Consider the following 56042-nt stretch of genomic DNA (forward strand, 5'->3'; position numbering starts at 1 on the left):
GGCAAGGGCCATCCCGGCGCCCAGCACCAGCCAGGCCAGCGCCAATTGCACGCCGTCCTGCGCCGCGGCCATAACGATCAGGGCGAGCGTCAACACCAGGCTGCCCAGGGCCAGCGGTCGGCGCGCGCCATGCCGGTCCACCGCGCGCCCGGCCATCGGGCCGAGCAGGGCGGAAATCAGCAGGCCACCCGAGTAGGCGCCGAACACGAACGCCGTGGAGACGCCGAGCGAGCTCGCCTGGGCCTTGGCCAGGGTGGCGGGCAGGTAGCTGGTGCAGCCGTAGCCGATCAGCTGCGTCACGCCCAAGGTCCAGACCGCGCGACGGGGAGTGATGCTTGGCGCCTGCATGTCCGGGCTCCTTCGCCCTGAGGCCTAAGGGGAGTCGGGTGTCAGACGTCGGCCCAAATAATTTACCCGGGTATAATTGACTCCGGGCGTTGATCGGATCATTTGGTCGCCATGGACAAGACCAGCCGCCGCGACGCCGTACGCCAGTACAAGGAGCGCAAGGTCCCGGTGGGGATCTTTGCACTGCGCAGCCTGTCGACCGGCGAGACGTTCGTCGGCGCCTCGCGCAACCTGGATGGACAGCGGAACTCTTCGCTGTTCTCGCTGCGGCTGGGCAGCCATCGCAACAAGACGCTGCAGGCGGCCTACAACGCCGCCGGCGGCGAGACCGGGTTCGAGTTCGTGATTCTCGAGCAACTCGAGGACGACGATGTGGGGCCGATCGGCCGGGACACGTGGTTGAAGACGCGCGAGCGGCATTGGCGCGAGGAGTTGGGCGCCAGCTCGGCGATCTAGACGCCTAGAGCGGCGTGGCGCATAACGTCGCCATGCGTCATGCGCCCGCCCTGTCGAATTCGAACGGTCCCTTCGGGGCCGTGCGTCTTCGTGTGGGCTGATCGCCTGCCTTAAGACCCACGTCGACCCCGCCGCCAGGGGTCGAGCATGACGCAAGCGAGCCCCTGCCGACGGCCAAGCCTCGGAGAGAGCTCAAATGACCGAAGACCCCAAACCTTGGTTCCCGTTGCGGACGCCGCGGCTGTTGCTGCGCGAGTTTCACGTCGATGACTTCGACGACGTTCATGCCTATGCGGTCGATGATCAGACCGTTCGCTACATGGATTGGGGACCGAACACGCCCGAGGAGACCCAGAAGTTCCTGGGCGAACACCTCGCTGCCCAGCGGACTTGGCCACGCCAGGCTATCAACCTCGCTGTCGAACTGATCGAGGAAGGCAAGGTCATCGGCTCGATCCGCCTTGGCCTGGGCGCGCACGGCGAGGCGGATTTCGGCTACAGCTACGGCAGCCCGTACTGGCGACGCGGCCTCGGCTACGAAGCGGCGCACGCCCTGGTCGTCACAGCCTTCGAGGTGATCGGTCTACGCCGGATCTGGGCCACTTGCGATGCGCGGAACCTGGGCTCGTTCGCCATCATGGAAAAGCTGGGCATGCGGCGCGAGGGACGGTTGCGCCAGCATATGCCGGCGCGCGAAGGCGGTTGGCGCGATACGCTCATCTACGGCTTGTTGGCCGACGAGTGGGGTCTTCAGGCGCGGCGCAGCACCAACGTCGCCCAGGCGTCGCGGTGAATGCGGCGGTGCAGGCGGAAACCCTTCGACAGGTAGGCCGCCAGCACACGGCGCTCCTGAGTGCGGAGCAGGCCTGAGAGGATCGCAAAGCCGCCGGGCTTCAGCGCGGTCTTGATGTCCTGCGACAGCGCCACCAGCGGCGGGGCCAGGATGTTGGCGAACACCAGGTCGTAGGGCGCGGCCTTCGCCACCAGCTGGTGGCCGAGGCCCGAGGCGTGCACGAAGCGGGCGGTCGACTTGTTGAGCTTGGCGTTCTCGTTCGAGATCCGCACCGACGGTCCGTCGATGTCGGTGCCGACCGCCAGCTTGCTGCCGGTCAGCGCCGCGGCGATGGCCAGCACGCCGGTGCCGGCGCCGACGTCCAGCACCCTGTCGAAGCGGCGCGACTTGATCAGGTCGTTGTAGGCGATCAGGCAGCCGACCGTCGTGCCATGGTGGCCGGTGCCGAAGGCCGCGCCGGCTTCGATGCGCAGGTTCACCGCGTTGGTCGGGGCGCGGCCCTTGTCGTGGGCGCCGAACACGAAGAAGCGGCCGGCGCGCACCGGCGGCAGGCCCGACAGCGCCATGGCCAGCCAGTCGGCGTCGGCCAACTTTTCGACGACCGTCTTCATTTCCGGATAGGCGGCCAGCGCCTCGACCAGGCCGTCGGCCTCCTCGGTCGTGGTCGGGAAGGCGTCGATCCTCCAGACGTTGCGGTCCTCGTCCTCTTCCAGGATGGAATAGGTCGCCCCTTCCAACAGCGGATTGGCGTCGATCGCTTCGGCGGCGGCTTCGGCCACGGCGCGCGGGCCGCGGGAGATGATCTGAACGGCGTCTTGGCTCATGCGCGCCGTTTAGAGGCTAGGCGCGCGAAAGGCGAGGGGGCATGGCGGGCTCAGTGGTTTCAGTTCAGCGCCCGACCGTGCCATCATGTCGCATCCAGTGACGAGGTTTCGCCCATGAGCAAGTACAGCCCCCTCTCGGACTTTCTCGCGCAACGCGCCGAGGACGACTGGCGCGCGAGCTTCGCGGAGGTCGAGCTGGTGCTGGGCGCATCGCTGCCGAAGGCGGCCAAGCAGCCGGCCTGGTGGATCGGAACCGACAAGCCGCACCAGAAGGCCTGGCTCGACCACGGCTGGCGCGTCTCGGCGGTCGGCGAGGGCATGGTGTCGCTGAAGCGCACCGTCGCCCACGAGGTGCAGCCGCCGGCGCTGAAGGCCGCGGCCGAGAACGCCTCGACCCAGGCCCATGTGCGCCAGACGGCCGGCATCGCCGCGATCGTCGGCGGAGCGATCGCGGTCGTGGCCGGCCTGGGCGTGCTGTCGGCGAAGCTGTTGAAGGCGCGCGCGCGGAGCTAGGCCCCGACGCTGGCTTTCTGGGCGGCCTGCTCGATCAGGTCGGTGACCGGCTTCCACAACGCCTTGGGCAGGTTGTGGCCCATGCCCGGAATGATGTGCAGCTCGGCGCCCGGAATGGTCGCGGCGGTGTCTTCGCCGCCCTGAACCGGCACCAGCGGATCGTCGGCCCCGTGGATCACCACCGTCGGGGCGGTGATGCTCGCCAGCGCCTTGCGGCGGTCGCCGCTGGCGACGATCGCGGCCATCTGGCGGGAGGTGCCGACCGGATAGAAGGCGCGCTGATAGTCGGCCAGCAGCTGGGCGCGCTGTTCGACGTCGTCGACCGGATAGCCGGGGCTGCCGATCACCTTGGCGCTGGCCATGCCGTAGTCGAGGAAGGCTTCGATGTCGGCCTTGGGATCGGGGGCGACGCCGGTCAGGCGCTTGGAGGCCTCGGCCGTGGCGGGCGGCACGGCGGGGTTGCCGGTCGTAGACATGATCGAGGTCAGGGTCAGCACCCGCTCCGGATGCACGGCGGCGACCATCTGGGCGATCATCCCGCCCATCGAGGCGCCGACCACGTGCGCCTTCTTGATGCCGAGCGCGTCCAGCAGGCCGACGGCGTCATTGGCCATGTCCGAGACCAGGTAGGGCGCGTTGGGCTTTTCGCCCTTCATCAGCGACGTGTAGAGCGCGGTCATGTCGGCCGGGCCCAGCTCGTCGTACCTGTGCGACAGGCCGCAGTCTCGGTTGTCATAGGCGACGACGCGGTGACCGCCGGCGGTCAGCAGCTCGATGAAGCCGAGCGGCCAGCGGGTCATCTGCGCGCCCAGGCCCATGATCAGCAGGATGACGTCGCCGTCGGCCGGGCCGTGGTCCTCGTAATAGAGCGGAATCCCGTTGGCGGTGATCGTCGGCATGGTTGTCGCTCCCTGGCGTTGTTGGGAGCAACCTGAAGCAGGGCAGGGGCGGCGGCAAGGCCGCCCGCGCCTCAGGCCTTCGTCACGAAGCTGTCGATGACCTTCTTGTCGCCGGCCTTGTCGAAGCCGACGGTCAGCTTGTTGCCGTCCACCGACTTGACCTGGCCGTAGCCGAACTTCTGATGGAACACGCGCTCGCCGCGCTTGAAGTCGCTGGCCGCCGAGGATTCTGAGACGACCAGCCGGCCTTCGCCCTCGATCACCGCGCCGCGGCCGGGATGGCTGCCGCGGAAGTTCCGCTCCTGGGCGCGCTTCCAGCCGGGGCTGGAATAGCCCGCGCCGAAGGTCGGGCTCTCGTCCCAGCGGCTGCCATGCTGCTGCTGCATGCCCGGGCCGCCGCCATAGTAGCCGGTCTCGGAACTGGCCTCGACGTTCTCCAGCGGCAGCTCGTCGACGAAGCGGCTGGGCAGCTGGCTGGTCCAGCGGCCGTAGACTTGGCGGTTCGCGACGAACGAGATCCGGGCTTCTTCGCGGGCGCGGGTGATGCCGACATAGGCCAGGCGCCGTTCTTCCTCGAGGCCCTTCTCGCCCTTCTCGTCCATGCTGCGCTGGGACGGGAAGACGCCTTCCTCCCAGCCGGGCAGGAAGACCAGCGGGAACTCCAGCCCCTTGGCCGAGTGCAGGGTCATGATCTGCACCGCGTCGGCCTGCGGGCCGCGGTCCATGTCCATGACCAGCGATACGTGCTCCAGATAGCTCTCGAGCGTATCGAACGAGCCCATCGACTGGACCAGTTCCTTCAGGTTTTCCAACCGGGTCTGGGCGGTCGGCGTCTTGTCCAGGCGCAGGGCGTCGGTGTAGCCGCTTTCCTCCAGCACCTGCTCCATCAGCCGGCCGTGGTGGATGGCCTGGGCCTGGCCGCGCCAACGGTCGAGGTCGCGCAGGAAATTCGACAGCGCCGTGCGGGTGCGGGCCGCCAACTCGTCGGTCTGCACCGCCTCGCGCGCGGCCTGCATCACCGGCACGCCATTGACCCGCGCAATCTGCAGCAGCTTCTGGACGGTGGTGTCGCCGATGCCGCGCTTGGGCACGTTGACGATCCGCTCGAAGGCCAGGTCGTCGTCGGGCGACTGGATCAGGCGCAGATAGGCGTGAGCGTCGCGGATCTCGGCCCGCTCGAAGAATCGCGGGCCGCCGACCACCGTGTAGGGGATCTGCAGCATCACGAACCGCTCTTCGAACGCTCGCATCTGGAACGAGGCGCGGACCAGGATGGCGATGTCGCGGTACTTGCGCGGGTCCTTTTCGGTTCCGCCCTTCTTGGCGCGCTCGATCTCTTCGGCGATCAGCCGGCTCTCGGCCTCGCCGTCCCAGACCCCGCGGACGATAACCTTCTCGCCGCCGTTCTGCTCAGTCCACAGCGTCTTGCCCAGCCGCCCCTTGTTGGCCCGGATGAGTCCGGAGGCCGCCGCCAGGATGTGACTGGTCGAGCGATAGTTGCGCTCCAGACGGATCACCGTCGCGCCGGGGAAGTCGCGCTCGAAGCGCAGGATGTTGTCCACCTCCGCGCCGCGCCAGCCATAGATCGACTGGTCGTCGTCGCCGACGCAGCAGACGTTCTGGCGCTTCTGGGCCAGCAGCCGCAGCCACAGGTACTGGGCGACGTTGGTGTCCTGGTACTCGTCGACCAGCACGTATTTGAAGCGCTCGTGGAAATCGGCCAGCACATCCGGGTTGGCCATGAAGATGGTTAGGTTGTGCAGCAGCAGGTCGCCGAAGTCGCAGGCGTTCAGCACGCGCATGCGCTCCTGGTACATACGATACAGCGCCGGGCCTCTGCCATTGGCGAACTCGCCGCCCTCGGACGGGGGCAGGCGGTCGGGCGTCCAGCCGCGGTTCTTCCAGTGGTCGATCATCCCGGCCAACGCCTTCGGCGTCCAGCGCTTGGCGTCGATGTTCTCGGCCTCAAGCACCTGCTTGATCAGCCGCTCCTGGTCGTCGGTGTCCAGGATGGTGAAGTTCGACTTCAAACCCACCAGTTCGGCGTGCCGGCGCAGGATCTGGGCGGCCACCGAGTGGAAGGTGCCCAGCCAGCGCAGCCCCTCAGCGGAGGGGCCGATGATGTGGGTGATGCGCTCGCGCATCTCCTTGGCGGCCTTGTTGGTGAAGGTGACGACCAGCAGTTCCCACGGCTTGGCGCGGCCGGTGGCCAGGATGTGGGCCAGGCGCGTGGTCAGCACCCGGGTCTTGCCGGTGCCGGCGCCGGCCAGGACCAGCACTGGCCCCTCGGTCGCCTCGACGGCGGCGCGCTGTTCAGGATTGAGCCCGGTCAGGTAGTCGGGCCCCTTCACCCGCGCAAGATCGCTGACCCGCTGCGCGGGCAAGGCGTCGTCGAACGGGTTGTCGAATGATTCAGGGGAAGACATCGGAACATATGTAGCACACGGCGCGTGGCGCTTAAGCCCGGAACCGCCACGTCCAGCGTTCGTTCTTCACCTCGACCATTGCGGCCAGGGAGGTGTTCATGGCCGATCGTTCGAGCGCGAGCACGTTGATCTGGCTGGCGATCCTCATCGGAGCGTTGGTCTTGGGCATCGCCGCCATCGGCTACGCGGTCATGCGGCGCGAGGCGCAGGCCGAACTGCCCCGGTCGATCGACGTGGACATTAATGTCCCGCGGCCGCCATCCTTGCCCGACGCGCCGAAGCTTCCCGACGCCCCCTTGCCGAACCCGAAGTGACCGTGAGCGACGACGACCTGCCTCCGCCCCGCCGTAAGCCCATTCCCTTGTTCCTGTGGGCCGTGATCGGTTTCCTGCTGGTGCTGGGCTTCATGTTCGCCATGCGCGCGCTCAATCCGCCGTCGATGGGGATGAGCGCGCCACCGCCTGACATCACGACGCCTGCGGCGCCTCGGCCGTCACCGCCGAACGCGCCGCTCAGTTAGCGCGAGCGTAGGCGAGGGCGGCTACCCGGCAGGCCGAGGCCAGCGGCCTCTCGCCCCGGCCTTCGTCGATCTGTGCGATCAGCACAGCCAGGGTGACGCCCTGGCTCGCGGCCATCTCGTCCATCACCGCCCAGAACTCCGGCTCCAGCGCCATCGAGGTCGCGTGTCCGGAGAGCAGGATCGAACGTTTCTTCAAGGAAGCCATGGGAAGAGTTGTGGCCCAGGCGCCACGTTGCGGCCAAGCATTCCTTTGTTATCTTGCAAAAAGATGACGCCTGCGTCATTTTCGATCCAAACGTTGTTCGCATTGAAGGCAGTCCCCATGGCCATGACCGCAGACGCTCTCGACGCCCCCATGCACCGCCAGGCGCCGCCGGTGAATGCTCGCTTGCCCAAGCCCCGCCTGCAGTGGGGCACGGCCCTCAAGGCGCTGCAGCGGCTGCTGAACGACAAGGAAGACACCGGCCAGGTGTTCGAAATCATGCGAGCGCTCAACGGCACCTCGACCGCTGACTGCTACCAGCGCCTGCTGACCACCAGCCAGGGCGGCCGCATCGCCTATGAGCGGCAAGAGTTCGCCGATCGTCTGATGGACGACGCCTGGCTCGACTCGCTGCCCGCGGGCAGCGTCGGCGCCGCCTATCGCGAGTTCATCCGTTCCGAACAGCTGTCGGCAGAGGGTCTGGCCGAGGTCAGCCGGATCCAGGGCAATGAAGTCGATATCGTGCATCCCTACGCCTGGATGGGCCGCCGCACCCGCGACGTGCACGACATCTGGCACATCCTGTCGGGCTATCACCGCGATGGCCTGGGCGAGTCCTGCCTGGTGGCGTTCTCATACGCCCAGACCAAGGGCCTGGGCTGGGCGCTGATCGGGCTGGGCGCGGCCTCGCGTTCGCGCGGCGGCGACTATCCGTACGTGAAGGCGATCTGGCAGGGCTACAAGCGCGGCAAGGCCGCCGCCTGGCTGCTGGGCGAGGACTACGAGCGCCTGATGGCCGAGCCGCTGGAGGCCGCGCGCAAGCGTCTCGGCATCACTCCGGCCACGATTTACGATTCCATCCCGGCGGACGCCCGCGACGCGGCGGTTCCAGCCCGGATGTAACCAGTCCTGAGCGCCGATCCGGGGGGATGGCGTGCAGGCGGCGCTGTGCACAGCGCCGGGCGGGTGGGGGAGTGTCGAGCCTTCCCCACCCACGCCCTTGGCCTAGGGGTTCACTCAGGCTTGTCGAGCTTGGCTCCGTCCAGGACCTGCTCGGCCTTTTGCGTCTCGGCCTTCGTCAGATCCTTGTCGACTTTGGTGCGGCCAAACCTGGCGCGGTTCTCCCGGGCCTGCTCGCGCGCGCGGTCTCGGTCGCGCGCCTTGCGGGCTTTGTTCAGGTTCACAACGTTGCTCATACGCCCTCCTGGTCCCTGACCATGAAGCGCTCGAACCCGGGACGGGCCTGCACGACTTCCCAAATACGCCTTCGGCCCCGCGAAGTCAGGCCGATGCTGACGCCGGTCTCCGAACCGAACCGCGCGCCAGATCGCCGACGCCCGAAATAACGGCGTTCTTCCCTGGACGCCTATTCGGAGCTAAGGCGTTGATGTCGGCTAGGATCGGATGACGCCGTGGCGGCCAGCATTCTCGATAGACTGATAGAGCGGGTGCGGGGGTGGCCGGTCCTGACCTGGCCTGCAATCGTCGCGGCGGTCGGCCTGATCGCCACCCTGGCCGGCACCTATATGATGGAGCAGGGCCGCCAGGCGCGCGAAAGTCTGCGTTTCGACTCCATCGTCGACCAGGCCAACGAGGCGGTCGCCAACCGGCTGGACACCTACATGGCGGTGCTGAGGGCGGGGGCGGGCCTGTTCGCGGCCAGCGAGGATGTCAGCGCCGCTGAATTCCGCGCGTTCGCCCAGCGGGTCGAACTGACGCGCCGCTATCCGGGCATTCAAGGCATCGGCTTCACAAAGCGTGCGTCGGCCGGCGGGGCGTCGGCGATGACCACCTACATGCGCGCCGAAGGCGTGCCGGACTCTCCGCTGCGGCCGCCTGGCGCGGGGGAGTTCTACGCCATCGTCTATCTGGAGCCGCTGGACCTCGTGAACCGGCGTGCTCTCGGTTTCAACATGTACAGCTTTCCGGTGCGCCGCGAGGCGATGGACCGCGCGCGCGACACCGGACTTCCGGCGCTGTCGGGCAAGGTTGAAGCGATCGAGGAAGTGGAGGCGCGGCGCCAGGCCGGCTTCTTGATCTACGAGCCTGTCTATAGTGGCGGCGACGTTCCACGCACCGTCGCCGAGCGACGGGCTCTCCTCGAGGGCTTCGTCTACGCCCCGTTCCAGGGCGGCGACCTGCTGGCCAGCGTGCTGCCTTCGGCCAAGGGCGCCGGCCTCGACTACGCGGTCTATGACGGGGCGCCCTCGGTCAGCACCTTGCTCAGCCAGTCGCCGGACGCGGCGGCGCAGCGCGGCGGCCTGGTGGCGACCCGCACGCTCGACATCGCGGGCCGGACCTGGACCATCATCTATCGGGCGCGCACCGACTACGACCACGGGGCCGACCGCTGGGTTTCGCTGGCCTTCATCATCGGCGGGCTGCTGGCCACCACCTTGGTCAGCCTGGCGACCTGGCGGCAGGTCAAGGCGCGCTTGGCGGCCGAACGCGAGATCGTGGCGCGCATCGCCGCCGAAGCCCGTCAGAAGCTGCTGCTCGACGAACTGAACCATCGGGTGAAGAACACCCTGGCCACGGTCCAGTCGATCGCCGCCCAGAGCCTGCGCCACGGCGCCGACGTCAACAGCGTGCGCAAGAGCTTCGAGGCCCGGTTGATTGCGCTCTCCCAGGCCCACAACCTGCTCACACGCGACAACTGGACCGGCGTCAGCCTCGCCGAGCTCTTCGAAAGTGAACTCAGCCCGTACGGCGGCGACCATGGCGAGCGGGTGATTGTCACGGGCGAGGCGGTCTGGCTTCCGCCCAACACAGCCGTCGCCCTTGGCATGGCGTTCCACGAACTGGCCACCAACGCCGTGAAGTACGGCGCGCTGTCCAATGAGGACGGCCGCGTGCAGGTGACCTGGACGCTTGCGCCGGGATCGGGTCCGCGCCAGATCCGGATCGTCTGGCGCGAGATCGGCGGCCCGCCGGTGGCGCCGCCGGACCGCCGCGGCTTCGGCACCCGCGTCATCGTTGGTGGGTTAGCGCACCAACTCGACGGCGTTGTTGATCTCGATTTCGCGCGCGACGGCGTCGTCTGCACGATCGTCTTCACGTTGCCGGAGGCGGGCGTCGAGGAAGACATCCTGGATCTTGGTTCCGCGGCGTAGGCTTCGAGCCCCTAGTTCGGGACAGCATTTTCTCCGGCCAAGCTGAAACCGCCCCTCCGCCTGGTCGTTCTCCTGCGACCCCAAAAACGAATAGCAGGAGAAAGCCATGCATCCCGGCATTCGCGAACATATGGAAGTCATCGGCTCGGACGGCGGTCACATCGGCCGTGTGGACCATGTGGTCGGAACCGACATCGAGCTCGCCAAGCTCGACCTTGGCGCAGGTCTCAAGCACCACCTGATCCCGCTCTCCTGGGTAGACGACGTGATCGACGAAAAAGTCCGGCTGAATCTGACCAAGGAGGCGGCCAAGGCGGCTTGGCGCGAGAAGCACTAGCTTACGATCAGCGCGGCGTCGGATCCCGCGGAGGTGTGACGACCTCGTCATTCACCCGCACGATGCGGTAGCGCAATGTGTAGTCCGGGCTTGGGCCGAATGGCCCGCCCGAGACGCATTCGCCGTCGCAGCCGCCGAATAGGGCCACCGCCCCCTCATGGATGTCACCTGGCCGCGGCATGACCGCGGTCAGTTCGCCGAGGCTCATGCTCACCTGCCGCCTGCCGATCAGCGTCGCAACTTCGGCATCGACCCGGCAGGCGGTCGACTGTGGCGGCAACAGGTCCGTGGGGCCGTTGCTGTGGACGCAAAAGCCGGCCGGGAAGCGGCTGCCGTCATATTCGTAGAGCGCCGCGACAAAGGATACCGGCCCGGGCGCTCCATTCGGGGCGCAGCTCCAGGCGCGGTCGATCTCGCCGCTGTCCGTCGCCGGCGAGATGCAGCTTTGATCGTTGCGGAACGTGCGGCTGTCGCCGCCGTCCACGTCGTCGAAGGTGTCGGTCATCACGCGATAGGCGCCGGTGTCGAAGACGGCGATGACTTCGTCCGACCCGATAAAGTCCCATCCGGTTTCATTGTGCGCGCGAAAGCCGACAGCCTCGACCTTGAAGCGCGGGCGGGTGGTGATGGCGGTTTCCGAGGCGCGAACCTCGCGGCCGGGGCCGGCTGCGGTCTGCGATGCGGGCTGGGCGAGCGCGGCCTCTGCCTGAACGAGAACCAAGGCTGTAAGCCAGACGCCAACACGGGATGCCATGCCAACCTCCCAGAGCCGAGGGCGGCAGCTTAGCATTTCTGCTTGCGCGCAGATAGAGTTCTCGTGAAATGCGCCCCTGGGGCGAATTCACGGCCGGTTGAGGTCTTCCAGCGTCAGGGCCGAAAGCACCGGGACGTCCAATCCCTCGATACGAGCCGGCAGGCCGCCGCGCCAGACCGCGCAGACCACGGCGACAGTGATTGCTCCGGCCTCGTCGAGGCGGGCCTTGGCGTCGCGCACCGCCCCGCCGGTGGAGATGACGTCTTCGACGATCACCACCCGTTTGCCGGTCAGGTCGCCGCCTTCCACCGCCAGGCAGGTGCCGTAGGTCTTGGCTTCCTTGCGCACGAAGGCGGCCGGCATGTCGCTGGCCAGCGACATCGCCGTGGCGATCGGTACGCCGCCCAGTTCCACGCCAGCTAGCACTTCGGCCCCTGCGGGCACGAGCGGGATCATGGCGGCTGCGATCCGCGACAACAGTCGCGGATCGGCTTCGAAGCGGTACTTGTCGAAGTACTCGGTGGCGGTCGCGCCCGAGCGCAGGACGAACGTCCCGGTCAGGCGCGCCACGGCGTCGACATCCGCCGCAAGCGCGCGGCGAGCGGCGGCGTCCATCACTTCAGGTTGGCGCAGAAGCGCTGGATGCGGGTGCAGGCGTCTTCCAGCACCGCGTTCGAGGTCGCGTAGCTGATGCGGAAGAACGGCGAGAGGCCGAAGGCCGCGCCGAACACCACCGAGACGCCTTCCTGCTCGAGCAGTTCGACGGCGAAGTCCTGGTCGCTGGCGATCACCTTGCCGCTCGGCGAGGTCTTGCCCAGCAGCTTCTCGACCGACGGATAGACGTAAAACGCGCCTTCCGGGGTCGGACAGGCGATGCCGTTGGCCTGGTTCAGCATCGAGACGACCAGGTCGCGGCGGGCTTCGAACAGCTTGGCGTTCGGCTTGATGAACTCCTGGGTGCCGTTCAACGCCTCGACCGCCGCCCACTGCGAGATCGACGCCGGGTTCGAGGTCGTCTGGCTCATCACCTTGGCCATCGACTTGATCAGCGCTTCGGGGCCGGCCGCATAGCCGATCCGCCAGCCGGTCATCGCGTAGGCCTTGCTGACCCCGTTCATGGTCAGGGTGCGGTCATAGAGCGCCGGCTCGACCTGGGCGATGGTCCAGAACTGGAAGTCGCCGAACACCAGGTGCTCGTACATGTCGTCGGTCAGGATCCACACGTGCGGATGGCGCAGCAGCACGTCGGCGATGCCGCGCAGCTCTTCCTTGGTGTAGGCCGCGCCCGACGGGTTCGACGGCGAGTTGAGGAACACCCACTTGGTCTTCGGGGTGATCGCCGCTTCCAGATCGGCGGGCTGCAGCTTGAAGCCGGTCGCATCAGAGGTGGCCACGGCCTTGGGCGTGCCGCCAGCCAGCAGCACGATGTCCCAGTAGCTGACCCAGTACGGCGTCGGGATGATCACTTCGTCGCCGGGATTCAGCGTCGAGATCATTGCATTCCAGATCACCGGCTTGCCGCCGGGCGACACGTTCACCTGGCTGGTCTTGTAGGTCAGGCCGTTCTCGCGCTGGAACTTGGCGACGATGGCTTCTTTGAGCTCAACGATGCCGTCGACGTTGGTGTACTTGGTCTTGCCATCGCGGATCGCCTTGATGGCCGCTTCCTTGATGTTGTCCGGCGTGTCGAAGTCCGGCTCGCCCGCCGCCAGCGAAATCACGTCGCGGCCCTGCGCTTTCAGTTCCCGGGCTTTCGCATCGGCCGCCAGAGTGGCGGACGGCTTGACGCGGGCGAGCGCGGAGGATTCGAGCGACATGGCGGGCAGACTCCCGGAGCAGGTTGAATGGAACGCGCGCGGTTTAACCGAAGGCCGCGCAAAGGCAAAGCGGGCAAGCGATCTGCAACGCCGATTGTCGCCCCCGCGATTGCAGGTCGCTGCTAAGCTTCACTGAGCGCCGGAGGGGGAGCTATGGACGAAGCGATGAGCCTGCGTGTGGGGGAGGCGGCCGACGCCGAAGCGATCGGCGAGCTGACGCGTGAGGCCTATGCGAAGTGGGTCCCGCTGATCGGCCGCGAGCCGCTGCCGATGACTATCGACTACGCGCAGGCCCTGAAGGCCCATCGCTTCGACTTGCTGCATGTCGGTGAGGAGCTGGCGGGGCTGATCGAGACGGTGGTGGACGGCGAGCAACTGCTGGTCGTCAACGTCGCCGTGCGCCCGGCCTTCCAGGGACGCGGCTTCGGCGTTCGGCTGATGGCGCTGGCCGAGCAGATCGCCGCCGACGCCGGGCTGGCGGGCGTGCGGCTCTACACCAGCCAGCGCTTTGCAGCGAACATCGCGCTCTACGCCTCGCTCGGATACGGGATCGACCGCGAAGAGGCGCTGAACGGCGGCGTCGCGGTGCACATGTCCAAGCGCATCGAGCATCCGCAGGCGATCGCCGCCGCCATTGCCTGCGTCGAGGCGTTCACCGAGCGCTTCAACGCCCGCGACGCGGCCGGCATGGACAGCCTGCTGCACTTTCCGCACGTGATCCTTGATGGCGAGCGGCTGATTGTCTGGAAAACGGCGGGCCAGCTGCCCGCCGACTTCTTCGAGCGCCTCGTCGCTCGCGGCTGGCGGCGCAGCACCTATCAGGACAAGCGCGCCGTGCTTTCGAGCCCGATCAAGGTCCACCTGCTGATCGAGTATTCGCGCGACGGGGAGGGCGGGGAGGTGCTCAGCCGCCATGCCAACCTCTGGATCGTCACCTTCGAGAACGGTCGCTGGGGAATCCGGCAGCGCTCCTATTAGATCCTGCGGCCGCGGCGGGCGCCGCGACCGCAGGGCTATGATCAGCGGGCGCGGGCGGCTCTCGCCGCTTCGACCATGTTGACCAGGGCGGCGCGGGTCTCGGGCCACTTGCGCGTCTTCAGTCCGCAGTCCGGATTGACCCACAGCTGACCGGACGACAGCCGCGCGCGGGCCGCGGTCAGCAGGTCGCCCATCTCGGCGACGGCCGGCACCCGAGGGGAGTGGATGTCATAGACGCCGGGGCCGATCTCGGCCGGGTAGGCGTAGCCGGCGAAGGCGTCGAGCAGCTCCATCTGCGAGCGGGCGGTCTCGATCGAGATCACGTCCGCGTCCATCGCCCCGATCGCGGCGATGATGTCGTTGAACTCCGAGTAGCACATGTGGGTGTGGATCTGGGTGTGGTCGGCCACCCCGCCGGCGGTCAGCCGGAAGCACTCAACCGCCCAGGCGAGATAGCCGTCCCAGTCGGCGCGGCGCAGAGGCAGGCCTTCGCGCAGCGCCGCCTCGTCGATCTGGATGACCTTGGCTCCGGCCGCTTCCAGGTCCAGCACCTCGTCGCGGATCGCCAGCGCGATCTGGCGGCAGGCCAGTTCACGCGGGACGTCGTTACGCACGAACGACCAGTTGAGGATGGTCACGGGCCCGGTCAGCATCCCCTTCATCGGCCGCTGCGTCAGGCTCTGGGCGTAGCGCCACCACTCCACCGTCATCGGCGCCGGGCGCGAGACGTCTCCATAGAGGATCGGCGGGCGCACGCAGCGCGATCCATAGGACTGCACCCAGCCGTGCTTGGTGAAGGCGAAGCCGCAGAGCTGCTCGCCGAAATACTGGACCATGTCGTTGCGCTCGAACTCGCCATGGACCAGCACGTCCAGACCGATCTCCTCCTGCCAGCGCACGGTGCGGGCGGTCTCCTCGCGCAGGAAGACGGCATAGTCCGCGTCGCTCAGGTGGCCCTTGTCATGAGCCGCGCGGGCCTTGCGAACCTCCTCGGTCTGCGGGAACGAGCCGATCGTGGTGGTCGGGAAGGCGGGCAGGTCCAGGCGCGGGATCTGCAACGCCTGCCGGCGGCTGAAGCTCGAGGTCCGCTGGGCCATGGCCGGGGTCGTCGCCGCCAGCCGCTGCGCGACCGCCGCATCGTGGATCTTCGGCGACACCGCCCGCGCTCTCGCCGCCGCGGTCGAGGCGGCCAGCGCATCGGCGACGCTGTGTCGGCCCTTGTTCAAGGCTTGGGCGAGGACGACCAACTCCTCGATCTTTTGGACCGCGAAGGCCAGCCAAGTACGCACGTCCTCGTCGAGCGCCTTTTCCTGGGCTAGGTCGATCGGCGTGTGCAGCAGCGAGCAGGAGGGGGCCAGCACCACCTCGCGGTCGGTGGCCAGCAGCGGCTCCAGCCGGTCCAGCAGCGGTTCGAGATCGGTCCGCCAGACGTTGCGCCCGTCAATGACGCCCAGCGACAGCACCATTCCTACAGGCGCGTTGGACACGACCCGCTCGAACTGCTCAGGCGCGCGCACCAGATCGACATGCAGGCCGGCGACGGGCAGGGCGAGCGCCGTCTCCAAATTGTCGTCCAGGCCGCCGAAGTAGGTGGTCAGCATCAGCTTCACCCCCGGCGCAGTGCGCGCCAGCAGGCGGTAGGCGCGGTGCAGGGCCTTGCGCTCGGCGTCGGTGAGGTCAGTGACTAGGCACGGCTCGTCGATCTGCACCCACCAGGCGCCGGCCTGCTCCAGCCGGTTCAGGACTGTAGCATAGACCGGCAGCAGCTCGTCCAGCAGGTCGAGCGGGGCGAAGCCCTCGACCTTGCTCTTGGCGAGCTTCAGGAAGGTGACCGGGCCCAGCAGGACCGGCCGGGGGATGATCCCTTGGGCCTTGGCCTCGACGAACTCGTCGATCGCCTTGGTTGAGGCGAGCTGGAAGGTCTGGCCCGGCGACACTTCCGGCGTCAGGTAGTGATAGTTGGTGTCGAACCACTTGGTCATCTCGGCGGCCGGCGCGTCGACCGCGTGGCGATGGCCATGGCCGCAGTCGACCGCCTCCGCCTCGCCCTGGGCGCCGCGCGCCATGGCGAAGTAGGTGTCCAGGTCCGCCGTTCCGCCTTCCCAGCCGTAGACCGCGGGGATCGCGCCGACCATGGCGCTGGTGTCGAGCACGTGGTCGTAGAGCGAGAAGTCGTTGCTCGGCACGTGGTCGACGCCGAGTTGGGCCTGACGCCGCCAGGTCCTGGCGCGCAGGTCCGCGGCCAGGGCTAGCAGTTCGGCGCGATCGGACTTGCCCGACCAATAGCGTTCGAGGGCGGTCTTCAGCTCGCGGCCGGGACCGATACGGGGAAATCCAAGGGTGGCGACGGTGACGGACATAGCCTCTGCCATTCTGTTGTGGCGAGGCATGGCCGGTCGCGAGCGTGCGCGCGCCGGCGAGGGAGCGTCGACGCGACAGGCTTGCGGCCTGACCGGACACCCCGCCGGAGGACGTTATCTGTCGAGGCAGGTCTCCTGGCTCACGGGTCGTCGCTTCGGTCCGGCCTTCCCAGCGCAGAATGACGCCAGTGACACGCAGATGGACTTCGGCTCGCCGCTCACAGTTGCGGGGGCAGCTCCGGCATGGACGCCGCGCCAGGCGCGCCGCCGTCACCGGATTCCCTCTTAGCTCTGGAACGCGAGCGCCCCAGAGAACCACGACCCGTCCATTCAGCGCCGTTCGCGGCTCGCCGTCAAGATGGATATAAAGATATCCTTATATCGTTATGTCATGACCGTGGGCGCTTGCCTGCCGACGGGTGTTGCGACAACACTTGCAATTGCAGGGCGTGGGAAATCGCATTGCGAGGCGCGGCGGGGGCGGGCCTGGCTGGAGAACGGCTGTGCTCAATTCTGTATTGTCTGTTTTGCCGGGCCTGTTGGCGGCAGCGGCCCTGGTGCTTGTCCCGGCGGCGGCCAACGCCTGCACCCGCGCAGTCTACATCGGCGCGAACAACGATGTGATCACCGCCCGGTCTATGGACTGGAAGGTCGATGTCCAGACCAATCTCTACGTCTTCCCACGCGGCATGAGCCATGACGGGCAGGCGGGCCCAAATTCGATCAAGTGGACCTCGAAGTACGGCAGCGTGATCGCGACCGGCTACGACATCTCGACCACCGACGGCATGAACGAGGCGGGGCTCATGGCCAACGTCCTGTGGCTGGTGGAGTCGGAGTATCCGGCGTTCGGCAAGGGCTCGAAGCCGGGCCTGACCATCGCCGCCTGGGCTCAGTACGTGCTCGACAACTTCGCCACGGTCGCCGAGGCGGTGGCCGCGCTGGAGAAGGAGCCCTTCACCATCGTCACCGACTCCGTCCCGGGCGAGCCGCGCTTGGCGACCTTGCACCTGTCGATGTCGGACGCCAGCGGCGACAGCGCCATCGTCGAGTACATCGGCGGCAAACAGGTCATCCATCACGGGCGCCAGTACCAGGTAATGACCAACTCCCCGACCTTCGACGAGCAGCTGGCTCTCAACGCCTACTGGAAGGAGATCGGCGGGACGGTGATGTTGCCTGGGACTAATCGCTCGGCGGACCGGTTCGCCCGCGCCTCGTTCTATGTGAACGCCATCCCCAAGAGCGAGGATCCGGTCGAGGCGCTGGCCAGCATGTTCGGGGTGATCCGCAACGCCTCGGTGCCGTTCGGCATCACCACGCCGGACCAACCGAACATCTCCTCGACCCGCTGGCGCACGGTCGCCGACCACAAGCGCAAGCTCTACTTCTTCGAATCCGCCCTGACGCCGAACACCTTCTGGGTCGACCTCAACAAGCTCGATTTCTCGCGCGAGACCGGCAAGGTGAAGCGCCTCGATCTCGGCAACGACCAGCGCAACGTCTATGCCGGCGAGGTCTCCGCCCAGTTCAAGGAGTCCCCGCCGTTCAAGTTCCTGGGTCTGCAGTAAGCCCTAGAGGCCCAGGGTCAGGCCGACGACCGGCCCCTGCTGGGTGACGTCCCAGCGGAAGGTCTGCCCGGTGAAGTCGTCCATCTCGTAGGACTGGTAGAGCACCCGGTAGCCGGCCCGCAGCACGGCGGGCCGGCTCAGCAGGTGCGTGCGATAGCCGACATAGGCCTGCACGTGAGCGCTTCGCTTGTCGTCGACGTCGAAGCCGCCGACGTCGGCCTGGCCCGACAGGTTCCAGCGCTCGGTCAGGTCCAGGCTGGACCGCACGCCGACGAACGGCTCGGTCCAGTCGGCCTTTTTCGAGGTCGAGAAGCCCAGCACCTCGACGTCGGCCTTCAGCTTGGTCCAGCGCACCCCGACCATCGGCTCGACGACGAAGCGGCGCGGTTCGCCGGTCACCGTATCTCCGCCCTGCGGGGAGTCGTAGATGCGGTAGAACACCCCGGCCATGGCGTTGGCCTTGGTGATGCCAAGGCCCAGCTGCTGGGACAGCAGTTCCTGCTCCTGGCTGCTCTTCACGTACTGACCGTCGAGATATAGCCCCCAGCGGCCGCGCATGATCTCGACCTCTGCCAGGGCGGCGAGGTCGAGATTCTCCATGGCCTCTGAAAACGGCACGTCGACATGGGTGCGCAGGCCGGCGAGCTCCGCCTTGCCGTCGAGCGAGCTGGCCCAGATGTATGGGCTGACTGTGACGCTCCAGTCGTCCTCGGCCTGTGCCGACGTCGCCGCCGCTGCGGTGAGCAGGGAAAGGGCGCCCGCGCCCACGGCTGTCAGTCGCATCATCTCAGCTGTCCCGCCCCATGCCCCGGTGGATGGGGCGCTAGCGACGAACGTTCCGGCCGCGCTTGTCGTTCCCGCCGTTACATCTCCTGGTCGAACCGCCAAGGTTCCCCGGCGACGGCCGTGGCCCGACGGGCGAGTTGGGTGGTCGGATCGGATCCGCGTGGGTCGACCACCGAGATGAACTCTGCGTCCACAGTCTCGCGGGTCAGGCGCAGGGCGATGAATCCTATCGACCGGTGGTCGCACCAGGCGATGTCGCGGTTGTTCGCCGCCAGCCGCTCGCCCAGCGGCGCCTCGGTCATGGCCAGCACCGCGCCCAGCGACGGGCCGGTGATCGTCGTCGCGGCGACTTCCAGCGCGACCTGGCCCTGGGCGTCGTGCAGTTCGTTGGCGAAGGCCATGTGGCTGTCGCCCGACAGCACCACCGTGTTGGCCCTGGCCTTGCGTAGGATGTCGTAGACCCGCTGGCGCTCGGCGCCATAGCCGCTCCAGGCGTCGAGGTTCAGCAGCGGGATCTGCAGCCGCGTCATCTCGAAGAAGCCCTTGAGCTGGCCGCTGGCCGGGGCGAAGTCCGACATGTCCGGATAGTCGTAGTCGCCCATGATGGTGGCGCTGCCCAGCAGCACCCAGGGACGGCCGGCGGCGACCGACCCCTCGACCTCCCGCGCCAGCCAGTTGAGTTGCTGCGCGCCTAGCATCTCGCGCTCCGGCGCGGCGATCTTGCGGCGGAAGCCGTCGATGTCAGGAACCTTTGCTCCGTCCGGTCCGGTGGTGAAGTCCAGATCGCGCTGGACGTTGAGCTGCTGGTCGCGCGCCTTCAGCCGGGTTTCGGGAACGATCAGGGTGGCCAGGTCGCCGAACGCCGCCGCCCGCTGGATCGCGTAGGGATCGTTCGGCTCTGGGTCACGGATCGGCATCCACTCGTAGTAGGCGCGCACCGCCGCGGCTTTACGGATCTCCCAGTCGCCCTGGCGCTCGGCCGCGTGGCCCTGGGCGCCGCCGGTCCAGTCGTCGTTGGCGATCTCGTGGTCGTCCCAGGTGCAGATCCACGGCGCGCGGGCATGGGCGGCCTGCAGGTCGGCGTCGGTCCGCGCCTGGGCGAAGCGGCGGCGATAGTCGCTGAGCGTCAGGGTGTCGTGCGGCGGATCGGCCGGGCGCAGCGTCGCCATGCCCGGATAGTTCGACGCTCCGTACTCGTAGATGTAGTCGCCGACGAACAGCACCGCGTCGAGTTGCGGCCGCTCGGCGATGGCGCGGTAACCGTGAAAACGTCCCATCGTGTACATGGCGCAGCAGGCGACCACGAGGTTCAGCTCGTCGAGCGGAGCGCTGGCCAATGTCCGCGTGCGCCCGACCGGCGAGACGGCTCCCGCGGCCTCGAAGCGGTACCAGTAGTCGGTTCCGGGCGTCAGACCAGTCGGCTCGACCTTGACCGTGAAGTCGCGCTCGGCCCGGGCCGTGAACTCGCCCTGGGCGACGACGTCGCGCATCTGCGGGTCGCGCGCCAGCCGCCAGCGGCCGGCGGCTTCGCCGACGCCGGTCAGGCGCGTCCACAACAGCACGCTGGCGGCGGTCGGCTCGCCGCTGGCCACGCCGTGCTGGAAGGGGGAGGGCGCAGCCCTGGCCGATCCTGCGGCGCCTAGCGCCAGTCCGGTTCCGATCAGCGCTCGGCGGTCAAGGGCCATGCGTGCTCTCCAGATGCAAAGAGGCCCGCCGGACGCGTCCTGTCCGGCGGGCCAGTGCTGGGGCCCGAATGGGGCGCGGGCCCCGGGGGGATCAGTAGCGCCAGGTCATTCGCACGCCGTAGGTGCGCGGCGGGTGCGGGCTGGCGGTGGCCGCCGAGATGAAGGCGTTGCGCGTTTCTTCGAAGTAGCTGTCGAGGGCGTTGTTCACCCACAGACCGATTGAGTAGTTCCCGTCGATCGGGCGCGCGGTCAGGTTGGCGTTGACCAGCCAGTAGTCGCCGATGACCGAGTTCGACGTCGTGCTGAACAGCGAGCTTCGGTAGTTGTAGTTGGTCTCGGCCTCGAACTGCCACGGGCCGACGTCCATCACGTAGCTGATCGCGCCCTTGTAGTCGGCCCGCGGGAAGGGCAGGCGCTCGCCCGAGCGGTCGCTGTAGACGATGGTGTTGTACTGGCCGGTGACCGGGTCGCGCGCGGCTTCCGTCGCCGCTGAATTCACGAAGTAGAACTCGTCGTACTCGCCGTACTTGTAGCCCAGCGACTGGTTGATGGTCAGGCGCTCGGTCGGCCGCCAGGTCAGCTCCAGCTCGCCGCCCCAGATGTGCGACTTCGGGATGTTGATCATCCGCCCGACCCGGCCGGTCTGGGTGTAGAGGATCCCCTGCAGCTGCTGGTCGCGGTAGTCGTAGTAGAAGGCCGACAGGTTGACGCGCAGCTTGCGGTCGAAGAACTCCGACTTCACCCCGGCCTCATAGGCATAGAGCGTCTCGGGGGTGAACGGCTCGAGCTGCTGGGGCAGGCCGCTGTTGTAGGTGGTGAAGCCGCCCGACTTCACGCCGCGGGCGGCGCTGGCGAACAGCAGGATGTCGTCGCTGGCCTTGTATTCGAGGCCGACCTTGCCGGACCACTCGCCCATCGACTGCTCGGCGTCGGTCGAGGCCAGGCGGTTGGGGACCGGGGCCAGGACCTGGGTCAGGAAGTCCTTCAGCTCGCGGGTCTCGTCCTCGTAGCGCAGCCCCGCCGAGACGGTCAGGCGCTCGGTCAGGTCATAGTCGATATTGCCGAACACGCCGGTGGTCTGAACGTCCTGCTTGTAGCTGGTGCTCATCCAGTTGCGCAGGGTCGAGGCTTCCGAGAAGTCCGAGTAGAAGCCGCCGTCCACGGTCTCGGTGGAGTGGTAGAGGCCGGCCAGCCAGCGGAAGCGGCCCTCGGCCGGCGAGACCAGCCGCACTTCCTGCGATAGGGTCTCGATATCGTTGAAGAAGAAGGTGCCGGCCTCGTTCGAGGCGGTGGCGTCCCAATCGTTGAACTCTCGCCGCTCCAGGGTCTCGTAGGCGGCCACGGCGGTCAGGGCGGCCCAACCGAAGTCGTGGCGCAGGCGGACGTTGGCGCCCCAGCCTTCGTTGTCGCGGAACGGCTTGGCGTTGGGCGACACCCCGATCAGGTTGGCGAAGTAAGGGCTGATGCCCCAGCCGGTGATGCGGCGCTCGGTGTCAATCGGATAGAGCCGGCCGATCGGCGCGTAGTTGTGCGACTGGAACGGGCGCGTAACCAGGCGCAGGCCCAGGCCGTCCGACTGGTCGCGGTTGTAGCGCAGCGAGCCGTCGATCTGGGTGGCGTCGGTCGGCTGCCAGTCGAGGCGCAGGCGGACCGCCCAGCGATCCTTGTCGCCCAACTCTTCCAGCGTGTCGCGGTGGTACTGCCAGGCGCCGCCCTGGTCGACGGTGGCGGCCAGGCGCGCCGACAGCGTGTCGGTCAGCGGGCCGGAGACGAAGCCGTCGGCGTGGAAGGCGTTGTAGCGGCCGTAGGACGCGTTGATCCCGGCGTCGAACTGCTTGGTCGGGGCGTTGGTGATCACGCTGACCGCGCCGCCGGTGGTGTTGCGGCCATAGAGGATGCCCTGCGGCCCGCGCAGCACCTCGATGCGCGCGACGTCGAACAGCGCGCCCTGGGTCATAGACCCGTAGGGATAGGCGACCTCGTCGATATAGACCCCGACGGTCGAGGTGTTGTTGGCCGCATAGTCGGTCATGCCGACGCCGCGAATGCGGAACTGCGGCTGGCCGCCGCCCAGCTGGCTGGTGACCTCCAGGTTCGGCACGCTGTTTTCGAGGTCGTTGACCGTCTCGATGTTGCGGCGTTCGAGCTCGTCGCCGCTGATCACGGTGAGCGCGGTGGCCACCTTCTGCTCGGACTCCGCACGCCGCCGGGCGGTGACGATCAGCTCGTCGAGCTGCGCCGCGTCATCGGCGACGGCTGGCATGGCGGCCGCGCTGGCGCCAGCCAGCAGAACAGCGGCGAGCGCCGCTTTGGACTTGATTTTCATGGATATCCCCGCCCCGAACTGGGTCACGCGAAAAAGCAGTCGTTCGATGCGGGTGGGCTATAGTGTCGGCTTGCGATGCTTTGATGACGCGCAGCGTTACGCGAACAAGAAAAACGCTTGTTCGGTCTTCAGGCGCGGGGCGCGATGGCCAGGGCCGCGGCCTGCAGCTGAGCGTGAGGGGCTTCGGTCGGGGGCGGCTCAATCGCGTTCAGCAGCGCCCGTCCCTTGATCCAGATGGCGAAATGCGCGGCGCTCATCCGCGTCAGCGCGAACTGCGGCGGCCAGATCGCCTCGCGCCGCGCGTAGGTGCCGCCGCCCTCGGGGCCGCGCAGCAATGCGGCAAGATCCTGAAAGGCCGGATCGCGCCGCGCCAACAGGCAGATCTGGGCGATCAGCCGAGCGTATTTCACATAGAAGCCCGCCGCGGCGGGGGCGCCTGGCGGGGCGGGCTCCAGCGTGGCCGCCATGAGTTCGGACCATGCCGTCAGGTCCGCGGGCCGGCGGTGGTCGAGCGGCCGACGCCAGTCGAGATAAGCTGGGATCTCGCGGAACACGCTGTGCCAGATCGCTTGGGCCAGGAAGCTGCGCATGTCGCCGAAGTGGTAGAGCACGGTCGAGGTGGAGGCCTTCGCGTGCTGGGTGACCGAGCGGTTGGTCACCGCCCCGACGCCGCCGTCCATGATCAGGTCAGCGGCGATGTCGAGCAGCCGCAGCTTCATCGATCCGGCTTCCAGGCCCGGTGGCTGCGGCGGGACTAGGCCCGCCTCGATCCAGTCGAGCACCGGGGTCGCCGGCGGCGGCGCATCCAGCGCGCGGGCCATCAGGCCATCCAACGTTTCGCCCAGCAGCAGGTCGTACTCGGCTCGGCCGATCAGGGCGCTGGCGTAGAGCCCCTCCATGACCAAGCAGGGCGCCAGCACCGGCGCGAGCCGCGCGAAGGCCGGCGCGCGGTCGAGCAGCTGCGCCCAGGTCCGCTCCTGCAGCTGCGCCCAGGCCCGCAGCTGCGGGCCTGCCGCGAGGCAGGCCTCCCGGTCGGTCAGATACTCCTCCCACACGCGCACGAAGCGCGCCTGCGGCCCGGCCCGACGGGTGATGTAGCCGACCGCCAGGGCGCGCAGGGTCGTGCGGTCGAGCGGCGCGCCGTCCGTCTGCGCCAGGAAACGAACATGGAACGCCGCGTCGGCCTCCAGGCCGGCCTCGGCGACGGCGGCCAGCAGGCCGGCCTTGGTCTGGAACAGGTTGACGATGACCGTCGTGCTCTTGCCGATCGCCTGGGCGAGGTCTCGGATCGACAGCGCGGCCAATCCCTGATCGGCGATGATCCCCATGGCCGCCGCGATGGCCTGGACGCGCAGCGCGTCCCGTCCGTCGCCGCCTTCGGGCCGAATGTCCGCCGCGTCCGCCATCGGGCCCCTTGATGGCCTGGGCGGGCTCCGCCGTCGAGAGGCGACGAAATGCGCCGTTCAGCGTTCTCGTCAGCGCGCGGCCATCGCCGGCCGCCCCCTCCGAGGAGACGCCCCCATGAAGATCGTCACCAGTCTCAGCTTTCAGGGCCAATGCCGGGCCGCCTTTGACTTCTACGCCAAGGTCCTGGGCGGCAAGGTCACCGCCGCCTTTCCCTACGGCGACGGGCCGCCCGACATGCCGATGGATCCCAAGTACAAGGACTGGCTGATGCACTGCTGGCTGGAGGCCGGCGACCAGGCGCTGATGGGCGCCGACATGGCTCCAGAGTTCGCGCCGAACATCGACAAGCCCAAGAACGGCTTCGACGTCACCTTCCACAGCGAGGATGCGGCCGAGGCGCGCCGGGTGTTCGACGCCCTGTCGGCTGGCGGCAAGGTGACCATGCCGTTCGACGCGACCTTCTGGTCTCCAGGCTACGGCGCTCTGACCGACCAGTTCGGCATCCCGTGGATGGTCAACACCATTCCCGGCCCCGACTGGAAGCCCGCCGGCGCCTAGGGCTCGCCCAGCAGGTGCAGCGCCACCTCGCGCCGGTCCGGCTGGCGGCGGTGCTCGAACAGGTAGACGCCCTGCCAGGTCCCCAGCGCGGGCGTCCCGCCGATGACCGGAATCGACAGCTGCACCCCGGTCAGGGCGGCGCGGATGTGGGCCGGCATGTCGTCGGGGCCTTCATCGTCGTGCGCATAGCGGTTGGGCGCCTCCGGGGCGATCGCCTCGAAATAGGCTTCCAGGTCGCTGCGCACCTCGCGCGCGGCATTCTCCTGGATCAGCAGCGAGGCCGAGGTGTGGCGGCAGAAGACGGTCAGAAGGCCGGTCGTCACGCCCTGTCGCTCGGTCCAGCGCCGGATCTCGGCGCTGATCTCGTGCAGGCCGCGCCCGTGGGTCGGGATGCTGAGGATGTCGACCGCCTGATGCATGACGCCAGCCTATCGACGGGGCGCCGCCGGCGCGAGGCCTCCTTGACCACACGGCGCGAACAGGCGACGGGAGAGCGATGCGCCGCATCATCCGCTTCCTCACCGAAATGGACGCCAAGGCCTGGCGCACGCTGGCCGTCTCCTTCGTGCTGTTCGGCGGCGTCGGCGTCGTCTTCCTGTTCGGCGCCCAAGTGCTCGGCTTCGACGGCGAGGCGACGGTCGAACGCTGGCTGGGCCTGGCCTCCGACGGGCCCTGGGCCTTGCCCGTCGCCGTGGCGGCCTTCGCGACTCTCGCCTTCGTCGGGGTGCCGCAGTTCGTGCTGATCGCCGCGGCGGTGGTGGCGTTCGGGGCCTGGACCGGCTTCGCCTACAGCTGGATCGGGACCATGGTCTCGGCCCTGGTCGGGTTCTATCTCGGCCGGACGGCGGGCGCGCGCAGCCTGCAGCTGCTGTCGAGCCAGGGCGTGCAGCGGTTTATGGACCTGGTCGGCCGCAACGGCTTCCTGGCCAGCCTGATCGTCCGCCTGGTGCCCTCGGCGCCGTTCATCGTCGTCAACATGGCCGCCGGCGTCACCCCGATGCGCATGCGCGACTTCGCTTTCGGCACCGCGATCGGCATCGTGCCGAAGATCGTGCTCACCGCCTTCGCGGGCAACTCGATCGTCCAGGTTCTCAAAGGGGAGGGCGGCGCCCATCTGCTGTGGCTCGCGCTGATCATCGTCATCTGGATCGCGATCGGCTGGTTCGCCCGCAACTGGCTGAAATCGCGCGAGGACGCGATCAGCGGCCCCATGAAAGACGACTGATGCTCAGGCTCTTCTATTCGACCGGCTCCTGCGCCTTGGCCTCGCACATCGCCCTGGAGGAGGCCGGCGCCGAGTACGAGGCGATCCGCATGGATCTGCGCGCCGGCGACCAGCACAAGCCGGAGTTCCTGGATCTCAACCCCAAGGGCCGGGTGCCGGCACTCGTCACGAATCTGGGCGTGCTGACCGAAAACGTGTCGATACTGGCCTTCATCGCTCAGTCGTTTCCCGATGCTCGGCTGGCGCCGAGCGACCCGTTCGGCTTTGCGCAGATCCAGGCGTTCAACGCCTACCTCGCCTCGACTGTGCACGTGGCCCACGCCCACGGCCCGCGCGCCTCGCGCTGGGCCGACGACCCGGCCGCCCAGGCCGCGATGCGTGAGAAGGTCGCCGACAATATGGCCACCTGCTTCCAGCTGATCGAGGACGAGATGTTCGCCGGTCCCTGGGTGATGGGCGAGCAGTATACGATCTGCGACCCCTATCTGTTCACCATCGCCAGCTGGCTGGACGACGACGGCGTCGACCCCTCGCAGTTCCCGAAGATCAGCGCGCACATGGTCAAGATGATCGCGCGGCCGGCCGTCTGGAAGGCGCTGGCGATGGAAAACGCCTGAGGGGCCCAGGGGAAGGTTATTGCGCGCATACGCCTCAGGCGTTGATTTTGCGCAATAGTCTTGCGGCTCGGTCCCCGTTTGGGTACACACGGCGCCATGCGCACGCAGCCGAACAGCCTGCTTCTTCTTGACCTGGGGCTTAGCCGCCCCTGGGCGACCCTTTAGGCTGCGCGACTTCGCGGCCGGGCGCTCAGGGGTTACTTCACCCGTCGCCCGCCCCAACAGAATACCCGCGAAGAGAGTTCGCAAATGACCAAAGCTTCCGACGCCGCCGCCCGCGATTCTCGTGATCGCGTGATCGTCTTTGACACCACCATGCGCGACGGCGAGCAGTCGCCCGGCGCGTCCATGTCGTTGGACGAAAAGCTGGAACTGTCGAAGATCCTCGAGGACATGCGCGTCGACGTGATCGAGGCCGGCTTCCCGATCGCCTCGAACGGCGACTTCGAAGCGGTTCGCGAGATCTCGAAGATCGTCACCGAGAGCACCATCTGCGGCCTGGCCCGCGCCGGCATGGTCGACATCGAGCGCTGCGCCGAGGCCATCCGCCCGGCCAAGCGCGGCCGGATCCACACCTTCCTGTCGACCAGCCCCAGCCACCGCGACCACATTCTGAAGGCCAGCCAGGAAGACATCCTGGAAATGATCACCAAGTCGGTCGGCCACGCCCGCAACCTGTGCGGCGACGTCGAGTGGTCGGCTCAGGACGCCACCCGCACCGAGCAGGAGTTCCTGCGTCGCTGTGTCGAGGCCGCGATCAAGGCCGGCGCCAAGACGATCAACATCCCCGACACGGTCGGCTACACTTATCCGTCGGAATACGCTGACATTTTCCGCGATCTGATCGAGAACGTGCCGGGCGCCGACACGGTGATCTTCTCGACCCACTGCCACAACGACCTGGGCCTGGCCGTCGCCAACAGCCTGGCCGGCGTGCAGGGCGGGGCCCGCCAGGTCGAGGTCGCGATCAACGGCATCGGCGAGCGCGCCGGCAACGCGGCGCTGGAAGAAGTCGTCATGGCCCTGAAGGTCCGCGGCGACGCGCTGCCGTTCCATACCGGCATCGAGACCCAGCACATCACCCGCGCCAGCCGCTACGTTTCGGCGATCACCGGCTTCCCGGTGCAGTTCAATAAGGCGATCGTCGGCAAGAACGCCTTCGCCCACGAGAGCGGCATCCACCAGGACGGGATGCTGAAGGACCGCGGCACCTACGAGATCATGAGCCCCGAAACGGTCGGGCAGGGCGCCTCGAACCTGGTCATGGGCAAGCACGCCGGCCGCGCGGGCTTCCGCGAAAAGCTGAAGGAGCTGGGCTACGAGTTGGGCCAGAACGCCCTGAACGAAGCCTTCCAGCGCTTCAAGGACCTGGCCGACAAGAAGAAGCACGTCTTCGACGACGACATCATCGCCCTGGTCGACGACGCGCTGGCCTCGGGCGCCGACCGCATCCAGGTCAAGCATCTGCGCGTGATCGCCGGCACCGACGGTCCGCAGGAAGCCACCCTGACCGTGACGGTCGACGGCGAGGAACGCGCCGCCACGGCCACCGGCGACGGCCCGGTCGACGCGGTGTTCAACGCCATCCACGAGGTGGTGCCGCACACCGCGATCCTGCGCCTGTTCCAGGTGCACGCGGTGACCGAGGGCACTGACGCCCAGGCCCAGGTCTCGGTGCGTCTGGAGGAGGACGGCCGTATCGCCACCGGCCAGGCCGCCGACACCGACACCCTGACCGCCTCGGCCAAGGCCTATGTCAACGCGCTCAACAACCTCTTCGCCCGCAAGGAAAAGAGCGCGCCCGACGCCATCGCCTCGGGCTTCTAATATCCGCTCGGCCCCAACATCCGGGGCCACTTTCGAACACACCGCGCCGTGAACCGGCGCGGCCGCGCGCTTGCGCGCAATGAGCGGATCATCGTGACATGCTCTGGATTATACTGACGGCGGCCGCTGCGCCGCTGCAGGTCGCGCGCAACGCCTTGCAGCGCGGCCTGGTCGGCGACGCCGGCCCCTGGGGCGCGACCCTGGTGCGCTTCCTGTTCGGCCTGCCGTTCGCCCTGATCATCTTCGCCGTGGTCGCTCTGGCCACGCCCGACGCCGATCCGCGGTTCTCCTGGCGGTTCGCCGCCGCGGTCAGCGCCGGCGCGGCCGGGCAGGTGGCGGCGACCGCGGCGCTGCTCGTCGCCATGCGTCGTTCCGGCTTTGCGGTGGCGACATTCATGCAGCAGTCGTCGCTGCCGTTGGCGGCGCTGATGGGCGTCCTGGTGGGCGATCACCTCAGCGCCCACGCCTGGATCGGCGTGGCGGCGACGACCGCGGGCCTGGCGGTGCTCTCCTGGCCGAAGGCCGGCGCCGACAAGGGCGCGGCGCAGGGCGCGCTGTTCGGTCTGGCCTCAGGCCTGGCCTTTGGTGTGACCTTGAACGCCTATCGTCAGGCTGGCGTCGCGCTTGATCCAGCTCACCCTCTGTTCGCCGCCACAGCCTCGGTCTGCGTCGCCCAGACCCTACAGTCGATCGGCCTGCTGATCTTCCTGGGATCCACGCGTCCGCAAGCGTTGCGCGCGGTGTTCGCCTCGTGGCGCCAGTCGCTGGGCGCCGGTTTCTTCGGGGCGGCGGCCTCGGCCTGCTGGTTCGCGGCCCTGGCCATGGCGCCGGCCGGCGCCGTGCGCGCCGTCGGCGTGATCGAGGCGCCGATCGCCGCCGCGGCGGGCCGCCGTCTGTTCAAGGAAAAGCTCAGCGTCCGCCAGATGCTGGGCGGCGCGGCCACCGCGGCGGGCGTGATCATGACCGCCCTGGGCTGAGCTTGGCCGTAACCTGTTTGGTTCCGCTCATCGAGTCGCGTTATGTAGTATGACTTCATAACGAACGGGGTGGATCTGTTGCGACGTTTTGTAGTCCTTCTGGCGCTGGCTTCTCCGACCGCGGTGATGGCCGCTCAGCCTGACGACGCCTACACCCTGGGCGAACTGCAGGTGACCGCGCGCACTCGCGGCGGGGAACTGATCGGCGGCTCGGTCATCGGCTCGGAGGACCTGCGCCGCTTCGACAAGGTCAGCCTCGACCGCGCCCTGGACCTGGCGCCCGGCGTGATCGCCGGGAACTCGGGCGGCTCGCGCAACGAGCGGCTGATCTTCGTGCGCGGCTTCGACCGCTTCCAGACCACGCTGTCGATCGACGGCGTCCGCGTCTTCCTGCCGGCCGACAACCGTATCGACTTCGGCCGCTTCCAGACCGCCGACCTGTCGCAGATCCAGATTTCCAAGGGCTATGTCTCGGTGCTCGACGGCCCCGGCGGCCTGGGCGGGGCGATCAACCTCGTCACTCGTAAGCCGACCCAGGCGCTGGACGGCGAGCTGCGCGCCGGCGTCAATCTCGACGGCGACGGCGGCTACAACGCCTACACGCTCTCGGGCCGGATCGGCACGCGCCAGGACCTCTATTATCTGCAGGTCAGCGGCGCGAAGTATGACCGCGATCACTTCAGCCTCTCCGACGACTTCAAGTCGACGGTGCTGGAGGACGGCGGCGAGCGGGCGCGCTCGAACTCCGAGGACTGGCGCGTCAACGTCAAGGCGGGGCTGACGCCGAACGAGACCGACGAATACTCGGTCAACTTCACCCGTCAGGAGGGCTCGAAGAACGCGCCCTATCACGTCACCGACACCGCCAGCACCCGCTACTGGAGCTGGCCCTACTGGAACATCGACAGCCTGTCGTTCCTCAGCACCACGAAGATCGCCGACAGCGCGACGCTCAAGACCCGGGTCTATCGCAACACCTTCGAGAACGGCTTGTTCTCGTACGACAGCGCCGCCCAGACGACGCAGACCCTCGGCCGCGCGTTCCGTTCCTACTATGACGACGAGGCTTATGGCGGGAACGTCGAACTCGGCGTCAATCTGACGACGTCCAACACGCTGAAGGTCGCCGCCTACTACCGCAAGGACCGCCACGTGGAGTGGCAGCAAACCTTCAGCCCGGCGCTGATCGAGCCGCGCCAGACCACGACCGAGACGACCGGCTCGCTGGCGATTGAGGACACCCACAGCTTCGGCCAGACCCTCGATGTGGTGCTGGGCGTCTCTTACGATTGGCGGGACCTGAACCGGGCGGAGGACTTCAACGCCGGCCAGTTCGTCTACTATCCGCTGACCGACGACGACTCTTGGAACTGGCAGGCCGCCGCCCGCTGGCAGGTGAGCGACGCCGCCTCGTTGCACGCCAGCGTCTCCTCGCGCACCCGCTTCCCGACCCTGTTCGAGCGCTTCTCCTCGCGGTTCGGGACGGCGATCCCCAACCCGAACGTCAAACCTGAGCGGGCCACCAGCTTCGAGCTGGGCGGCCAGGTCCAGGTCTCGCGGGTGAACCTCTCCGGCGCGGTATTCTACAGCGACATAGAAGACGCGCTGATCCAGGTGCCGGTGGCGCTCGGCCCGCCCTTCGGGACGGTCAACCAGACCCGCAACGCCGGCGACGGCGAATACTACGGCGCGGAGCTCGAGCTGAAGGCCGACGTGACCGACACCATCCAGCTCGGCGGCAACTACACCTACATCCATCGCGAACTGACCGACCCGACCAACGCTGCGTTCAAGCCGCAGGGCGTGCCGGACCACAAGCTGTTCGCCTATGTCGACTGGCGGGTGACCGACGCCGTGCGGATCACCCCGACGATCGAGGCCGCCAGCAATCGCTGGACCGTGACCTCCAGCTCGGCGATCAATCCGCCGCGCTTCTACAAGACCGGGGACTACGTCCTGACCAATCTGTCGGTGCAGTGGACGGTGACGCCGAAGATCGACCTGGTGGTCGGCGGCCGTAACCTGTTCGACGAGAACTACCAGCTGGTCGACGGCTTCCCGGAAGAAGGGCGCAGCTTCTTCGCCGACCTTCGCATGAGGCTCTGATGAGCGCCGACGGCTCCCTGGATGCAGCCCTTTTCCTCCGCCGCGGCGCCAGCCGCGTCGGGGCCGAGCGCATTGCCTTGCTTGAAGCGGTGGCCGAACTGGGTTCGATCAGCGCCGCGGCTAAACGCCTGGGGCTCAGCTACAAGGGCGCCTGGGACGGGGTGCAGGCGCTCAACAACCTCTTCGACGCGCCGCTGATCGCCGCCCAGCCAGGCGGCCGTTCGGGCGGCGCGGCCCAGGTGACCGATCGTGGACGCGCGGTGATCGCCGCGTTCCACAAGGTCGAGGCCGAGCTTGCCGCCGCCCTGGTGCGCATCGAGGCCGGTCTCGGCGGTGACGAACTCGGGGGCCTCTTCTGGAGTCTCGGTATGAAGACCAGCGCACGTAACGCCCTGCGCGGGGTGGTCAGCGACATCACTCCCGGCGCAGTGAATTCGGAAGTCACGCTCAAGGTCGCCGACGGGGTCGACATCGTCTCCGTCGTCACCCGCCAGAGCGTCGAGGACCTGGGCCTGGCGGTCGGCAAGCCGGCCATCGCCCTGATCAAATCCAGCTTCGTCGTCCTGGCCAAGGGGGAGGGGCTCGTCACCTCGGCCCGGAACCAGCTGCGCACCCGGGTCCTGCGCCGCGAGGACGGGGCGGTCAGCAGCGAGATCAGCCTAGAGCTCGCCGACGGCAAGACCCTGGTCGCCACCATCACCCGCGAAAGCGCCGAGATCATGCAGCTGGCGGCGGGCGACGCCGTCACCGCCCTGGTCAAGGCGCCCCACGTCATCCTCGCCGTCGAATAGGAACCCGATGCGCACGCTTCCCCTGATCGCCGCGCTCGCGGCTCTGTCGCTGACCGGGCAGGCCATGGCCCAAACCGTCGCTCTGAAGGGCCCGGACGGCCAGAGCTCGACGCTCTCGGCCGCCGAGCTCGCCGCCCTGCCGCAGGTCAAGCTGACGGTCACCCACCATGGCAAGACCGCAACCTTCGAAGGCGCGCCGCTCGCCGATGTCGTCGCCCGCGTCGGCGCGGCCAGCGGCAAGGCCGTGCGCGGCCCCGAGTTGGCGACCGTCATCCGCGTCACCGCCAAGGACGGCTACCAGGTCGTGTTCGGCCTAGCCGAAACCGATCCCGGCACCCGCAAGGGGCGGATCATCCTGGCTGCCCGCGACGCCGCCGGCCTGCTGAAGGACGACGGTCCGTTCCGCATCGTGGTCGAGGACGACCTGCGTCCCGCCCGCTCGGCCCGCATGGTCGAGACCATCGAAGTCATCCGCCTCGCCAACGCCACGCCCGCCGTCGCGGGCGAGCACAAGCACTAGGAGCGCGCCTCATGAAGCTCATCCGTTGGGCCGCCGGCCTGCTAGCCGCCGCGCTCATGGCCGGGGCGGCCCACGCCGCGCCGGTCACCGTCTTCGCCGCCGCCTCGCTGAAGAACGCCCTCGACGAGGTCGGGGCCGAATTCGAGAAGGCCGGCGGTGAGGCGCGCTTCTCCTACGCCGCCTCGTCGGCGATCGCCCGCCAGATCGAGCAGGGCGCTCCGGCCGACGTCTATGTCTCGGCCGACAGCGACTGGATGAACTATCTGGCCGAGCGCAAGCTGATCGTCGCCGCCAGTCGCCGCGACCTGCTGACCAATCGCCTGGCCCTGATCGCACCGGCCGACTCCAAGGTGACGCTGAAGGTCGGCAAGGGCATGCCGCTGGCCAAGACGCTGGGCGCCGGCCGCCTTGCGGTCGCCGGTCCCGATGTGCCGGCCGGCAAGTACGCCAAGGCGTCGCTGACCGCGCTCGGCGTCTGGGACAGCGTCTCGGGCAAGCTGGTCCAGGCCGAGAACGTTCGCGCCGCCCTGCAGTTCGTGGCCCGCGGCGAGACCCCGCTGGGAATCGTCTACGACACCGACGCCAAGGTGGAGCCCAAGGTGCGCATCGTCGGCCTGTTCCCGGACGGCTCGCATCCGAAGATCGTCTATCCGGCCGCCGTGGTCGCCAGCTCCAAGAATCCCGATGCGGCCAAGTTCCTGGCGTTCATGAGCTCGCCCAAGGCCGCGGCCGTGTTCCGCAAGTACGGCTTCGCGGTCCTGCGCTAGCGCGCCTTGCGGCGCGCCAACCACATCGGAAACAGGGCGGCGATCACGCCGGCGACGTTGGAGATCAGGTCCTTCCACTGGAAGGTGCCTGACACGACGCCCAGGATCTGGGTCAGCTCCAGCCCGGCGCCCAAGGCCAGGTAGAAGCCGCCGATCTTCCACGGCTTGATCTTCGGTAGCGCCAGGATCGAGAGCACGGTCAGCAGGTAGCCGTAGATGATGTGCATCACCGCGTCGGCTGGCGGCGCCCACTTCTTGGCGTTGTAGTGCGGGTCGAGGGCGCCGACGACGCACACGGCCAAGACGACGAGCAGGGCGCCGCGACCGGCCCAGGTAATCACTTTCTGCATGGCCGCCAGGCTTAAGGCGTTTCGCCGCCCGCGCCTATTGGGCGGCGAAGAACGCCTCGGGGCCTTCGACCTCGATCAGCCGGCCCTTGCGGATCTCCAGGAAGCGGGTGGCCGCGCTGCGCGTGAAGTAGCGGTCGTGCGAGACGAACATGCAGGCGGTGTCGGCGCTCTCCAGCTGCGCTTCCAGCGCCTCCTGGCCCTCGATGTCCAGGTGGTTGGTTGGTTCGTCCAGCAGGTAGAGGTTCGGCTTGGCCAGCTTCATGCGCAGGAAGACCAACCGCGCCCGCTCGCCATGGCTGAGGTCGCCGATCGGCCCCTTGATCCGCACATAGGGAAAGCCGGCCTTGGCCAGCAGGGCGTTGGCGTCGCGGTCGGTCGCCCCCTCGGTGGCCGCCACATAATCCAGCAGGCTGGTCTTCAGCGGCAGGTCGGCCATCTTCTGATCGAAGTAGACCAGCCGGCTCTGCGGGTTGAAGCTGATCGGCGCCTGGCCGTCATAGTGCTCCAGCTCCGGATCGAAGGCGCGGGCCAGGGCCGACAGCAGCATCGACTTGCCCGCGCCGTTGACGCCCAGCAGCGCGATCCGGTCGCCGCGCGCCACGTTCAGCCGCTCGATCGAGAACAGTTTGCGCGCGCCATCGGGCGTCGTCACCGCATAGTCGCGGATGCGCAGCGCCACCTTGGCGTCCATGTCGCCGTCGTGCAGCTCCAGCCGCCGCTCGCGGGCCGAATAGGCGCTTGTGCGGTCGGCCTCGATCCGCTCGATCCGCTTCTCGGTGGCCTTGGCCCGCTTGTCGAACTTGTCGTTCTTTACGCCCCAGACCCGATAGCGGGCGGCGACCTTCTGCAGGCGCTCGATCTCCTTGCCTTCCAGCTGCCGGCGCACGGCGTCGGCGGCGTCGCGCTGCAGCAGCGCCTCGCGCGCCTCTACGAACGGCGTCTTGAAGCTGTGCGCTCCGTCGGCGCGCAGGAACAGCGTGCGCGTCGTCGTGCGCTGCAGGAACTCGCGGTCGTGGCTGACGATCAGCATCGGCAGCCGGTCGTCCTGCGCCAGCCAGGTCTCCAGCGTGTTGATGTTCGACAGGTCCAGGTGGTTAGTCGGCTCGTCGAGGATCAGCAGGTCGGGCTCGGAAAGCTTGGCCGCCGCGGCGATCAGCAACAGCCGCTGCCAGCCGCCGCTCAGCGAGCCGAAGGCCTGCTGAGCGGTCTCGTAGGAGACCTCGATCTCGTCGAGCAGGACGTCGACCTTCCAGTCCTCCGATCCGTCAGTGACGGGCAGGGCGGCCTCCAGCACCTCTCGGACGCTCTTGTCGCCCAGACCCGGCGGCGTCTCCTGCGGCACGTACCCGATCTTCAGCCCCCGCGAGCGGACGATCTGGCCATCGATCAGCTCCAGTTCGCCCAGCAAGCACTTGAGCAAGGTCGACTTTCCGGCGCCGTTCTCTCCGACCAGCGCGGTGCGCGCGTCATCGAGCTGAAAGCTCACGCCTTCGAAGACCTTGTTGGATCCGTAGAAGAAGCTGGCGCCTTCGACGCCCAGGACAGCCTGGCGAGATGACATCTTCGTGCACACGAGGTTCGGCCGAGATGGCCGGTAGACCAAACTCCCTTTGTAGACCTGGGGTTGCTGCTTGGCTGTAGCGCGCGGGAAACAGTCCACGCTTCGTCCACAGCAGAGTCGTCAATGTCGCCGACTCGACGGAACAATCTGGAACGCTGACTGATTTGAGGCCCCAAATGCACAGTAGCGGGCGGCGAGATGCACGACGTCGGGGGAATTCCGGTGGGTGAGGCGGGGCTGTCCGGTCGGGCGGCGGCCGCCGAGGTCCTGCTCAGACGCGCCTACCAGACCTGGGAGGGTCTGCTCGAGCGCCTGCCTATCGGCGTCTACGTCTGCGACCGCAAGGGCGCGGTCATCCAGTTCAACAGCCGCGCGGTCGAGATGTGGGGCGGCAAGCCGCCGCCGGCGGGAAGCTGCGCGCCATTCGAACGCTCCTTCCATTCCGACGGCAGTCCGATGTCGGCTGAGCAGTCGCCGGTCTCGGTGGCGCTGGCGACCGGCGCGCCGGTCAAGGACCGCGAGGTGATCATCCTGCAGCTGGACGGGCGGCGTACGCACCTGCTGGCCAATGTCGAGCCGCTGTTCGACGAGGGCGGCCGGCTGATGGGGGCGATCAACAGCCTGCAGGACGTCACCGAGCTGCGCCAGGCGCGCGAGATGCTGCGCAACCGCCAAGCCTGGACCCAGCGCGTGGTCCAGACTTCGCCGATCGCCACTTACCAGACGGACTCCGAAGGTCGGATCCTCAGCTACAACCACGCCGCCGTGACGCTCTGGGGGCGTGAGCCCAGGCTGGGCCAGGACCGCTGGTGCGGTTCCTTCAAGCTGTTCGAGCCCGACGGCTCCCCGCTCGCTCCCGAACGCTGCCCGATGGCGATCGCCCTGCGCGAGCGCCGGCAGATCGCCGGCGCCGAGGTGGTCTTCGAGCGGCCGGACGGCAGCCGCGGCGCCTTGCTCGCCTATCCGACGCCGCTGAGCGGCGCCGACGGCGAACTGGTCGGGGCGATCAACATGTTGGTCGACATCACCGAGCGTAAACGCGCCGAGGACTTGCAGAAGACCCTTCTCGACGAGCTGAACCACCGGGTGAAGAACACCCTGGCGACGGTCCAGTCGCTGGCCGCGCACAGCTTCCACGACGTCGGCGACCCGGCCGGCATGCGCCAGGCGTTCGAGGCTCGGCTCATGGCGCTGTCGGGCGCGCACAACCGCTTGGCCGAGCGGCGCTGGGAAACGGCGGACCTAGGGGACATCGTCGCAGGCGTGCTGGCGCCCTACGGCCCCGACGTCGCCATCTGCGAAGGCCCCTCGGTCCAACTCTCGACCAGGGCGTCGGTGACCTTCGCCATGGCGCTGCACGAACTGGCCACCAACGCCGCGCGCCACGGCGCGCTGTCGTCGCCCAAGGGGCGGCTCCTGGTCCATTGGACGCGGGTGAGCGATTTCCTGTTCCTGGAGTGGCGCGAGACCGATGGCCCGCGGCCGCCGTCGCAGCCGCTGCGTCGCGGCTTCGGCTTGCGCTTCATCAAAGGCGCGGTCGAGCGCGAGCTGAGCGGCCAGGTCGAGGTCGACTTCCAGGAGGCCGGATTGCGCTGCCGTATTTCCGCCCCGATTTCAGCGACGGTTTGAACCCATCCCCCACCGCCGGACCGCTCCTTCGGGCGCGTCCCCCCGTACACGTGCGACGCGAAATCACAGACCACTCATTAAGCCTTGAAATCAGCCCACTTGCAGGGCACACGGACCTTCTGTCCTGCAAGCGGAGGCTGGCGTCGCCTGGCGTTTCGAGTTTCGAAACAAAGCGTCGGCAGCCTGGGCTTCGCACACCCCCAATTCCGCTTCCCACCCTCCAGGGCCCTGCATGATCTCGTCCCTCTTCGGCGCCATTTCGAACGACATCGCCATCGATCTCGGCACCGCCAACACGCTCATCTACATGAAGGGCAAGGGTATCGTCCTCAACGAGCCCTCGGTCGTGGCCCTGCGCAACGTCGGCGGCCGCAAGGTCGTTCACGCGGTCGGCATCGAAGCCAAGCAGATGCTGGGCCGTACGCCTGGGCACATGGAAGCCATCCGTCCGATGCGCGACGGGGTCATCGCCGACTTCGAAGTCGCCGAGGAGATGATCAAGTACTTCATCCGCAAGGTTCACAACCGCAAGGGCTTCGTGAACCCGAAGGTGATCGTGTGCGTGCCGTCGGGCGCGACCGCGGTCGAACGCCGCGCCATCAACGACAGCTGCCTGAACGCCGGCGGCCGCCGCGTTGGCCTGATCGACGAGCCGATGGCCGCGGCGATCGGCGCCGGCCTGCCGATTCACGAGCCGACCGGCTCGATGGTCGTCGACATCGGCGGCGGCACCACCGAGGTGGCCGTCCTCTCGCTGTCGGGCATCGTCTATTCGCGTTCGGTCCGCGTCGGCGGCGACAAGATGGACGAGGCGATCATCAGCTACATGCGCCGCAACCATAACCTCCTGATCGGCGAAACCACCGCCGAGCGCATCAAGAAGGAGATCGGCACCGCCCGCGCTCCGGCCGACGGCGAAGGCCTTTCGATCGAGGTCAAGGGCCGCGACCTGATGCAGGGCGTGCCGCGCGAAGTGCGCATCAGCGAAAAGCAGGCTTCGGACTCGCTGGCCGAGCCGGTCGGCCAGATCGTCGACGCGGTGAAGATGGCGCTGGAAGCGACCCCGCCGGAACTGGCCTCCGACATCGCCGACAAGGGCATCATGCTCACCGGCGGCGGCGCGCTGTTGCGCGGCCTGGACGCCGAGATCCGCGACCACACCGGCCTGCCGGTGACGGTGGCCGACGACCCGCTGTCCTGCGTGGCCCTCGGTTGCGGCAAGGTGCTCGAACATCCGAAGTGGATGAAGGGCGTCCTGGAGTCCACCCTGGCGTAGTATTGCCGAGTCGCGGTCTGGGGGAGGGCTCCCAGGCTGCGCCTCTAGGGCGAGCAGGTTCAGGTGGCGCTTCGCGAGAACCCGTTTGGCGAACTGAAGGTGCCCTTGGCCTGGACGGCCGGGGTTGCGCTGGTCCTCGCCATGGTCGTGGCGCTGGTCCTGCTGCTGTCGGATCGCCGCGAGACCTTCCAGACTGAGGCTTACGGCGCCTCCCGCAAGGTCGGCGACGCCATCGCCGCGCCGGTGACAGGGGTGCTGGCGACGCCCGGCGAGTGGATCGGCAGCGGCGTCGACGGCGTCCGCGGCTACTTTTTCGCGGTCTCCGAGAACCGCCGCCTCAAGGAAGAGCTGCGCGAGGCTCGCGAGTGGCAGGTCGCCGCCCTGGCCCTGCGCGACACCAACGACCGCTACAAGGCCCTGCTGGGCCTGAAGACCGATCCGCCGATCCCGATGGTCGCCGCCCGTACGGTCAGCGAGGCGAGGGGGCCGTTCTCCAACACCCGCTTGGCCAACGCCGGCAAGGAAAAGGGCATCAAGCCGGGCAATCCGGTGATGAGCGAAAACGGTCTTGTTGGCCGCGTCATCGGCGTGACCGACGGCGCCAGCCGCATCCTGCTGCTCACCGACATCGCCTCGCGGACGCCGGTGATGATCGACCGCACCAACGCCCGCGCCATCCTGGCGGGCGACGGCGGCCCCAACCCGCGCCTCGAGTACCTGCGCGGTCAGGACCCGGTGAAGCAGGGCGACCGCATCGTCACCTCCGGCGACGGCGGGGTGCTGCCGCGCGGCCTGCCGGTCGGCGTCGCGGTCAAGGGCCTGGACGGCCGCTGGCGCGCGGTGCTGGCCTCCGACGCCGCGCCGGTGGACTTCGTGCAGGTGATGCAGTTCCAGGACTTCTCGCAGCTGGCCGCCGCGGCGGCCGCCGAGCTGAACCGCATGCCCGTGCCGCCGCCGACCAACCCGCCCCCGGTCGTCGGTGTGACCTCCGCGACGCCGGCCCCGGCCGCTTCGACAACTGCCGGCCAGACGGCCCCGGCGGCTGCACGTCCGACCACGACCGCGCCCGCCGCTGCGCGCCCGGCCGCGTCCCGTCCGGCGGCGACGCCCGCGCCGCGGCCGGCGACGCCCCGGCCTGCGACGCCCCGGCCTGCGACGGCCCGTCCGCCGGCGGACACGCCGGCTGCGCCTTCGGCCCCCGCGGCCCAGCCCCAGCCGCCTCCGCCGGAGGTCCCGTTCTAGATGGCCGGCGCGCGCCCCTTGGCCCCCTGGCGCTGGATCGGGGTCCCGCTCGTCCAGTGCCTGATCCTGACCGTTCTCTTCTCGCTGCCCTACCGGCCCTTCGGCCTCAGCCTGCCTGAGCCGATCTTCCCGATGGTGCCGGCGTTCGCCTGGGCGGTGATCCGGCCCTCGATGCTGGCCCCCGTCGCGGTGCTGGCCATGGGGCTGTTCCTCGACATCGTCTGGGGCGCGCCGATGGGCCTCTGGGCGCTGTCGCTGCTGCTGGTCTACGGGGCGGCGCTGGTCGGCCGCAGCATGATGGCGGGGCAGAGCGTCCCGGTCATGTGGGCTTGGTACGCCGCGGCGACCGGCCTGGCGCTGGGAGCGGCCTTCCTCTTCACGATGGTCGGCGCCCATGCGACAGCGGACCCCATCGCCATCGCGTGGCAATTCCTAGTTACAGTCATTTTGTTTCCGTTCGCGCACCTGCTCATCGACCGGTTCGAGGATGCAGACGTGCGCTTCCGTTAGGGTCCCGAAGCGATGGCCGAGCCGTCGATCTTCTTCTCCGAGGTCAATGAACGGCAGGGGGTCTTCCACCGCCGGATGTTCCTGCTCGGCGGCATCGCGGGGCTGGGTCTGGGCGCGCTCGGCGCGCGCCTGGCGCACCTGCAGATCATCGAGACCCAGCGCTACGAGAAGCTCTCGGCCTCGAACCAGTTCAATTTCCGCCTGGTCCCGCCGCCGCGCGGCCTGATCGTCGACCGCAACGGCGCGATCTTGGCCTCCAATCGTCCGAACTTCCGGCTGCTGGTCACCCGCGAGGACAACTCGACCGACGTCGAAGGCACGCTGAAGACGCTGTCGACCTTCGTGCCCCTGGACGAGGCGCGCCAGCTGCGCCTGATCAAGGACATCAGGCAGACCCCCAAGCGGGTGCCGGTCTCGGTGTTCGAAGACATGAGCTGGGACGAGTTCTCGGCGATCAATATCCGCGCTCCCGAGCTGCCCGGCGTGACTGCCGACATGGGCGAGGTGCGGGTCTATCCGCACGGCGGGGCCTTCGCGCACGTCATCGGCTACGTGGCCAAGGTCAACAAGGAAGACCTGACCCCCACTGGACCGAACTCGGACCCGATCTTGCTCAATCCCGGCTTCCGCATCGGCCGCCAGGGTGTGGAGAAGGCCTTTGATCTCGATCTCAGAGGCAAGGCCGGCGCGCGCAAGGTCGAGGTCGACGCCAACGGCCGCGAGGTCCGGCAGGACGAGGCCGGCGACATTCCCAGCACGCCGGGCAAGCGCATCGAGCTGACCCTCGACGTCGACATCCAGAACCGCGCGCTCGAGGTGATGGGCGACGAGAGCGGGGCCATCGTCATGATGGACTGCCGCAACGGCGACCTGCTGTGCATGGCCTCATCGCCCAGCTTCGACGCCAACCGCTTCGTGAAGGGGCTGTCTGGACCTGAGTACCGCGCGCTGGCTCAGTACGAGCGCAAGCCGCTGCTCGACAAGGTGATGACCGGCACCTATCCGCCGGGCTCGACCTTCAAGCCGACCGTCGCGCTGGCGGCGCTGACCGCCGGCATCGACCCGGAGGTGCGCGTCCACTGTTCCGGCGGCTGGTACTGGGGCGGGCGCACCTGGCGCTGCTGGAAGCCCGGCGGGCACGGCTCGCAGAACATGCACGACGCCATCAAGAACTCCTGCGACGTGTATTTCTATCAGACGGCGCTGCGCATGGGCCCGGATCCGATCGCCAAGACCGCCCATGCCATGGGCTTTGGCCAGATCTTCGACATTGGCATTCCCGGCCAGAAGAAGGGCGTCGTCGGTTCGCGCGAGTGGAAGCGCAAGGCCGTCAAGCGTGAGCCGGTCTGGCAGCCGGGCGACTCCGTCAGCTACGGGATCGGCCAGGGCTACGTGGCGGTGAACGCCCTGCAGCTGGCGGTGATGACCGCGCGGCTGGCCAACGGCAAGAAGGCGCTGAACCCGCGGCTCATCAAGTCGGTGGGCGGGGTGGAGCGGCCGCACGGCGACGCGGTGCCCGACTTGCCGTTCACCAAGGAACAGCTCGACTATGTCCGCGGAGGCATGGTCGCGGTGGCCAACGACACCGGCGGCACGGCCTATCGCCAGAGCCAGCTCGGCCTCGGCGACATTCAGATGGCCGGCAAGACCGGCACCGCGCAGGTCCGCTCCTATGCGGGCCTGGCCTCGCGCAGCAGCGCCGGGGTCACCTGGCGGCTCAAGGACCACAACCTGTTCGTCGCCTTCGCGCCGGTCGATGATCCGCGCTACGCCGTGGCCGTCATCGTCGAGCACGGCGGCCTGGGCGGCGCCACCGCCGGCGCTCCGCGGGCGCGCGAAGTCATGCGCGTGGCGCTGATGAAGGATCCGGAGCTGCGCTCGCGCATCGAGACGCCGATGCCGATGCCTGAGGCGCCCGAGCCGCTGGAAGCCGAAGGCGTCGCGCCCGAGGCGCCGACCATCACCGCCGCACCCGCCGCTCCGTCGACGGCGCCGGCGGCGTCCACCACCCCCACAGGAGGCGCGATATGACCGTCAGCGCCCTGACCCGCCCGGGCGAACGCGACCGTCTGGTCGTCAAGATGTCCGAGGTCGACTGGCTGTTCGCCCTGGCGCTCTGCCTGATCGCCGGCGCTGGCGCCCTGATGATGTTCTCCATCGCGGGGTCGTCGTGGGAGCCGTGGGCGGCCAAGCACCTGACCCGCTTCGCGCTCTGCTTCGTGCTGATGATCGGGCTGGCGATGATCGACCTGCGGGTCTGGTTCGCCATTTCCTATCCGCTCTACGGCATAGGCCTCTTGCTGCTGGTGGCGGTGGAGGTGGCCGGCGACGTACGCATGGGCGCTCAGCGATGGCTGGCCTTCGGGCCGTTCAGCTTTCAGCCGTCCGAGATCATGAAGCTCGGCATCGTGCTGGCGCTGGCGCGATTCTACCACGGCATCTCGGCCGACAATGCGCGGCTGTCCTGGTGGTTGCTGGTTCCCGCCGCGATGATCGCCGCGCCGACCGTGCTGGTCATGCACCAGCCGGACCTCGGCACCGCCATGCTGATCGCCATGACCGGCGTGGCCATCGTCGTGCTGGCGGGGCTGTCCTGGCGGATCATCCTCGCCGGGGTCGCGGCCTTCGTGGTCGCCGTGCCGCCCTTGGTGATGTTCGTGCTGCACGACTACCAGCGCAAACGGGTTCTGACTTTCCTCGACCCGGAAAGCGACCCGTCCGGCTCCGGCTATCACATCCTGCAATCCAAGATCGCCTTGGGCTCCGGTGGCTTCTTCGGCAAGGGCTATGGGCTCGGCTCGCAGAGCCAGCTGAACTTCCTGCCCGAGAAGCAGACCGACTTCATCTTCGCCACCCTGGCCGAGGAGTTCGGCTTCCTGGGCTGCTTCTCGATCCTCTTCCTCTACGGCGCGGTGATCTTCATGGCTCTGCGCACCTCGGCGCTGGCGCACTCGCATTTCGGCCGGCTGTCGGCGGCGGGGACGACGGCGACCTTCGCGCTCTATGTGCTGATCAACGGGGCGATGGTCATGGGTCTGGCCCCGGTGGTGGGCGTGCCGATGCCGCTGCTGTCCTATGGCGGCACGGTCATGCTGACCGTGATGATCGGTTTTGGCTTGGTCCAGGCCGTGCGCGTCCACCGCTACTCGGAAGTCACCAGCGGCAAGGGCGCGCTGATGTAGGTCAGGCGACCGTCACGGTCGTCTCGCCCTCGCCGAGGGGCGGCTCGAAGCTGCGCAGAAAGCGGGCCAGCATCGCATCGTCCACCGGGATCGCCCCACGCAGGTCGGGAGTCTCGCGCCGCTGCGCCAGGCGGCGCTGCAGCAGTTCGGGTTGGGCGTGCAGGTAAATCAGCCGCCAGCGCCCGCCGGCGCGCTCGACCTGAGCCTTGAAGTCGTCGCGGTGGGCGCGGCTCCAGAAGCTGGAATCGATCACCACCGCCTGGCCGCCGCGCACGGCCTCGCCGACCTGCGTCTGCAACCAGGCGCGCACCGGCTCCAGCAGGGCGGGATAGTCGTCGGCCGAGAAGTCGCGGCCGTACTGGCCATGGCGACGCCAGACCTCCTCGTCGATCGACAGCCGCAGGAAGCCGGCGTCCTCAAGCGCCATGGCGAAGGTGGTCTTGCCGCTACCGGCGACGCCGCACATCAGCACCGCCAGACCGGGCAGGGGTCTCAAGGACAGAAGCGCGTCGGCGATGGTGATGGCCATGGCGCGCTCCCTCAGGATCCTAGAGCTTGAGCGCCTGATCCGTGGCCCGGACCAGACCGTCCACTATGCCGGGCTCGGTGGAGGCGTGGCCCGCGTCCCAGACGATGTCGAAATTCACTTCAGGCCAGGCGGTCTTCAGTCGCCAGGCGCTGTCCATCGGCGTCACCACGTCGAACCGGCCCTGGACGATCCAGCCCGGAATGCCGCGGATCTTGTCGATGTTGTTGAGGATCCAGTTGTCTTCTTTGAAGAAGCCGCCATTGGCGAAGAAGTGGCACTCGATCCGTGCAAACGCGATGGCGAAGTCGATCTCGTTGAACTTCGAGGGCCGCGCCTCCGGGCCGCGGATCGAGATGGTGTCGCCTTCCCACTGGCTCCAGGCGGCGGCCGCCTCGGCCTGGATGCGGCGATCCGAATGGGTCAGGCGCTTGTGATAGGCGGTCATCATGTCGCCGCGCTCGGCCTCGGGGATCGGGGCGCAGAACCGCGTCCAGGCGTCCGGGAACAGCATCGAGGCGCCGTCCTGGTAGAACCAGCGCAACTCCCTCTGGGTCAGCAGGAAGATCCCGCGCAGCACCAGCGCTTCGACCCGATGCGGGTGGGTGATCGCGTAGGCCAAGGCCAGGGTCGATCCCCAGGAGCCGCCGAACACGGTCCACTTCTCGACGCCCAGGTGGATGCGCAGCCGCTCGATGTCCTCGATCAGCGCCCAGGTGGTGTTGTCCTCGAGGCTGGCGTTCGGTCGCGACTTGCCGCAGCCGCGCTGGTCGAACAGCGCCATCCGCCATCTGGCCGGATTGAAGAACCGGCGCATGGTCGGGTTGATCGCCCCGCCCGGGCCGCCATGCAGGATCACGCACGGCTTGCCGTCGGGATTGCCGCACTCCTCATAGAAGATCTCGTGCGCCCCGCTGGTCGGCAGCCAGCCATAGGCGTACGGCTCGTTGTCCGGATACAGCCCCTTGCGGTGCGTGGTGTTCGAGACGGCGAAAGGCGGGGTGTTGCGTTCCATCCCGGCCAGTCTACTTCGGGAAGCGGCGCCCCATCCAGTCCAGGATGAGCCGGTTGACCTCGTCGGGCTTCTCCTGCTGCGTCCAGTGGCCGCTGTCGGTGATCAGCACCTTCTCCAGATCGGAGATCACCTCTTCCATGCCGTCGGCCATGGCCGGCGACAGCACCACGTCCTTCTCGGCCATGATCATCAGGCACGGGACGCCGTCGATCCGGGTCGGGAAGTCGGCCGAGCGCTCCCAGTTGCGGCTGAAGTTGCGGTACCAGTTGATCCCGCCGGTGAAGCCGGTGGCCTCGAAGGTCTCGACAAAAGCGGCCAGTTCGTCGGCGGTCAGCAGTTGGTTGGCGGTGTCGGCCTTGTCCCAGGCGTTCAGCGCGTCGCCGAACGCGAAGGTCGAGCCGCCGCTCGGCGGGGCCGCGGCCTGCGCCACAGCGGCCGGCTTGCGCATGAAGAACCGCATGGTCTTGTCGACGTCGGCGGCCAGCGCCGCGTCGGCGATCCCCGGCTTCTGGAACCAGACGATGTACATGTCTTCGCCGAACACCTTGCGCATGCCCTCGATCGGGTCGAGCGGCGCGCGGCGCATGAACGGGGTGTTGAGCCCGATGATCCCGGCCACGCGGTCCGGATGCATCAGCGGCAGCTGCCAGACGACGATCCCGCCCCAGTCGTGGCCGACGAACACGCCCTTGGCCGCGCCCAAGTGATTCAGCAGCCCGACCAGGTCGCCGGTCAGGTGCTCCATGTCGTAGTCGGTCACCGCCTCGGGCCGCTCAGTCAGGCCATAGCCGCGCTGATCGGGGGCGATCGCCCAGATCCCGGCCGCCTCGCAGGCCGCCAGCTGGTGGCGCCACGAGAACGCCAGCTCTGGGAAGCCATGGCAAAAGATCAGCGGCACGCCCTGGCCGCGCGGCCCGACTTCGTAATAGGCCATGTCGATGCCGTTGACCTTGGCGTGCTGGACGGGCGGCATCTGGCGGGCGAGGGCGGTCGACATGGCGGGCTTCCTCCGAAGGTTTTGTCCAGCTTGCCAGGGTTCCTTGCGCGGAAGGCAAGCGGCGCTTGGCGCGATCGGCGCGAATGACGCTAGAAGGGGCCCGATGACCAGCCAGCAAGCCGCCGCCGTCGACCGCACCCCCTGGGGCCTGGTGTTCCTGCTCGGGGCGCTGACCGCCTTCGCGCCGATGTCGATCGATATGTACCTGCCCAGCCTGCCGGCCATCGGCGCGGATCTGCGCGCCACCGCCGCGCAGACCCAAGGCACGGTGGCGGCGTTCTTCGCCGGCATGGCCATCGGCCAGTTCTTCTACGGCCCAGCTTCCGACCACTTCGGCCGCCGCGGCCCGATCCTGGTCGGCGTGGCGATCTATGTCGCCGCCTCGATCGCCTGCGCGCTGGCGACCTCCGGCGACATGCTGATCGCCGCACGCTTCGTCCAGGCGCTCGGCGGCTGCGCCGGCGGGGTGGTGGCCCGCGCCGTGGTCCGCGACCGCTTCACCCACACCGAAACCGCGCGGATGCTGTCGCTGATGACCCTGATCATGGGCCTGGCGCCGATCCTCGCCCCGATGCTCGGCGGGCTGCTGCTGACCCTCGGCGGCTGGCGGCTGAACTTCTGGGCCTTGGCCTTGTTCGGCCTGGCCTGCGGCGCGGCGACCCTCCTGTGGCTCAAGGAATCGCGCTCGGCCGAGACCGCCGCCCAGGCCGCCTCCGAAAGTCCGCTGAAAGCCTATCTGGCCCTGCTGCGTCAGCCGCGCCTGGTCGGCTACGCCCTGGCCGGGGCGCTGAACGGCGCGACCCTCTTCACCTACATCTCGGCCTCGCCGGACCTGCTGATCGGAACCTATGGCATCTCGCCCCAGCACTTCGGCTGGGTGTTCGGCCTCAACGCCGCGGCGATCATCGGGGCCAGCCAGGTGAACCGCTACCTGCTGCGCCGCGCCACGCCCGACGAGGTGTTGGAGCGGGCCAGCCTGGCCGCGGTCCTGGCCTCCATCGCCTTGGCGCTCGCGGCGCTGACCGGCTTTGGCGAGCGCTGGAGCATCCTGCCGCTGCTGTTCCTGCTGCTGGCCAGCTACGGGTTCATGCAGGGCAACACCATGGCCGGCGCGCTGAATGTCGATCCGCGCCGGGCTGGTTCGGTCTCGGCGCTGATGGGCGGCGCTTCCTTCGGCGTCGGCGCGTTGGCGGCCAGTCTCTCGGGCGCGTTCCACGACGGCACGCCGCGGCCGATGGCGGTGGTCATGGCACTGGCGGTGATCGGCTCGGCCATTGCGCTGCGCGTCCTGGCCTTACCCAAGCGCGCTCAGTCCTGAGGCTTCTGCATCGCGGCCCAGGCCAGCACCGCCCAGCCGAGCATGAACAACACGCCGCCGATCGGGGTGATCGCCCCGAACCAGCGCGGGGCGCCCAGCGCCATGGCGAACAGCGAGCCGGAGAAGATCGCCACGCCCCCCAGGAACAGGGGCGGGGCCACCCGCGCCAGCCGTCCGCCGGCGTTAACCACGGTCACCGACGCGAAGACTGCCAAGGCGTGCAGGAAGGCGTAGGTTGCACCCGTATGCATCCATTCCTTGGCCTTGGGATCGGTGACGCCATGGGCGGCGAAGGCCCCGAAAGCGACGGCAAGAAAGCCACAGATCGCGGCGGCGGACGTCCAGACACGCAGATTGCTCATGCGCCCTGCGTAGCGACTCCTCCTAGCATTGACCACAAGTACAGGGGGGACGTTCCATGAAGCCGGCATCGGTCGCCGATTATCGCGAGCTGGCCAGGCGGCGGCTGCCGCCGATGTTCTTCGAGTACATTGACGGCGGCTCCTACGCCGAGGTCACGCTGGAGCGGAACGTCGCCGACATCGAATCCCTGGCCCTGCGCCAAAGGGTGATGCGCGACATGACCCAGCTCGACATGTCGGTCGAGGTGCTGGGCCAGAAGATGAGCATGCCGATCGGGCTCTCGCCGGTCGGCATGGCCGGCATGTACGCCCGGCGCGGCGAGGTGCAGGCCGCCAAGGCCGCCGCGGCCGCCGGCGTCCCGTTCTGCCTGTCGACCGTCGGCGTCTGTTCCGTCGAGGAGGTCGCTGAGGCGGGCACGCCGCCCTGGTTCCAGCTCTACATGCTCAAGGACCGCGGCTACATGCGCGAGCTGCTGGCCAGGGCCAAGGCCGCCGGCTGCCCGGTGCTGGTGTTCACCGTCGACCTGCCGCTGCCCGGCGCGCGCTATCGTGACGTCCGCTCCGGCTTCACCGGCGCGACGGCCTTTTCCGGGGCGGTGAACACCGCCTGGCAGGGCGTGACGCACCCCGAATGGCTGTGGGACGTCTGGCTGAACGGTCGCCCGCACAGCCTGGGTTCGGTGTCCGGCGCGATTCCTCAGGGGCGCAGCGTCACCGACTTCCTGAGCTGGATCGCGAAGAATTTTGATCGATCGGTCACCTGGGCCGATCTCGACTTCGTCCGCCAGGTCTGGGACGGCCCGATCGTGATCAAGGGCGTGCTCGACCCCGAAGACGCGCGCGATGCGGTTCGCGCCGGGGCCCAGGGTCTGGTGGTCTCCAACCACGGCGGCCGTCAGCTCGACGGCGTGCGTTCGTCGATCTCGGCCCTGCCGGCGGTTGTCGATGCGGTCGGCGGCGATCTCGAAGTCTTTATGGACGGCGGGATTCGCTCAGGGTTGGACGTCCTCAAGGCGCTCAGCCTCGGGGCCAAGGCCTGCTTCGTCGGCCGGGCCTGGGCCTACGCGCTGGGGGCAGGGGGCCGGCCCATGGTCGCTAAGATGCTAGGCACCCTGCGTTCCGAGCTCGCCACCGCCATGGTCCTGACCGGCTGCAATGCCGCGCGAGACGCCGATAAGTTGCTACTAGACGTCGCACCTTAGAAAAACTTTTCAATTCGAGGCGCGCAGGCCCATCGACAAGGGATGATCTTGCCGGGTAAATGCGCGCCGAATTTGCGCGCAACAACGGTCGCCGAAAGCCGGCCTTGCTGCGTGCCTGAGTTTTGAGAGCGAGGTATCCCGATGGGAGCTCCCGGGCGGCAAGGTCTTTACGACCCGCGCAACGAACACGATGCGTGCGGCGTGGGTTTCGTGGCCAATATTAAAGGCCGCAAATCGCATGAGGTCGTGACCGCCGGCCTGGAGATCCTGATCAACCTGGATCACCGCGGCGCGGTCGGCGCCGACCCGCTGGTCGGCGACGGCGCCGGGATTCTGATTCAGATTCCGGACGCGTTGCTGCGCGACTGGGCGTCCAAGGAAGGCGTCGATCTGCCGCCGGCCGGCGAGTACGCGGTGGCCATGTGCTTCCTGCCCAGCGACGACGCCGCCCGTGACGTCGTGATGGCCCAGTTCGAGCACTTCCTGAAGGTCGAGCAGCAGCCGCTTCTGGGCTGGCGCGACGTGCCGGTGAACAATGACGGCCTCGGCGCCGCCGTGCTGGCCGACATGCCCGTGATCCGCCAGGCGATCATCGGCCGCGGCCCGAACATCCGCAGCCAGGACGCCCACGAGCGCAAGCTGCTGGCGGTCCGCAAGCAGACCCAGAACCCGCTCGCCGAGCTGGCCGTGAAGCACGGCATTCCCAGCATCGCCGACCTGTACATGCCGTCGCTGTCGACCCGCACCGTGGTCTACAAGGGCCTGCTGCTCGCCGACCAGGTGGGCACCTTCTACAAGGACCTGCTGGACGAGCGCTGCGAGAGCGCGCTGGCCCTGGTCCACCAGCGTTTCTCGACCAACACCTTCCCGTCCTGGAAGCTGGCTCACCCGTACCGGTTCATCGCCCACAACGGCGAGATCAACACCGTTCGCGGCAACGTGAACTGGATGAACGCCCGCCGGCGCACGCTGGAAAGCGACTTGCTGGGCCCCGACCTCAACAAGATGTGGCCGCTGATCCCGCACGGTCAGTCGGACACCGCCTGCCTCGACAACGCGCTCGAGCTGCTGGTCGCCGGCGGCTATCCGCTGGCCCATGCGGTGATGATGCTGATCCCGGAAGCCTGGGCCGGCAATCCGCTCATGGACGCCAAGCGCAAGGCTTTCTACGAGTACCACGCCGCCCTGATGGAGCCGTGGGACGGCCCCGCCGCCGTCGCCTTCACCGACGGTCGCCAGATCGGCGCCACGCTCGACCGTAACGGCCTGCGTCCGGCCCGCTTCATCATCACCGACGAAGACCATGTGATCATGGCTTCGGAAGTCGGCGTGCTGACCGTCCCGGAAGAGCGCATCGTCCGTAAGTGGCGTCTGCAGCCCGGCAAGATGCTGCTCATCGACATGGAAGAGGGCCGCATCATCGAGGACGAGGAGATCAAGCGCTCCCTGTCCGAGGCCGAGCCCTACGCCGACTGGCTGCGCGACACCCAGTTCAAGCTGGAAGAGCTGCCCGAGATCGCCTTCAACGAGGCGCTGTCCAACGACGCCGCCCAGCTGCTCGATCGCCAGCAGGCCTTTGGCTACACCCAGGAGGACGAGCAGTTCTTCCTGGCCCCGATGGCGACCACTGGCGAAGATCCGATCGGCTCCATGGGCGCCGACACCCCGATCGCCGTGCTCTCCAAGCGCTCGAAGCTGCTCTACGACTACTTCAAGCAGAACTTCGCTCAGGTCACGAACCCGCCCATCGACCCGATCCGCGAGGAACTGGTCATGAGCCTGGTGTCGATGATCGGCCCGCGTCCGAACCTGCTCGGCCGTCATGCCGGCACTCACAAGCGCCTGGAAGTCTCGCAGCCGATCCTCACCAATGAGGACCTGGCCAAGATCCGCTCGATCAGCGAACTGCTGGACGGCTCGTTCCGCACCGCGACCATCGACACCACCTGGCCGGCGGGCGAGGGCGCGCAGGGCCTGGAGCGTGCGCTGGAGCGTCTGTGCCGCGAGGCCACCGACAACGTCCTGGCCGACAAGAACATCCTGATCCTGTCGGACCGCCGCGTCGGCTCCGACCGCATCCCGATCCCGGCGGCGCTGGCCACGGCCGCCGTCCACCACCACCTGATCCGCCAGGGTCTGCGCATGCAGACCGGCCTGGTGATCGAGACCGGCGAAGCGCGCGAAGTGCATCACTTCTGCGTCCTGGCCGGTTACGGCGCCGAGGCGGTGAACCCGTATCTGGCGTTCGAGACGCTGGAAAACCTGCGCCAGCGCGAGGGCATCGGTCTTTCGGCCTACGAGGTCCGCAAGAACTACATCAAGGCCATTGGCAAGGGCGTGCTGAAGGTCATGTCCAAGATGGGCATCTCGACCTACCAGTCGTACTGCGGCGCTCAGATCTTCGACGCCGTCGGGCTGTCGTCGGAACTGATCGAGAAGTACTTCACGGGCACGGCGACGACGATCGAAGGCATCGGCCTGGCGCAGGTCGCCGAGGAATCGGTGCGCCGCCACCGCGACGCCTATGGCGACAACCCGATCTACGCGACCATGCTGGACGTCGGCGGCAGCTACGCCTTCCGTCTGCGCGGCGAGCAGCACGCCTGGACGCCGGAATCCGTTTCCAAGCTGCAGCACGCCGTGCGCGGCGGCCGTTCGGACGACTACCGGGGCTTCGCCGAGGCCATCAACGAACAGTCCGAGCGCCTGCTGACCATCCGCGGCCTCATGCGGTTCAACTTCAATGCGACCCCGGTTCCGATCGAGGAGGTCGAACCGGCCAGCGAGATCGTCAAGCGCTTCGCGACCGGCGCGATGAGCTTCGGCTCGATCAGCCGTGAAGCCCACACCACGCTCGCCGTGGCCATGAACCGCATCGGCGGCCGCTCGAACACCGGGGAGGGCGGCGAGGAATCCGATCGCTTCAAGCCGCTGCCGAACGGCGACTCGATGCGCTCGGCCATCAAGCAGGTGGCTTCGGGCCGGTTCGGCGTCACCGCTGAATACCTGGTCAACGCCGACGACATCCAGATCAAGATGGCCCAGGGCGCCAAGCCCGGCGAAGGCGGCCAGCTGCCCGGCCACAAGGTCGACAAGAACATCGCCCGTGTCCGTCACTCGACGCCGGGCGTGGGCCTGATCAGCCCGCCGCCGCACCACGACATCTACTCGATCGAGGATCTGGCCCAGCTGATCCACGACCTGAAGAACGTCAATTCGGGCGCCCGCATCTCCGTGAAGCTGGTGTCGGAAGTGGGCGTCGGCACCGTCGCCGCCGGCGTCGCCAAGGCGCGCGCCGACCACATCACCATCTCGGGCTTCGAGGGCGGCACCGGCGCTTCGCCGCTGACTTCGCTGGTCCATGCCGGTTCGCCCTGGGAGATCGGCCTGGCCGAGACCCAGCAGACCCTGCTGCTCAACGGCCTGCGCACCCGCGTCGCGGTGCAGGCGGACGGCGGCCTGCGGACCGGCCGGGACGTCGCCATCGCCGCCCTGCTGGGCGCCGACGAGTTCGGCTTCGCCACCGCGCCGCTGATCGCCGCCGGCTGCATCATGATGCGCAAGTGCCACCTGAACACCTGCCCGGTGGGCGTGGCGACCCAGGACCCGGTGCTGCGTGCGCGCTTCACCGGCCAGCCCGAGCACGTGATCAACTACTTCTTCTTCGTGGCCGAAGAGCTGCGCGAGATCATGGCCTCGCTGGGCTTCCGGACGGTCAACGAGATGGTCGGCCGCGTCGACCGCCTCGACGCCCGCGACGCCGTCGACCACTGGAAGGCCGAAGGCGTCGACCTCTCCAAGCTGCTCTATGCGGCCGCTCCGGAAGGCGCCAAGGGCCTCTGGAACATGGACCGCCAGGACCATGGCCTGGGCAAGGCGCTGGACAACACCCTGATCGCCGACGCCGCTCCGGCGCTGGAGCGGGGCGAACCGGTCCTGCTCGAGTACGCGATCAAGAACATCAACCGCACGGCCGGCGCGATGCTGTCGGGCGAGGTGGCCAAGCGCTACGGCCATGCCGGCCTGCCCGAGGACACCATCGCCATCAAGTTCCGCGGCCAGGCCGGTCAGAGCTTCGGCGCCTTTGCGGCCCGCGGCGTGACGCTGGAACTGACTGGCGACGGCAACGACTATGTCGGCAAGGGCCTTTCGGGCGGCCGCATCGTCGTGCGCCAACCGGCCGAGGCGCGCCGCGACCCGACCCAGAACATCATCGCCGGCAACACGGTGCTCTACGGCGCTATCGCCGGCGAGGCCTACATCCAGGGCGTGGCCGGCGAGCGTTTCGCCGTCCGCAACTCTGGTGCGGTCACCGTCGTCGAGGGCGTGGGCGATCACGGCTGCGAATACATGACCGGCGGCGTGGTTGTCGTCCTGGGCGACACCGGCCGCAACTTCGCGGCCGGCATGTCCGGCGGCGTGGCCTATGTCTACGATCCCAAGGGCCGCTTCGCTGAACTCTGCAACAAGGCGATGGTCGACCTGGAAAAGGTCGAGCCCTCGGCCCCGGCGACCCGCGAGGACGAGCCGTTCCGCCCGAGCCAGCGTTCGTTGTCGGTCGACAACAACGGCATGGGCGACGTGCTGCGCTTCGACGCCGAACGCCTGCGCATCCTGATCGAGCGGCACCACCTCTATACGGGCTCGGCCCGGGCCCGCGAGATCCTGGAGAACTGGGACCAGACCCTGACCTCCTTCGTGAAGGTCATGCCCAAGGATTACCGCCGCGCCCTCGTCGAGATGGCCGCGGAACGTCAGGCGGCTGCGGCCGTCGCGGCGGAATAGTCACGAGAGTCGGAGGGACAGCATCATGGGTAAGGTCACCGGCTTTCTCGAGATCGAGCGCCAGGAACGCACTTACGAGGCGCCGCAAGAGCGCCTGAAGAACTGGAAGGAATTCGTCCACCCCATGCCGGCGGCGGACGTCGCCAAGCAGGCTGCGCGCTGCATGGATTGCGGGATTCCGTTCTGTCACCAGGGTTGCCCGGTGAACAACCAGATCCCGGACTTCAACAACCTGGTCTATCGCGACCAGTGGAAGACGGCGCTGGAGAACCTCCAGTCGACCAACAACTTCCCGGAGTTCACCGGCCGCGTGTGCCCGGCGCCCTGCGAGGCGTCCTGCACTCTGAACATCATCGACACCCCGGTCGCCATCAAGACGGTCGAGTGCGAGATCGTCGATCGCGGCTGGCAGGAAGGCTGGATCGCGCCGCAGATGTCGCCGCGCGGCACCGGCAAGCGCGTCGCCGTCGTCGGCTCCGGCCCGGCGGGTCTGGCCTGCGCTCAGCAGCTGGCCCGCGCCGGCCACGCCCCGACCGTGTTCGAGAAGAACGACCGGATCGGCGGCCTGCTGCGCTACGGCATCCCGGACTTCAAGATGGAGAAGCACCTCATCGACCGCCGCGTGGCGCAGATGGAAGGTGAGGGCGTAATCTTCCGGACTAACTTCGAGGTCGGCAAGACCGTCTCGGTCCAACGCCTGCTCGACGACTACGATGTGCTGGTCATGGCCGGCGGTGCGGAAGATCCGCGCGACCTGCCGATCCCGGGCCGCGAACTGGCGGGCGTCCATTTCGCGATGGACTTCCTGACCCAGCAGAACAAGCGCAACGCCGGCGACGACGAACTGCGCGCCGCCCCGACCGGCGGCATCTCGGCCACCGGCAAGCATGTCGTCGTGATCGGCGGCGGCGACACCGGCAGCGACTGCATCGGCACCTCGAACCGCCATGGCGCGGTCCAGGTCACCCAGCTGGAAATCATGCCGCAGCCGCCGGTTCGCGAGAACAAGCAGCTGACCTGGCCGGACTGGCCGCTGAAGCTGCGCACCTCGTCGAGCCACGAAGAGGGCTGCGAGCGCGATTTCGCGGTGTCGGCCAAGCGCTTCATCGGCTCGAACGGCAAGGTCGAAGCGGTCGAGTGCGTTCGCGTCGAGTGGGTCGCGGGCGCTGATGGCCGCCAGTCGCTGCAGGAAGTCGCCGGCAGCGAGTTCCTGATCAAGGCCGACCTGGTGCTGCTGGCCATGGGCTTCGTCGGCCCGCGCCACAACGAGTTCATCACCCAGTCGGGCGCTGACCTCGACCCGCGCGGCAACGTCAAGGCGCCGGTCAGCGACTACAAGACCACCTCGGCGAACATCTTCTCCTGCGGCGACATGCGCCGCGGCCAGTCGCTGGTCGTGTGGGCGATCCGCGAGGGCCGCCAGTGCGCCCAGGCGGTCGACGAGTACTTGATGGGGACCAGCAAGCTTCCCCGCTGACGCTTAGGCGTTGAGACGGGCCGGCGAGACGCAGCCGAGCGTGACAGCTTCAAGTGGAAGCCGGTTGAAGCGACCGTCACGCCCTATTCTTTGAAGCTAGACCCTTTCATCCCGGTTCAGGTGATTTCACCTGAACCGGAAAGGGTCTAGGGCAGGGGCATGATCCGCTCCTGCCTCACCGCGCTCGCCGCCGTCCTCGCTCTCGCGCCCGCCGCCGTCGCCCAGGCGCCGGCGCAGGCCCAGACCGTCTATCGCAACGTCACGCTCATCGACGGAACCGGCGCGCCGGGCCGCGCGGGCATGAACATCCTCGTCCGCGGCGAGCGGATTGAGCGGGTCTGGAAGGAAGGCGAGATCGCCTTCAAGCTGTCGCCGGACACCCGCGTCGTCGACATGACCGGCAAGTTCGTGCTGCCGGGCCTGACCGACAGCCACCAGCATCTGGCCACGCCGCCGAACCGCCGGTTCGCCGAGGCCCAGCTCAAGCGCGACCTCTACAGCGGGATCACCTCGACCCGCGACATGGCCGACGACCTGCGCAACATCGCCGATCTGGCCCGCGCCACGCGCATCGATGAAATTCCCGGTCCCGACATCTACTACGCCGCCCTGATGGCCGGCCCGTCGTTCTTCGACGACCCGCGCGTCGGCGCCGCCTCGCTGGGCGCGGTCGGCGGCCAGGTTCCGTGGATGCAGGCCATCGGCCCCGACACCGACATTCGCCAGGCGGTGGCCGAGGCCAAGGGGACCAGCGCTACGGCCATCAAGATCTACGCGAACCTGCCGGGCGCCGAGGTGGCGCGCATCACCGCCGAGGCCCACCGCCAGGGCCTGCAGGTCTGGACCCACGGCGCGGTGTTCCCGGCCACGCCGGCGCAGGTTCTGGCCGCGCGGCCCGACAGCGTCAGCCACGTCTGCATGCTGGCCTATCAGGTCTCCGACCAGATCCCGACCGGCTACCACCGCCGCGCCGCCGTGCAGGAAGAGAAGTTCGTGGGGGGCGTGAACCCGCAGATCGCCCCGCTGCTGGCCGACATGAAGCGGGACGGCGTCGTCCTCGACGCCACGGTCCGCATCTACGAGGCGATGAAGGCCCGTCCCAGCAAG

At 68.2% G+C, this 56042-nt stretch carries 51 protein-coding genes and 1 riboswitch (2 of these 52 cut by a window edge); of the genes, 30 read left to right on the plus strand and 21 right to left on the minus strand.

What is annotated here, in order from left to right:
* Positions 1–348, minus strand: the 5' portion of a protein-coding gene (locus C0481_RS09800) for an MFS transporter (protein ID WP_293403124.1). Its footprint begins 825 nt before the window's first position; only the first 348 of its 1173 coding nucleotides appear in the window; its start codon is at positions 346–348; its stop codon lies off the left edge, out of view.
* A 111-nt stretch (positions 349–459) separates the two neighbouring features.
* Here C0481_RS09800 and C0481_RS09805 point away from each other — a divergent pair, with 111 nt between their 5' ends.
* Positions 460–804, plus strand: a complete 345-nt coding sequence (locus C0481_RS09805; protein ID WP_293403126.1) for a GIY-YIG nuclease family protein — start codon at positions 460–462, stop codon at positions 802–804.
* A gap of 196 nt (positions 805–1000) precedes the next feature.
* The gene (locus tag C0481_RS09810) at positions 1001–1597 is read left to right on the plus strand and encodes a GNAT family protein (RefSeq protein WP_293403128.1); all 597 of its coding nucleotides are present in this window, start codon (positions 1001–1003) and stop codon (positions 1595–1597) included.
* Here C0481_RS09810 and C0481_RS09815 read toward each other — a convergent pair.
* Positions 1555–2421 carry a 50S ribosomal protein L11 methyltransferase gene (locus C0481_RS09815; RefSeq protein ID WP_293403130.1) on the minus strand — a complete coding sequence of 289 codons (867 nt, stop codon included), beginning with the start codon at positions 2419–2421 and terminating at the stop codon, positions 1555–1557. The two genes, C0481_RS09810 and C0481_RS09815, sit on opposite strands and share 43 nt — an antisense overlap.
* A 114-nt stretch (positions 2422–2535) precedes the next feature.
* Here C0481_RS09815 and C0481_RS09820 point away from each other — a divergent pair, with 114 nt between their 5' ends.
* Positions 2536–2934: a hypothetical protein gene (locus C0481_RS09820; RefSeq protein ID WP_293403132.1), complete on the plus strand. Its 399-nt coding sequence runs from the start codon at positions 2536–2538 to the stop codon at positions 2932–2934.
* On the opposite strand, the gene C0481_RS09825 is transcribed toward C0481_RS09820, so the two are convergent.
* Entirely contained in the window at positions 2931–3833 is a 903-nt protein-coding gene (locus tag C0481_RS09825; protein WP_293403134.1) for an alpha/beta hydrolase, read from the minus strand. The genes C0481_RS09820 and C0481_RS09825 overlap by 4 nt on opposite strands.
* 71 nt (positions 3834–3904) lie before the next feature.
* Positions 3905–6259 (minus strand): UvrD-helicase domain-containing protein, encoded by a 2355-nt coding sequence (locus C0481_RS09830; RefSeq protein ID WP_293403136.1) that lies wholly within the window; start codon positions 6257–6259, stop codon positions 3905–3907.
* A 98-nt stretch (positions 6260–6357) separates the two neighbouring features.
* Between C0481_RS09830 and C0481_RS09835 the strand changes: the two genes are divergently transcribed.
* Both C0481_RS09835 and C0481_RS09840 read left to right on the plus strand, forming a co-directional pair.
* Positions 6358–6573, plus strand: a complete 216-nt coding sequence (locus C0481_RS09835; protein WP_293403138.1) for a hypothetical protein — start codon at positions 6358–6360, stop codon at positions 6571–6573.
* Positions 6574–6575: 2 nt separating this feature from the next.
* Positions 6576–6779 (plus strand): hypothetical protein, encoded by a 204-nt coding sequence (locus C0481_RS09840; RefSeq protein WP_293403140.1) that lies wholly within the window; start codon positions 6576–6578, stop codon positions 6777–6779.
* On the opposite strand, the gene C0481_RS09845 is transcribed toward C0481_RS09840, so the two are convergent.
* Complete coding sequence (locus C0481_RS09845) at positions 6772–6984, minus strand: ribbon-helix-helix domain-containing protein (protein ID WP_293403142.1); 213 nt, start codon at positions 6982–6984, stop codon at positions 6772–6774. The genes C0481_RS09840 and C0481_RS09845 overlap by 8 nt on opposite strands.
* A 117-nt stretch (positions 6985–7101) precedes the next feature.
* On the opposite strand from C0481_RS09845, the gene C0481_RS09850 reads away from it, so the two are divergent.
* Complete coding sequence (locus tag C0481_RS09850) at positions 7102–7884, plus strand: Coq4 family protein (protein WP_293403144.1); 783 nt, start codon at positions 7102–7104, stop codon at positions 7882–7884.
* 110 nt (positions 7885–7994) lie between these two features.
* Here C0481_RS09850 and C0481_RS09855 read toward each other — a convergent pair whose 3' ends face one another.
* Positions 7995–8177: a DUF4169 family protein gene (locus C0481_RS09855; protein WP_293403146.1), complete on the minus strand. Its 183-nt coding sequence runs from the start codon at positions 8175–8177 to the stop codon at positions 7995–7997.
* Between the two features lie 216 nt (positions 8178–8393).
* On the opposite strand from C0481_RS09855, the gene C0481_RS09860 reads away from it, so the two are divergent.
* Both C0481_RS09860 and C0481_RS09865 read left to right on the plus strand, forming a co-directional pair.
* Positions 8394–10094 (plus strand): CHASE domain-containing protein, encoded by a 1701-nt coding sequence (locus C0481_RS09860; RefSeq protein ID WP_293403148.1) that lies wholly within the window; start codon positions 8394–8396, stop codon positions 10092–10094.
* A 106-nt stretch (positions 10095–10200) separates the two neighbouring features.
* Positions 10201–10431, plus strand: coding sequence for a DUF2171 domain-containing protein (locus tag C0481_RS09865; RefSeq protein ID WP_293403150.1), 231 nt, complete (start codon positions 10201–10203; stop codon positions 10429–10431).
* 7 nt (positions 10432–10438) lie between these two features.
* Here C0481_RS09865 and C0481_RS09870 read toward each other — a convergent pair whose 3' ends face one another.
* From C0481_RS09870 to C0481_RS09880, 3 genes are all read right to left on the minus strand, one after another.
* Positions 10439–11185 (minus strand): hypothetical protein, encoded by a 747-nt coding sequence (locus tag C0481_RS09870; RefSeq protein ID WP_293403152.1) that lies wholly within the window; start codon positions 11183–11185, stop codon positions 10439–10441.
* 87 nt (positions 11186–11272) lie between these two features.
* On the minus strand, positions 11273–11800 hold the full coding sequence (gene pyrE, locus C0481_RS09875; protein ID WP_293403154.1) for an orotate phosphoribosyltransferase: 528 nt from the start codon (positions 11798–11800) through the stop codon (positions 11273–11275).
* The gene (locus C0481_RS09880) at positions 11800–13002 is read right to left on the minus strand and encodes a pyridoxal phosphate-dependent aminotransferase (RefSeq protein ID WP_293403156.1); all 1203 of its coding nucleotides are present in this window, start codon (positions 13000–13002) and stop codon (positions 11800–11802) included. The genes pyrE and C0481_RS09880 overlap by 1 nt, the downstream gene beginning before the upstream one ends.
* A 165-nt stretch (positions 13003–13167) precedes the next feature.
* On the opposite strand from C0481_RS09880, the gene C0481_RS09885 reads away from it, so the two are divergent.
* On the plus strand, positions 13168–13980 hold the full coding sequence (locus C0481_RS09885) for a GNAT family N-acetyltransferase (protein ID WP_293403158.1): 813 nt from the start codon (positions 13168–13170) through the stop codon (positions 13978–13980).
* A gap of 41 nt (positions 13981–14021) precedes the next feature.
* Here C0481_RS09885 and metE read toward each other — a convergent pair whose 3' ends face one another.
* Positions 14022–16340, minus strand: coding sequence for a 5-methyltetrahydropteroyltriglutamate--homocysteine S-methyltransferase (gene metE, locus C0481_RS09890; protein ID WP_293403160.1), 2319 nt, complete (start codon positions 16338–16340; stop codon positions 14022–14024).
* 107 nt (positions 16341–16447) lie between these two features.
* A riboswitch (cobalamin riboswitch) is annotated at positions 16448–16675 on the minus strand.
* Between the two features lie 168 nt (positions 16676–16843).
* On the opposite strand from metE, the gene C0481_RS09895 reads away from it, so the two are divergent.
* Positions 16844–17911: a linear amide C-N hydrolase gene (locus C0481_RS09895; RefSeq protein ID WP_293403162.1), complete on the plus strand. Its 1068-nt coding sequence runs from the start codon at positions 16844–16846 to the stop codon at positions 17909–17911.
* A 3-nt stretch (positions 17912–17914) separates the two neighbouring features.
* Here C0481_RS09895 and C0481_RS09900 read toward each other — a convergent pair whose 3' ends face one another.
* From C0481_RS09900 to C0481_RS09915, 4 genes are all read right to left on the minus strand, one after another.
* Complete coding sequence (locus tag C0481_RS09900) at positions 17915–18697, minus strand: hypothetical protein (protein WP_293403164.1); 783 nt, start codon at positions 18695–18697, stop codon at positions 17915–17917.
* Positions 18698–18774: 77 nt separating this feature from the next.
* Entirely contained in the window at positions 18775–20382 is a 1608-nt protein-coding gene (locus tag C0481_RS09905; RefSeq protein WP_293403166.1) for an alkaline phosphatase D family protein, read from the minus strand.
* Positions 20383–20473: 91 nt separating this feature from the next.
* Positions 20474–22708, minus strand: a complete 2235-nt coding sequence (locus C0481_RS09910; protein WP_293403168.1) for a TonB-dependent receptor — start codon at positions 22706–22708, stop codon at positions 20474–20476.
* A gap of 128 nt (positions 22709–22836) precedes the next feature.
* Positions 22837–24114: a TetR family transcriptional regulator gene (locus tag C0481_RS09915; protein ID WP_293403170.1), complete on the minus strand. Its 1278-nt coding sequence runs from the start codon at positions 24112–24114 to the stop codon at positions 22837–22839.
* Positions 24115–24229: 115 nt separating this feature from the next.
* Here C0481_RS09915 and C0481_RS09920 point away from each other — a divergent pair, with 115 nt between their 5' ends.
* A complete protein-coding gene (locus C0481_RS09920; protein WP_293403172.1) occupies positions 24230–24673 on the plus strand; it encodes a VOC family protein in 444 nt (147 codons plus the stop codon).
* Here the strand turns inward: C0481_RS09920 and C0481_RS09925 are convergent.
* On the minus strand, positions 24670–25092 hold the full coding sequence (locus tag C0481_RS09925; RefSeq protein WP_293403174.1) for a secondary thiamine-phosphate synthase enzyme YjbQ: 423 nt from the start codon (positions 25090–25092) through the stop codon (positions 24670–24672). The genes C0481_RS09920 and C0481_RS09925 overlap by 4 nt on opposite strands.
* Before the next feature lie 77 nt (positions 25093–25169).
* Between C0481_RS09925 and C0481_RS09930 the strand changes: the two genes are divergently transcribed.
* The 8 genes from C0481_RS09930 (at position 25170) to modA (ending at position 33503) form a co-directional block, all read left to right on the plus strand.
* Positions 25170–25898 carry a TVP38/TMEM64 family protein gene (locus C0481_RS09930; protein ID WP_293403176.1) on the plus strand — a complete coding sequence of 243 codons (729 nt, stop codon included), beginning with the start codon at positions 25170–25172 and terminating at the stop codon, positions 25896–25898.
* A complete protein-coding gene (locus C0481_RS09935; protein WP_293403178.1) occupies positions 25898–26515 on the plus strand; it encodes a glutathione S-transferase N-terminal domain-containing protein in 618 nt (205 codons plus the stop codon). The genes C0481_RS09930 and C0481_RS09935 overlap by 1 nt, the downstream gene beginning before the upstream one ends.
* 249 nt (positions 26516–26764) lie before the next feature.
* Positions 26765–28342 carry a 2-isopropylmalate synthase gene (locus tag C0481_RS09940; protein WP_293403180.1) on the plus strand — a complete coding sequence of 526 codons (1578 nt, stop codon included), beginning with the start codon at positions 26765–26767 and terminating at the stop codon, positions 28340–28342.
* A gap of 98 nt (positions 28343–28440) precedes the next feature.
* Positions 28441–29319, plus strand: a complete 879-nt coding sequence (locus C0481_RS09945; RefSeq protein ID WP_293403182.1) for an EamA/RhaT family transporter — start codon at positions 28441–28443, stop codon at positions 29317–29319.
* A 78-nt stretch (positions 29320–29397) separates the two neighbouring features.
* On the plus strand, positions 29398–31425 hold the full coding sequence (locus C0481_RS09950; RefSeq protein ID WP_293403184.1) for a TonB-dependent receptor: 2028 nt from the start codon (positions 29398–29400) through the stop codon (positions 31423–31425).
* The gene (locus C0481_RS09955) at positions 31425–32216 is read left to right on the plus strand and encodes a TOBE domain-containing protein (protein ID WP_293403186.1); all 792 of its coding nucleotides are present in this window, start codon (positions 31425–31427) and stop codon (positions 32214–32216) included. Before C0481_RS09950 ends, C0481_RS09955 begins: the two co-directional genes overlap by 1 nt.
* A 7-nt stretch (positions 32217–32223) precedes the next feature.
* On the plus strand, positions 32224–32736 hold the full coding sequence (locus C0481_RS09960; protein WP_293403188.1) for a molybdopterin-binding oxidoreductase: 513 nt from the start codon (positions 32224–32226) through the stop codon (positions 32734–32736).
* Between the two features lie 11 nt (positions 32737–32747).
* Positions 32748–33503 carry a molybdate ABC transporter substrate-binding protein gene (gene modA / locus C0481_RS09965; protein ID WP_293403190.1) on the plus strand — a complete coding sequence of 252 codons (756 nt, stop codon included), beginning with the start codon at positions 32748–32750 and terminating at the stop codon, positions 33501–33503.
* Here the strand turns inward: modA and C0481_RS09970 are convergent.
* A complete protein-coding gene (locus C0481_RS09970) occupies positions 33500–33853 on the minus strand; it encodes a hypothetical protein (RefSeq protein WP_293403192.1) in 354 nt (117 codons plus the stop codon). The two genes, modA and C0481_RS09970, sit on opposite strands and share 4 nt — an antisense overlap.
* A 34-nt stretch (positions 33854–33887) precedes the next feature.
* On the minus strand, positions 33888–35414 hold the full coding sequence (locus C0481_RS09975; protein ID WP_293403194.1) for an ABC-F family ATP-binding cassette domain-containing protein: 1527 nt from the start codon (positions 35412–35414) through the stop codon (positions 33888–33890).
* Positions 35415–35612: 198 nt separating this feature from the next.
* Between C0481_RS09975 and C0481_RS09980 the strand changes: the two genes are divergently transcribed.
* The 6 genes from C0481_RS09980 to rodA all read left to right on the plus strand — a co-directional run bounded on the left by C0481_RS09980 (position 35613) and on the right by rodA (position 43253).
* Positions 35613–37043: an HWE histidine kinase domain-containing protein gene (locus tag C0481_RS09980; RefSeq protein WP_293403196.1), complete on the plus strand. Its 1431-nt coding sequence runs from the start codon at positions 35613–35615 to the stop codon at positions 37041–37043.
* Between the two features lie 232 nt (positions 37044–37275).
* The gene (locus tag C0481_RS09985) at positions 37276–38319 is read left to right on the plus strand and encodes a rod shape-determining protein (protein ID WP_056020526.1); all 1044 of its coding nucleotides are present in this window, start codon (positions 37276–37278) and stop codon (positions 38317–38319) included.
* A 63-nt stretch (positions 38320–38382) separates the two neighbouring features.
* On the plus strand, positions 38383–39561 hold the full coding sequence (mreC, locus tag C0481_RS09990; protein WP_293403202.1) for a rod shape-determining protein MreC: 1179 nt from the start codon (positions 38383–38385) through the stop codon (positions 39559–39561).
* Positions 39562–40071 (plus strand): hypothetical protein, encoded by a 510-nt coding sequence (locus C0481_RS09995; protein ID WP_293403204.1) that lies wholly within the window; start codon positions 39562–39564, stop codon positions 40069–40071.
* A gap of 12 nt (positions 40072–40083) precedes the next feature.
* Positions 40084–42102 carry a penicillin-binding protein 2 gene (gene mrdA, locus C0481_RS10000; protein ID WP_293403206.1) on the plus strand — a complete coding sequence of 673 codons (2019 nt, stop codon included), beginning with the start codon at positions 40084–40086 and terminating at the stop codon, positions 42100–42102.
* Positions 42099–43253, plus strand: coding sequence for a rod shape-determining protein RodA (gene rodA, locus C0481_RS10005; RefSeq protein WP_293403209.1), 1155 nt, complete (start codon positions 42099–42101; stop codon positions 43251–43253). The genes mrdA and rodA overlap by 4 nt, the downstream gene beginning before the upstream one ends.
* Before the next feature lies 1 nt (position 43254).
* On the opposite strand, the gene C0481_RS10010 is transcribed toward rodA, so the two are convergent.
* Genes C0481_RS10010 through C0481_RS10020 form a run of 3 tightly spaced genes read right to left on the minus strand, consistent with a single transcriptional unit; the run spans position 43255 to position 45791 of the window.
* Positions 43255–43782 carry an ATP-binding protein gene (locus tag C0481_RS10010; RefSeq protein ID WP_293403211.1) on the minus strand — a complete coding sequence of 176 codons (528 nt, stop codon included), beginning with the start codon at positions 43780–43782 and terminating at the stop codon, positions 43255–43257.
* Between the two features lie 19 nt (positions 43783–43801).
* Entirely contained in the window at positions 43802–44794 is a 993-nt protein-coding gene (gene pip, locus C0481_RS10015; RefSeq protein ID WP_293403214.1) for a prolyl aminopeptidase, read from the minus strand.
* A gap of 10 nt (positions 44795–44804) precedes the next feature.
* Entirely contained in the window at positions 44805–45791 is a 987-nt protein-coding gene (locus tag C0481_RS10020) for an alpha/beta hydrolase (RefSeq protein ID WP_293403216.1), read from the minus strand.
* A 103-nt stretch (positions 45792–45894) separates the two neighbouring features.
* Between C0481_RS10020 and C0481_RS10025 the strand changes: the two genes are divergently transcribed.
* Positions 45895–47109, plus strand: a complete 1215-nt coding sequence (locus tag C0481_RS10025) for a multidrug effflux MFS transporter (protein WP_293403218.1) — start codon at positions 45895–45897, stop codon at positions 47107–47109.
* Here the strand turns inward: C0481_RS10025 and C0481_RS10030 are convergent.
* The gene (locus C0481_RS10030; protein ID WP_293403220.1) at positions 47100–47471 is read right to left on the minus strand and encodes a DUF423 domain-containing protein; all 372 of its coding nucleotides are present in this window, start codon (positions 47469–47471) and stop codon (positions 47100–47102) included. The genes C0481_RS10025 and C0481_RS10030 overlap by 10 nt on opposite strands.
* Before the next feature lie 56 nt (positions 47472–47527).
* Between C0481_RS10030 and C0481_RS10035 the strand changes: the two genes are divergently transcribed.
* From C0481_RS10035 to C0481_RS10050, 4 genes are all read left to right on the plus strand, one after another.
* Positions 47528–48673 (plus strand): L-lactate dehydrogenase, encoded by a 1146-nt coding sequence (locus tag C0481_RS10035; protein ID WP_293403222.1) that lies wholly within the window; start codon positions 47528–47530, stop codon positions 48671–48673.
* 141 nt (positions 48674–48814) lie between these two features.
* The gene (gene gltB / locus C0481_RS10040; RefSeq protein WP_293403224.1) at positions 48815–53458 is read left to right on the plus strand and encodes a glutamate synthase large subunit; all 4644 of its coding nucleotides are present in this window, start codon (positions 48815–48817) and stop codon (positions 53456–53458) included.
* A 25-nt stretch (positions 53459–53483) separates the two neighbouring features.
* Complete coding sequence (locus tag C0481_RS10045) at positions 53484–54935, plus strand: glutamate synthase subunit beta (protein WP_293403226.1); 1452 nt, start codon at positions 53484–53486, stop codon at positions 54933–54935.
* Between the two features lie 159 nt (positions 54936–55094).
* Positions 55095–56042, plus strand: partial view of an amidohydrolase family protein gene (locus tag C0481_RS10050; protein WP_293403229.1) — the 5' portion only. Its footprint extends 399 nt past the window's final position; only the first 948 of its 1347 coding nucleotides appear in the window; the start codon lies at positions 55095–55097; its stop codon lies beyond the right edge, outside the window.

The sequence above is a fragment of the Phenylobacterium sp. genome, from assembly GCF_013822795.1.
In the GTDB taxonomy this organism is placed as follows: Bacteria; Pseudomonadota; Alphaproteobacteria; order Caulobacterales; family Caulobacteraceae; genus Phenylobacterium.

Coding starts and splice junctions, on each gene's coding strand:
- mrdA (WP_293403206.1), top strand. CDS start 40,084: ATGGCCGAGCCGTCGATCTTCTTCTCCGAGGTCAATGAACGGCAGGGG.
- C0481_RS10035 (WP_293403222.1), top strand. CDS start 47,528: ATGAAGCCGGCATCGGTCGCCGATTATCGCGAGCTGGCCAGGCGGCGG.
- modA (WP_293403190.1), top strand. CDS start 32,748: ATGAAGCTCATCCGTTGGGCCGCCGGCCTGCTAGCCGCCGCGCTCATG.
- C0481_RS09910 (WP_293403168.1), bottom strand. CDS start 22,708: ATGAAAATCAAGTCCAAAGCGGCGCTCGCCGCTGTTCTGCTGGCTGGC.
- C0481_RS09955 (WP_293403186.1), top strand. CDS start 31,425: ATGAGCGCCGACGGCTCCCTGGATGCAGCCCTTTTCCTCCGCCGCGGC.
- C0481_RS09820 (WP_293403132.1), top strand. CDS start 2,536: ATGAGCAAGTACAGCCCCCTCTCGGACTTTCTCGCGCAACGCGCCGAG.
- C0481_RS09960 (WP_293403188.1), top strand. CDS start 32,224: ATGCGCACGCTTCCCCTGATCGCCGCGCTCGCGGCTCTGTCGCTGACC.
- C0481_RS09845 (WP_293403142.1), bottom strand. CDS start 6,984: ATGGCTTCCTTGAAGAAACGTTCGATCCTGCTCTCCGGACACGCGACC.
- C0481_RS09880 (WP_293403156.1), bottom strand. CDS start 13,002: ATGTCGCTCGAATCCTCCGCGCTCGCCCGCGTCAAGCCGTCCGCCACT.
- C0481_RS09970 (WP_293403192.1), bottom strand. CDS start 33,853: ATGCAGAAAGTGATTACCTGGGCCGGTCGCGGCGCCCTGCTCGTCGTC.
- C0481_RS09915 (WP_293403170.1), bottom strand. CDS start 24,114: ATGGCGGACGCGGCGGACATTCGGCCCGAAGGCGGCGACGGACGGGAC.
- rodA (WP_293403209.1), top strand. CDS start 42,099: ATGACCGTCAGCGCCCTGACCCGCCCGGGCGAACGCGACCGTCTGGTC.
- C0481_RS10010 (WP_293403211.1), bottom strand. CDS start 43,782: ATGGCCATCACCATCGCCGACGCGCTTCTGTCCTTGAGACCCCTGCCC.
- C0481_RS09940 (WP_293403180.1), top strand. CDS start 26,765: ATGACCAAAGCTTCCGACGCCGCCGCCCGCGATTCTCGTGATCGCGTG.
- C0481_RS09850 (WP_293403144.1), top strand. CDS start 7,102: ATGGCCATGACCGCAGACGCTCTCGACGCCCCCATGCACCGCCAGGCG.
- C0481_RS09855 (WP_293403146.1), bottom strand. CDS start 8,177: ATGAGCAACGTTGTGAACCTGAACAAAGCCCGCAAGGCGCGCGACCGA.
- pip (WP_293403214.1), bottom strand. CDS start 44,794: ATGGAACGCAACACCCCGCCTTTCGCCGTCTCGAACACCACGCACCGC.
- C0481_RS09985 (WP_056020526.1), top strand. CDS start 37,276: ATGATCTCGTCCCTCTTCGGCGCCATTTCGAACGACATCGCCATCGAT.
- C0481_RS09905 (WP_293403166.1), bottom strand. CDS start 20,382: ATGGCCCTTGACCGCCGAGCGCTGATCGGAACCGGACTGGCGCTAGGC.
- metE (WP_293403160.1), bottom strand. CDS start 16,340: ATGTCCGTCACCGTCGCCACCCTTGGATTTCCCCGTATCGGTCCCGGC.
- C0481_RS09815 (WP_293403130.1), bottom strand. CDS start 2,421: ATGAGCCAAGACGCCGTTCAGATCATCTCCCGCGGCCCGCGCGCCGTG.
- C0481_RS09925 (WP_293403174.1), bottom strand. CDS start 25,092: ATGCATCAGGCGGTCGACATCCTCAGCATCCCGACCCACGGGCGCGGC.
- C0481_RS09980 (WP_293403196.1), top strand. CDS start 35,613: ATGCACGACGTCGGGGGAATTCCGGTGGGTGAGGCGGGGCTGTCCGGT.
- C0481_RS09825 (WP_293403134.1), bottom strand. CDS start 3,833: ATGCCGACGATCACCGCCAACGGGATTCCGCTCTATTACGAGGACCAC.
- pyrE (WP_293403154.1), bottom strand. CDS start 11,800: ATGGACGCCGCCGCTCGCCGCGCGCTTGCGGCGGATGTCGACGCCGTG.
- C0481_RS09930 (WP_293403176.1), top strand. CDS start 25,170: ATGCGCCGCATCATCCGCTTCCTCACCGAAATGGACGCCAAGGCCTGG.
- C0481_RS09995 (WP_293403204.1), top strand. CDS start 39,562: ATGGCCGGCGCGCGCCCCTTGGCCCCCTGGCGCTGGATCGGGGTCCCG.
- C0481_RS10030 (WP_293403220.1), bottom strand. CDS start 47,471: ATGAGCAATCTGCGTGTCTGGACGTCCGCCGCCGCGATCTGTGGCTTT.
- C0481_RS10045 (WP_293403226.1), top strand. CDS start 53,484: ATGGGTAAGGTCACCGGCTTTCTCGAGATCGAGCGCCAGGAACGCACT.
- C0481_RS09920 (WP_293403172.1), top strand. CDS start 24,230: ATGAAGATCGTCACCAGTCTCAGCTTTCAGGGCCAATGCCGGGCCGCC.
- C0481_RS09945 (WP_293403182.1), top strand. CDS start 28,441: ATGCTCTGGATTATACTGACGGCGGCCGCTGCGCCGCTGCAGGTCGCG.
- C0481_RS09975 (WP_293403194.1), bottom strand. CDS start 35,414: ATGTCATCTCGCCAGGCTGTCCTGGGCGTCGAAGGCGCCAGCTTCTTC.
- C0481_RS09810 (WP_293403128.1), top strand. CDS start 1,001: ATGACCGAAGACCCCAAACCTTGGTTCCCGTTGCGGACGCCGCGGCTG.
- C0481_RS10025 (WP_293403218.1), top strand. CDS start 45,895: ATGACCAGCCAGCAAGCCGCCGCCGTCGACCGCACCCCCTGGGGCCTG.
- C0481_RS10020 (WP_293403216.1), bottom strand. CDS start 45,791: ATGTCGACCGCCCTCGCCCGCCAGATGCCGCCCGTCCAGCACGCCAAG.
- C0481_RS09830 (WP_293403136.1), bottom strand. CDS start 6,259: ATGTCTTCCCCTGAATCATTCGACAACCCGTTCGACGACGCCTTGCCC.
- C0481_RS09865 (WP_293403150.1), top strand. CDS start 10,201: ATGCATCCCGGCATTCGCGAACATATGGAAGTCATCGGCTCGGACGGC.
- C0481_RS09805 (WP_293403126.1), top strand. CDS start 460: ATGGACAAGACCAGCCGCCGCGACGCCGTACGCCAGTACAAGGAGCGC.
- C0481_RS09885 (WP_293403158.1), top strand. CDS start 13,168: ATGAGCCTGCGTGTGGGGGAGGCGGCCGACGCCGAAGCGATCGGCGAG.
- C0481_RS09870 (WP_293403152.1), bottom strand. CDS start 11,185: ATGGCATCCCGTGTTGGCGTCTGGCTTACAGCCTTGGTTCTCGTTCAG.
- C0481_RS09935 (WP_293403178.1), top strand. CDS start 25,898: ATGCTCAGGCTCTTCTATTCGACCGGCTCCTGCGCCTTGGCCTCGCAC.
- C0481_RS09900 (WP_293403164.1), bottom strand. CDS start 18,697: ATGATGCGACTGACAGCCGTGGGCGCGGGCGCCCTTTCCCTGCTCACC.
- C0481_RS09835 (WP_293403138.1), top strand. CDS start 6,358: ATGGCCGATCGTTCGAGCGCGAGCACGTTGATCTGGCTGGCGATCCTC.
- gltB (WP_293403224.1), top strand. CDS start 48,815: ATGGGAGCTCCCGGGCGGCAAGGTCTTTACGACCCGCGCAACGAACAC.